Here is a 57,671-nt window from a genome sequence, read left to right as displayed (position 1 = left end):
GATACCTTCTTCGTATAATTGTTGCGCCGTCATGGTGGTGTTCATGTTCCAGCCTTTTAATACGCCTTCGGCCATTAAGAAATAACTCTCGGCTACATCTACCTGCTTCACCGGGGTAGTTTCTCCCACGTTCGGTAACGAAAATTTTAAATACCGTTCTTTGGTGGGTTTTTCCACGCCCGCCCGTATTCCTTTAATCTGACCAGCAGCATCCGGGTCGGTAGCGGCTACGGCGTACAGCGGCAAGCGCGGGTCATTAAAGCCTTTTAAAAACGTTTCGATGGAAGCAGATAAGCGGGTATCGGACCAGGCATTAGCCATCGTAAAGTACGGGTTGGCTTGGGCTGGCACCACGGAAAATGGCCGGTCTATCAGCAAACCACCTTGTTCGGTTTGTACGGCTTTCTCGGCTTCTGTCTGGGCTTTGCTGGGGTTTACTTTAGAGATACGCATTGCTAACCGCAACCGTAGGGTATTGGCCAGTTTAATCCAGTTGGTATATTCGCCGCCTAAAGTAGATTTATCCCATTTCTTAAATCGGGTATCGTCGGCTTTGGGGTTGGCTGCTTCAGCCGCCAGTAAATTGGTCACGGCTTTATCTAAATCCGCGAAAAAAGCATCGTAAGCTACTTCTTCGGAGTCGAAAGAAACTTCGGCACCGGTACCGTATTTGGTGTAGGGGTAAGGGCCAAAGGTATCTACCAAACGATGCGCCGCCGCCACTTTAATAATCAAGGCGATAGAGTACAAATCCGGGTATTTGGTTTCGTAACCTTTCTTCCACATTTGCACCCACTGGTCCATTACGTTGGAGGTAGAAGTATTCCAGGCGGTATTGTTCCAGCCATCCACCATAAAATAAGTCATGGTGTTTTCGTTGTTCAGGAAAGGCGTGGGCGATTCTAAATACCCGGCATAGGATTCAGCTTGCAGGTTTTGCTGGGTTTGCACGGCCGTAGTGGTAGCCACAATCCGGTTCATCATAATGGGTAGTAAAAAACCGCCTTCATTGGCATCCTGCTCGAGCAACTTATCAGTTATCAGGCTTTTATCGGAGTTAAGGGTTTCCATGTAATCGGTACACGAGGAAGCGGCCACCGATAGGAAAAAACTTAAACCCAGTAATTTATAATTTATATTATTTTTTAAAAATCTCATTTTCATAACGTTTAAGTTCTAAATTTTAGAAAGTAGCCCGCAAAGTAACGCCGTAAGAACGGGTAGATGGCATATTAAAAGCGTCCATGCCTTGCATGCCATTTGCTGTAGATATGCTGATTTCCGGATCAAAGGGAGCGTCTTTGTAGAAGAACAGTAAGTTGCGGCCAACTAAAGACAGGTTTAAGTCTTTGATCACACTTTTGAATTTCGGGAAGGTGTAACCAATGGCGAATTCCCGTAAGCGGATGTTGGTGGCATCGTACAAGTATTCTTCAGCGGCCGCAGCCACATCGCCTTTACCCGAAATAAAGTTGTAGTAGGTTTCGGCGGCAATCATTTGTTCGTTTACCATTACGCCGCCAGCATCGCGGGCCTCGCCGGATCTACGCGATAAGCCTTTAAAGTCGAGCCATTGCTGGGTTTGCGACACAATTTTACCACCAAACCGGCCATCAACCAAAAAGGATAAGTTTACATTTTTGTAGGAGAACTGGTTGTTAAAGCCCAGCAGGAAGTTCGGGTTGGCGTTGCCTAAATACTGATCGGTACCGGCCGAAAGTAAGGGTAAACCATTGGCGCCGTACTTGATATTACCGTTTTCGTCGCGCTGATACGCTTTTCCGAATAAATCGCCGTAAGAGCCGTATTCTTTACCACCCAGGTTAGCAATACCCGGCCGGGCCAGTAAAAGCTGAATCATGCGGGTGCTGCCGCCATTATTCAATACAAAATACTGGGCTTTTAACAAATCGCTTAGTTCCCGAATCTGGTTAATGTTGCGCGAGAAGTTTAAGGTAGGCGTCCATTTTACTTTACCAAACTCAGCGTTATAGCTCACAACGGCTTCTACCCCTTTGTTCCGGATAGTACCGCCGTTAATCCAGAAATTGGTAGCGCCCGCTCCGGCCGGAGCCGCAATCTGGAATACCTGGTTGTAAGTAGTAGCGTTATAATACGTTAAGTTTAAGCTTAATTTATCTTGCAAAAAGCGTAACTCAGTACCAAATTCATAAGACTTGGTGCGCTCGGGTTTTAATGCCGTGGTATCGTTCCCGTTGTAAAAAGGTAAGTTAGCCCGTCCGATTATATTATTTCCAGGATCGAGGGTATAGGGCGGAGTCCAGTTAGCTACGCCAAAAGGTAAAGCGTTACCAACTTCGGCGTAAGAAGCCCTTACTTTAGCAAAGGAAAATATATCGGAAGAGCCTAAGGTTTCGGTTAAAACATAAGATAAACCAACGGAGGGGTAAAAGAACGGTTGATTTACCGTGGAGCTCCATTCGTTGCGGCCAGTAAGATCCAGGAAAACAGTTTCTTTGTAACCCACGGTGGCAGTTCCAAAAGCGGCTTGGGTTAATCTTTTCTGAGTGCTTTCGGTGGAGATAAAGGGCTCCTGTAAGTTATAAGCCGAAAAGAAGTTGGGGAGCACTAAGGTATTGGTTGCCCCGTTATTGGCTAAGTTTAAATCGTAGAAGTTGTTCTGGGTATTACTAAAACCTAACGTGGCCGAAATAAAAACATTGGTACTTAGATTTTTAGTGCCGCTTAATAAAATGTCCGTGTATAACTGATCGGTTTTTGTGATGTTTTTCCGATAACCGCCATTAGCCCCTACCAGAGTTGGATCGGAGCTGGCATACTGGCGCAGTTCGTAAATATCTTCTACTTTATCGTAGGTAGTCCGGCCTTGTAAATTTAACCAATCGGTGATGTTCCATTTGGCGCTAAAAGAGTAAATGGTACGGTCGCGGCCCTGATCGGTTTGGTTCTTGTTGGTGATCCAGTAAGGATTCTGGTTGGAGCTAGCTTCGTTCCGGATGTACGGCCAGTTCTGTACAGTCATAGCTCTAGTAGGATTCCAAACTGCATATTTAGAACCGCTGTATTTTGAAAAATCATCGCCGGTCGGGAATAAGTAAAGGCTAAATATCGGGCTGAAGTAGAAACCTGCTTGCGGCCGGTTTTTAACCATTTGGTTGATGTAGTTTACCGAGCCGTCCAGAGAAACCTTGTTGTTAAAAATCTGGGTGGTTCCGCGTAAGTTTACATTGTGGCGGTTGTAGTCGTTGTTGGGTACAATGCCGTTGGCGTTGGTGTTGGCGTACGATACGTAAAACTGACCCATGTCATTACCGCTGGTAATGGCCAAACTGTTGACAAACGTTTTGCCGGTTTCAAAAAAGTCTTTCAGGTGCCGGTCGCTGCCGTTGGTAATTTTAGGTCCCCAACTATCGTTAATGGCGGTGTTGGCCACGCCACCAGTTCCCTGGCCGTACGTAGTTTGCACCTCGGGCAAAGCAATGGGTTCCTCAAAAGTAGCGGTGCTGGAGAAGTTAACGGAAGTAATGCCTTTGCGACCTTTTTTGGTGGTAACAATAATTACCCCGTTAGCTGCCTGGCTGCCGTACAAAGCCGCCGCCGAAGCACCTTTTAATACGCTAATGTTCTCAATATCTTCAGGGTTTAAGTTAGAAATAGCATCGCCGGCATCGCGGGTATCAAATAAGCTGGAGCCTTGCGCACCATTAGCGTTATTCATCGGAATACCATCGATTACGTACAAAGGTTGGTTGTTGCCGGTAATGGATTTATTACCCCGCAAAATAACTTTAGAAGACGCACCCGGGCCGCCGGTACCGCGGGTAATTACCACGCCCGCCGCTTTACCAGCTAAGGTGTTCATCAGGTTGGGGTCTTTTACCCGGTTTAGTTCTTCGCCGCCCACATTTTGCTGGGCATACGTTACGCTGCGGGCATTTTTTTCAATACCTAAAGCGGTTACCACCACTTCGTTCAGAGCCTGGGTATCCGGAGCTAAAGTAACATTAATCTGAGCCCGGCCGTTTACCGCTACGGTTTGATTGGCATAACCAATGTAAGAAAAAATCAAGGTCGCATTTTCGGGGGCGTTAATCGTAAAGTTACCGCTGGCGTCGGTTACGGTACCCAGGGTAGTACCACTTACCTGAATGCTAACGCCGGGTAATCCCTCGCCTTTTTCGTCCTGTACTTTGCCTTTAATGTCGATGTTTAGCACCGAGCGGATATTGGTGTTGTTGCGCGCAGATTTAATGATAATGGTTTTTTCCAGCAGGGTATAGGTTAAAGGCTGGTTTATAAAAGTTTGGTCCAGGGCTTGTTCCAGCGAAACTTCTTTTACTTCCAGGTTTACGGGTTTAGCTTGTTTTATCAGCTCGTTGTTGTATATAAACTCGTAACCACTTTGCTCCCTAATGGACTGGAATACCTGGGCTAAGGGTACGTTGTGCGCCTTAATACTTATCCGTTGAGAAATGGCTTTGGCGCTAACCTGCAGGCATACCAGTAACAGGAGCACCGGGGTAAGTTTAGAAATGCGCAGAAATAAGGATGGGAATTTTCGCACGCAGATGCGCGAAAACAGCCTACTTGGCTCGAGTAGTAAATTTTTTTTCATACATAACAGGTTTAAATTAGAAATAAAGCTTAGGGGTACTCTAAAAAATGCTGTTATAATCGAGCTGCCACCCTTTTTACCAGCAGGTTAAGGCAAAGGCAGTTATTATTACTTAGGCGCTACTCTGATTTACTCCCGATCACTTTCCTGTTATATCCACATTTCCGGGGAAAACCTTAATTTTTTAAATTTTTTGCTTCTGGCACAATTCCATTCTGGTACTACCTAGCGGTTTTTTTACTGGAACCTGCTGTATTATATTAGTTAAATAAAGCTATTGCGGTATGTTGCTTTAAAGACACATGAACTAAAGAATCGGGTGAAGCAACTAATAAATTCTTTTATAAAAATAAAAAATTTTTAATTTTAATGCTGCTAGAATTAGCGGGTAGTAGCAGCATCTCTGGATCGCTATTGGGCGCCGGAATATTTGCTCTAATAATAACAAAATTAAAACTATTTAAAAAAATAGGTTGCCTAAGAAAGCAGGGTAAGTAAACCAATAAGCCATCTGCCGGACTAAGAAGAATAGCAGTTACAAAGTAGAAATAAAGAAGCAGAAATAAATTTTAGATTGCCGTGGTGCATCCCGGGCGCTTTTGTTTTACTCGAATACAAAGGTTCCGAACTTATTAAATTCATGAAAATTGGCCGGTTTATTGGGGGTGGTTTTTTGCCAGGAACCCGTAGTATAGCCTTTGTCGTGGTCGATGCGGTAAAAATTAGCCCGCCATTTACTGCCAGGTGCCGGGGCGCCCAGCACCATGGGCTGAAGCAAACTAAAAGGAATAAATATTTCACCCATCCAGCTTTTTATAGCAGCTTGGCTTTTCTTTTCGCCGCCTTGCACGCTGGTAGCGTGCTGAATCTGGCGTTTGCCGGTGTAGCTGCTCGGGCGCCAACCGCTAAACTTGCCGTCTTTATTAATAATCATCAGTACCAACTCGTAGTTTAAGGGCGAAAGCTCGTATTCTAGGTAAGCCGGAATGGCGGGATCTGGCCACAAAAATACTTCTACAACATCTTCTTTATAAAGGGGCTTACCGTCTTCCTCGAAAGTAGCGGTGAGTTTTTGGTCTTCGCAATGAAACAAAAAGTAAATACCCGTTTCGGAATACAAAATCTTGGCTTTGGTATTTAGTTTTTCTCCCGCTGTTTCCTGCACCGGCATGGATACCCATTTAGTTTTAGCCCAGTTCGGCGATTTGCCTTCGCCGGTAACCGTAAAATCGGGCGTTTTTTTAATTATTAGCTGCGACGAGTCTGCTTTCTGGGCAGAAACGCTATTACCTATCAACAATAAAAAAGCAAATAGGGATAATAGAGATTTATGCAGCATTTTACAGAAAGCAGCTAGAATTTTTTAAATAATAGAATTAATAAGTTAAAAAGAAAAGGTAATTACTAGGAATGGAAAGTTTCTGTTATTCAGCAGGAAACTATTCGGCTATGTAGCTAAATAGTTTCCTGCTGAATGACAGATTTTTAAAATTTTGACTGTGTTAATTTTAAAAATTTACTCGCCCTGATTAGCTGGACAACGGTGGTCCAATCGGTACGAAGATGGTTTGTTGCGAATTAGGGTACATGTATCTTTTAGCGGTAAATTTAGCCGTTAAGTACTCACCCATGTGGATGTCGCCGGACATGGTATCGCCCGATACAGTGGCCGAAAAAGTAAAGCTAATGCCATCGCCGGGTGCCCGGTACATGCTCCGGAAAATCACTTTGTCGCCATCCAGGGTGCCCGACATGTCGCGTACATCGAAGTCGCCTTTGTGGGAGCCTTGCAGCCAGTTACCGTCTTGTTTTTCAACGAACAGCGTGTGCTGGCTTTGGCTGTTAAAAAAGTTAATGGTTGCATCCCAGCGGCCAGTCAGGTTCGAACCCGGCGACTTCATGGTGGTAACACGTGGGGGGCGCTTCCGCGAAAGTACGTCATATATCCGGTCGGCCACCACTTTGTCGTTACCCGGTTGCATCATCCAGGAACTAATGGATAAACCCGTTACATTCGGATCGGGAGCGCCGTTGCGGTTACCATTGTAGGTACTCAGGGCAATGCGGGGTTTGGTGCTCGATAGCTCGTTGGCCAGTTCAATCCCAATAATATTTAATTTATTCGGGTCCCAGGAAATAATGAGGGTAGGAGTGTGGTTGGCTAAACCGGTTGGTTCTTTGATAGTGGTTTGTACGCCGTCAATCTTTTTAACCCGGTTTGCAATGGTGTCCAGGTAACCCATCCAGGTTTTGTATTCTTTAGCATGGTCGCGTTTTACCCAGGTTTCTACGGCGGCCAGCATGCCCATTACTTCTTCGCGGCCTACTTTATTATCGCGGCCAGGTCCGTGGTGCGGAGCACTCGCTTGCCAGGCAGCCATTAAAATATCTTTCTTACCCAGCAGCAAACCGGCGCATTGCGGACCCCGGATACCTTTACCGCCGCTGTATGCTACTACCGAAGCCCCTTTTTGCAAATGCACGTTCGGAATGGTTAACATTTCGGCGGCCGCATCTACCAGAATTGGAACATTTTTGGGTTTGGCAATGGCGGCAATGCTTTCCAGCGACAATGGTCCGGAAGCCGGCAAACCATCGGCGTTGGCGTAAATCATGGCGGTACGGGGGCTGATGGCTCCGCGGAGTTCTTCTTCTGAGTCCACCATGATAATTTTTACCCCAATGTTCCTAATGGCATGATCGTACACGTTCCGGGAATCTTTCGGAATAATTACTTCGGTTTTATCGAATCCGGCTAAATCCGGAATCCGGATAAGTTTTTCCGGATTTCCGCCGGTAACGCAGGCAGCGGTTACGTGTTTCATACCGGCCGCACAACCCGACGAAACCATGCCCCATTCGGCCCCAGTAATTTCGGAAAGGCGTTTACCCACGCCCATCGCTAGTTCATCTAATTGCACAAAATACCGACACGCATATTCCATGGCTTCGCGTACTTCGGGTAGCTCCACTGAGGCGCCAATAATGGTAAAAGTACCGCGGCAATTTATAATGGGTTCTACCCCGATGGACTGGTAAATATTTGGTCCGGCTTTCAGGGGACCCATCATCTCGGGACTTTCGGTGCTCTTCATGTAATTGAGTAAATCAAATTCATGAGGAGTAGCCGAGTGGGCCATCGCCGACTGACCAGCCGCAACCACGCCGCTAATCGGAAGAACGGATAAGCCTTTTAAAATATCTCTGCGTTTCATACGAACAATTAGAATGAGGAAATTTTTTGTATCTGAATGGTATTGGGTAAATCAAAAAATTAAAAATCCGGTAAGGGTAGAAGCCTGCCAATAAATTAGTAGTACAGCAAAATACACAATTTTCAGAAGAAATGAATGGGTAGCCAGCTAAAGAATAAAAACAGGTCCTGGTAAATTTTTAAAAATTTAAATTTTAAAAACTCTAGCGGCACCCACGCATTTCGTATCCTGATTAATTTATGTTATTGGTTGCTGTTTAAAATATCGCAACCGGCACAACTTTAATAAAGACACTCTAATTTATTGGCGGGGTGAAAGAATTTTTAAAAATTTTAAATTATGCGTTTTAATATATTACTAAAGAATCATTTATCCTGGAAAAGGCACGAACATAAATCCGTGCCTAAGTACGTTGCTTAAATACTATACCGGGAAAGCAAAATTTTTTAAATTTTAAAAGAAAGGGTTATCGATGAGCGCCGCAATTAGAATAAATGCTTCGGGGTTCAGGCGCAGGCGCAGCAACTGCATGGCCCGCTGTTTCTGGGTTTTAACCGTGTTGATAGAAATGCCCAGCGTAGCAGCTATTTCGTGGTTTTTCATGCCTTCCAGGTAGCCCATCCGGGAAATGCGCTGGCAGCTTTCCGGTAAAGTTTGGATGGCCTGGTGAATTTCCGAGAGCACTTCTGACTGGATAATGTAATTAACCACGGTGTTTTCTTCGGCTTCGGCGGGAATAAAGCTGGTTTTAAACTTTTCCACCACTTTCTCGTGCCGGATTATATTTAAGCTCGAATTTTTAACGGTTGAGTAAAGAAAGTTTTTAATAGCAATGGGGTTGGTCGAAACTTCGTCGCGATGATCCCATAACTTAATAAAAGCTTCTTGTACCGTGTCTTCGGCTTTTACTTTGTCGGCTAAAATCTGATAAGCAAAATAAACCAGCCTGGGATAAAAATCACGAAAGAATTGTTCGAATACTTTTTCTTTGGATAGTTCAGCCGGGTTTGATTCAGATTTCAAACTAATTTTCATTATTATACAGATTGGGTTAGTTTAAATTTTTAAGCTTTTCAGTTAAAAACATAACTTTTGTTTAAATATAACGTAAATTATTGACCTGTTTTGCAATAAAACATACTTTTTTTTGAAATAGGGCTTAAAAACGCAGGATATTTATTTTGAATAATAGAATCTAGGCTGAATAATTTTCAATCAGAATGTGATATGTCCGGATTAACTTTTGATTACCCGTAAATTATTAAATTGTAATCAATTTATAAAGTGCCTTTTTAGAAATTTTCTAATGCCGCATCAGAATAGGCAATTCTTTTAAATTTATTTAATAATAAAGCTGGTTTGTTGTTAATCTACTTAGAATTATAGCCTTGTTTGGTTTAGCAGAAATAAGGATGGCATCAAAAAACAAGCAGCACAAAACGCAAAATCTTTAAAAATGCTTTTAAAAAAGAATCCCGGATTGGTGTTGAACGACCAATCCGGGATTCTTCTTTTAGACCGGATGCTTCAGCAGGTGAGTGCCGGTTATTAAGAGTTGGGCTATTGCCTGTAAGTAAAAGTTTAATGTAAATTTTAAAAAACTACTTTTCTGATCGTACAAACTCGGTAATCTTGGCTTTAGAATCTTTGGGTAAAGTTATTTTCCAGAGATTGCCTTTGTTGCGGCCGCTATATTCAATTACGTACACATCGTTGCCCACCAGTACGGCGTCGGTCGCTTCTTTAAACCCATCTACCAGGCGGGTGGTTTTTACGTAGTAGTTATCGGCGGCTTTGTTATAGGTAAGTTTCAGGTGCAATAAGTCGGCTCCTTCTTGGGTAAAAGGTTTCATTAACACCGACCGCGAGCCTAAAGTATACCGGATTACAAACCCATCGCCTTTTAAATCGCTGGCCAAAACTTTTTTCTTATCGAAGAATAAACCCAGGGGAGAGGCGTGCGGGGTAAAGGTACTGGTGGTAACCCCGGTTTGGTCGCCGTCTACTACTTTGCCGGCGTTGGTGCGGTACTCATTCGCATCCGGTCCTAAGTTTTGCACACCTGGGCTAAATTTTACCCCTTCGGGCCGCTTTGGAAAATCCGGGTCGTTGTGAAAATATTTTACCTGCCAGGCATGCGCAAATTTGTTGATGAACGGATCGGTTTCGGGGCTAGGTTGCCAGTCGGGATATTGTTGCGGATTTTCGATGCCGCCCATTACCCACGGGAAACCATAATGGTGCCCTTCCCGGATCCAGAACATATCTTCGGGCATGTCATAATCTGGGGAGTTAGAAACGCCGAACAGTTTGCCATCCGGGTCAAAAGCTAAATCGTAGGCATTGCGGATACCTTCGGCGTATAAATAACCTTTGGCTTTTAACTCAGCCGTATTATCGGGTAAAGTTATGTTTTGGGCCGTTACCGGAAACCGGAAAATATTAGCTGTTAAAGCCCCATTACGGGCATTCGGGTACAAACCGCCGTTATCCTGAACTTCGCCGTGGTCGGTGCGGGCACCGCTGTTTACGTAAATAAACTTGCCATCGGGGCTTATTTCCAAAGCGTTCCAGCCGTGGTCGAAGGTGGTTTTGTTGGTGCCGTACTCTACGGTATTAAATACCTCGGTCATTTTGGCTTTACCCGTAGAAGCAAGATCAAACCGAACCATGCGACCCTTGGTGCCTTTGTTGTTGTTAACGCTTACGTTGCCGCACAAAAACAAAGAATTTTTTAAAAAAACCGCACCCTGCAACCGGGTAATGCCGTGATCATCCGCTGAAAATATTTTCTGGCTCATAGGTGCACTGTTCTTGGTATTTTTAATCTGATAAACATCCCCGTCGAAGGTAGTGTACCACAAGTCGCCGGTGCCGGCATGATATAGCAAACGTACCGCTTTGGGTTCTACCTGCATAACGTGGTTAACCTGAATGTCGGGCCGAAGGGCACGTAAAGGTTTAATGGCCGAGGCATTGTTATCCTGCACATTGGGCGTGGTTTTTTCGGGATTTTTAATATCCTGCGCCAGGCTAAAGCCGGGAATGGCTATAAAAGCGCCCAGTAAGCAAACCCGGTTTAAAAAAGCAGAAATAATTGGCATTGCGGGAATTCTAAAATTTTTCTGAATCACAATTAGAAGTCAATTATTCAAAGACCAGATGAGCTAACAAGTGCGTAAAATTAAATTTTTAAAAAATTTACATTTGCGGACATCCCACTGGTTTAGGGAAATTTCTGTTCTACTTTTTAGTGTGTTCTGCTGGTTTGCGTAGCTGGTCGGGAAGCGGGGGCATTGCGGGGTAATACCACTGGCGTAGTAATGCCGTTTAAATTATATACCACTTTGCCGTCGCGCACGGTTAGTTCACATTCCAATCTTTTATCGGTTTCTATTTTATAGCCGGTATAATCAAACAAACCAAATTTACCTTTGCGCACTCCCAGAACGGCAACGTCGGCCGGGGCACCTACCGATAAATGGCCCAGTTCTTCGTGTTTAATAACTTGTGCCGGAGTCCAGGTGCTGGCTTTAATAACGCTTTGTAAATCCATACCCATGGCCATAAACTTAGACATGGTGGTGAGCATATCTTTCATGGCTTCGTTCATGCTACCAATGTGAATATCGGTACTGATGGTGTTAGGGTAAAACTTATTGGCTAAAGCCGGTACCGCCTGCGAAAAAGCGAAACTAATACCGCCGTAACCCACGTCGAACACAATGCCGCGTTTTTGGGCTTCCCACACAAAAGGCTTTACTTTTTTGGTGTTTAAATCCACGATGTATTCGCGGCTGGCCAGTTGGCCGAATGCGTGTGTGTAAATATCGCCAGGGCGCAAATGCTTCATAAATAATTCTTCGATGGACAGGGGCGGGTTACTGCCGCCAAAGTCGATCATTACCGGCAAGCCGCCTGCTAACTTACCGGCTTCAACGGCGCGGTCTACGGGCGTCCAGTCCGGACCTTCGAAGTGCGCTACTTTAAAACCTACCACGTAATCTTTGTACTGGCGGGCAGTGTTGGCCGACAGCTTGGCATCCATGTCGTTGGTATTTTGCTCATAATTGCCGCCGCGCATGCCTTCGCCCGAAATATTTAAAAAAGCCAGCACGCGGGTTTTCGAAGCATCAATGGTTTGTTTTTTATAAATCGGGAAAGTGCGCCAACCGGGGCTACCGGCATCCACCACGGTAGTTACCCCGTTCCGGAAAGTAAAACCATCCGGCGGAAAAGCATTGGGACCATTCATGTAGGTCTGGTCCATGTTGGTGCCGTAAAAATGGTGTGTATGGATATCAATTAAACCAGGCGTAACGTACAGTCCTTTGGCATCCACCACCTGAATGCCTTGTTTGGCGTCGATGTTTTTAGTAACCAGGGCTATTTTACCATCCGCGATGGCAACATCCATGGGGCCATCAATGTTATTCTTCGGATCGATCACGTGCCCGCCCTTGATAACGATGTTGTACGGTTGATTTTGGGCAAAAACAAGCGTGTAGGGTAACAGGCACAAAGCGGCAATTAAAGTTTTTAGCATTGCTTCTACGTTAAATTCTTAAACACTAATCAATTAATCCTTCTGCTTAAAAGGAAGGATGAAGAATTGGGTAATTGTATTTCTTTAAAAAATAAATTAGTAAAGGGAAATTGCTTTAAATAATCAATGAGTAAACCTGGAATTCAGAATAATTTTAAGGTTCATATACCACCAAGCAAAAGAGTAAATTTATCGTATCCTCCTTCAATTCTTTCCCAAGGGAAGCTTTTCTACTAAGCAGTTTTATAAACGTAAATGTGTTTAAAAAGCCTTTTCAATTCTCCCTGATGATGCTTTGTAGCTAAATAGGTTTATTCTGAATGACACAGTGGGTAAAATTTTAAAAAATTTTAAATTTTTAAAATTTGCCAATCTACTATGCAACAGATAGCTTAAGCCAGGTGCAGAGTTTGACGCTAAACTGTTCGAGCGGTCAGCGAGTTTTTAGCGTCTTGCGTTTTTTTGGTTCTTTTTGTGTCAAGACAAAAAGAACAGAACCTCAGCTATGAAACAACTTCACTTAGATATTAAGCGAATGAAGTAGCTATGCGAACGAGAACTTTTAAATTCTTGTAAGTAGAGCAAGGCACGGAAGTAACTTCCGCGCCATAGTGCCATAGTAAACATCATAGAAATAATTTCTTTTCTGAGCCACAAGCTTTTCTCAAGCACAAAGGGAATCGAGAAAAGCTTTTAGCACCAGAAAAGAAAAAATTTAAAAATTAAACGTAAGCAATGCAATCCATTTCAACGAGCGAGTTACCAGGTACGCCGCCGTAAGTAGCCACGGTAGTCCGAACCGGAGGCTTGCTGCCGAATTTGCCTTTGTACACTTCATTCATGGCTTTGTAATCGTTCAGGTCAGCCAGGTACACGTTTACTTTTAAAACTTTCTGCATCGACGAGCCAGCTTTTTTTAATTCGGTTTCCAGTTCTTTTAAAACGTGCTCGGTGTGCGCTTTTACATCGCCTTCAAAATGCGCGCCTTTACCCGCCACAAAAACTAAATTGCCGTGCTTGGTAGAACCCGAGAACAAGGGTACATCCTGGAAGTTGGTAATGTTAAAGGCTTCTTTTTCATTGCTTTCCAGTTCTTTGGCTTTGGCTACTAAACTAAATCCGCCGATACCCGCTACCGAAGCAAGTAATTTTTTTAAGATGGATCTTCTGGGTGTTGTGTTCATTTTATAAAGGGTTTTGTGTTGAATAAAGTCGAAAGATACTAATTGCCGGGATTATTTGTCCCACCAAACCCGGGTTAAAAAAGTATTACCGCCCAACCGGGTAATGGCTGCCTGCAGGTTTTCGGCGTTTAAACTTTCTTCGATGGAGGGGTACAACATGCGCCGGAAGATAGTGCCGTTAGTGGCGTTACCCGGTACATTGTTGGGTACCAGGGTCGGATAGCCCGTGCGGCGCCAGTTCGAAAATACTTCCTGCGAATCGGGGTAAAGCGAGGCCCAGAATTGCGTATAAATTTGCGCCAATTGCTCTTCGGTAGAGCCGGCGGCGTTAAACGGATGAGCCGCTAAATAGGTGTTAATACGAGCATCGGAAATTACACCGGCACCGCCCCATAAACCCCATTGCTTCATGGCGGAGCGCACGCCGTTGTTGTATAAATTCTCGGTAGTTTCGCCGGCATACCAGCCGCGCAACGTTGCCTCAGCGAGCAAAAAGTTTACTTCGGCACTGGTCATTAACAATACCGGCGTATCCAGGCGTAACAACGTAGCTGGGTTCGGTTCGGAATAAGTAACAAAATCGGCGGGTTTTGTTTGGAAATTTTGCGGCATACCTTTTTGAATGGCGGCGGTTGTATCGGCTTTGCCGTTTTGCCACACCACCGAAAGCACACCTAGGCGCGGGTCGTTGTTGTTTTTTAAAAAATCAATAAACGTATTGGCGTATTTGCCACCTTCGCGGTTGGTACTACCATTAGCCGAGGAATAATCGCTGGAAAGGTAGGAGTTAGCCAAAGGATTCTGGTTGATTGCCTGACCACCGGCCACGAACATGATTTGGGCTATATCCGCGTCGCTGGTAATTACACCACCAGCAATGGCTTTTTTTACCCAGGTTTCTGCTAAAGTGGCATCTACTTTGGTCAGGCGCATGCCTAAGCGCAGCATCAGGGAATAAGCAAATTTTTTCCATTTATCTACGTTGCCACCGTAAATCACGTCGGCGTTGCCAAAAGTTGGTTTAGCGGCGTCAAACTGGGCAGTAGCTTCTTCCAGTTCTTTCAGCATATCTTTGTAGATGGCTTCCTGGGTGTCGTACTGCGGTTTTAAAATGCCTTCGCGGTAACCTAAACCAGCTTGGCTGTACGGAATATCGCCGTACAAATCCGTCACCCGATGAAAGCAATACGCCCGCCAAATGCGCGCTGCGGCAAGTTTGTTTACGTTATTCGGATCGTCTTTAACGCTCAAAATTACGTCTGTAATTTCCTGAATTTCGTTGGTGTAGGCGCTGGTAAATACCCCGTAAGGAGCGGAGCCTTGAAGGAAAATGTATTTTGAACCAAAACCGGCTACTTCGTTAAAACTGGTGGTGTATTGCATGGCTCCGTCGGCGCCGCCTAAGCGGTTGCGGGCGCCATCGTATAAAGCCTTACTAAACATAAATTCCGGTACTACTTTTTCGTAAGCGTTGGGGTTTACGTTCATCTGCTCAAAGCCATCGTCGCAGGCTGTAGTGAGCAGGAGCGCGGAAACAAGACCTAAACCTGATAAAATTTTAAAATATTTATTATTTGTTTTCATGATTGGGTGCGGGATTAAAATTTAACCATTAAGTTAAGGCCCATGGTGCGGGTGCGGGGCAAGCCAAACGATTCGAAACCTTGCGCGTTGCCGTTAGTAAAGCTGGACTCCGGATCGAAGTTGTCGGTTTTGCGGTACAGGATGGCCAGGTTACGCGCTACAAAAGAAATAGAAGCGCCTTGTAGTTTAATTACTGGAATTTTGTTGGCCGGAATGTTATAGGTGAAAATAACCTGGCGCAGTTTTACAAAGCTGCCGTCGTGTAAAAATACATCGGAGTAGTTTTTGTAATTGTCGTACCACACCCGCAAATCTTTAACCGGTACCGTGCGCGAATAAGGAGCGCCTTCCGGTGTTACACCGCTTACTTCTAAGCCATTTTCTCGGCCCGGCAAAGTGTTTTTCAATAATCCCATCCGGATGCCGTAAACCTCCATCATAGAAAATACTTTATTCCCGAATTTGCCGTCGAGCAATACGTTTAAAGAGAAGTTTTTATAGGAAAACTCGTTGGTTAAGCCCATGGTAAGCGGAGCAACGCCATTGCCTAATTGTTGCAGCGGCGACCGCACCGGGAAACCTGATTTTGGATCGTAGATAACATTGCCGTTGGCGTCTTTTGCCATGGTATAACCGGTAATAACTCCATAAGGCTGGCCTACTGTGCTGTTTACGTTGGCGTAGTTATTTACCGTAGTCGCCATCTGGATGGTATTTAAACCTTCGGCCAAGCTTACTACCCGGTTTTTGTTATAGGCAAAGTTATAGCTGGTATTCCAGGTAAATTTATCTGTTTGAATAGGTGTACCAGTTATCATGGTCTCTATGCCCTTGTTGTACATTTCGCCCACGTTCAAAATAATATTCTCGAAACCGGAAGTTGGGGTGATGGCGGTAGATACAATATCGTTGGTGGTAGTGCGGTTATAAAGCGTTAAATCTAAACCTAAACGGCGGTTAAAGAATTGTAAATCCATGCCAACCTCGGTAGTAGTGGAAGTTAACGGTCCTAACTCCGGGTTAGAAATGGTAGTGCTGGTTACGTCTTGCAAAGGCACGGTGCTGCTGGGAACCATGCTGTACGATAAGTTAATCTGGTACGGGTTAGGTCCGCCGCCACCAACTTGCGCCCAAGAAGCCCGGAATTTAGCTAAGCTTATTGCTTTGGGTAATTGAATGGCTTGCGACAAAATAAAGCTACCACCTACGGATGGATAAAAGATGCTGTTATTTTTTGGGCTTAAAGTAGAAAACCAGTCGTTGCGGCCGGTAAAAGTTAAGTAAGCAAAACCTTTATAATCTAAATCCACGGAACCAAACAACGAGTTAGTGGCGGTTTCGGAATAACTTTGTGATTGCGTCGTGTTGGTTAGGTTCGAGAAAGTATAAAAAAACGGAATAATAAACTGGTTACCCGCTAAATTATAGGTGCGGATGTAATTGTTGCGCCGGTTACCACCCGCCAGCACATTCAGACCAAAGTTTTCGTTCAGGTTTGTGCTGTAATTCGCCGTCAGCATAGCGTTGGTTTCGCTGGATTCGTTCGTGAACTGGCTCATTTCGCCTTTGCTGCCGGTGGTATAAATAGTTCCGGTCGGGATAATCGATTCAAAGTTGTAATTATTGAAATCTTTGGCCACCTGGCCTTTCAAGTATAAGTTATCGAGTAAGTTAAACTGGATGCTGGCCTGACCGATGAAGCGGTTTTTGGTATCATTATTTTGAAATTTGTTCACCACAAAGTAAGCGTTGGTAGCTACCCCGGCATCGTTCCAGGGCGTTTCCATGCCATTAGCATCGTAGCCGGGGCTTAACCACCGCATATCTACGGAATTGGCAATCATGTAGGGTGTCCAGTTGGGGTTACCGGTGGCATCGCCGGCACTCGGGCGATTGTGGGCTTGTTCGTTGTTGTACTGCGCTAAACCTTCGATGCTGATTCTTTTGCCGATTTTGCTGTTCAGGCTTAAAGTAGCGTTTTTACGGTCGTAAGTAGAATTTTTAAGAATGGCCTTGCTGTCTAAATCCGATAAAGAAAAACGGAAGTTTAACGCTTCGGATCCGCCGTTAAAAGCTAGAGTGTTGGTAAAGGTGTGCCCTGTTTGGTAGAAATTTTTAATATTATTCTTTTGGGCTACGTAAGGGTGGGTTTTTCCGTCAGCGGCAATAAAATCAGAACCGTCAATTTTAGCACCCCAGGACCAGCGACCGGTTTGTACCGCCTGCGAAGCATCGGCCGGCTTGCGGCCTTCCAGACCTTGGCCGTACTCGTATTGCCAATCTGGTACTACTGCAACGTCTTCGAGGGTGTAGGTAGAGTTATATTGCACGCCAATGCCTTTTTGCGCTTTACCTGATTTGGTGGTAATTAAGATCACCCCGTTGGCGGCCCGGGAACCGTACAAAGCTGCCGCCGTACCGCCTTTTAACACCGAAATACTTTCGATATCGTCGGGGTTAATGCCGGCAATGCCGTCGCCGCGGTCAACGTTGGTGCCGCCGCCGTTGGTGGTGGCGCTACCCCCGGGCGTAGTATTATCCAGGGGCATACCATTGATAACATACAAAGGTGTATTGGAACCCGCCAACGAACCATTACCCCGGATAATTACCCGGCTGGAACCACCCGGACCCGTAGATAAGCCGGTAGCATTTACCCCGGCAATTTTACCGGTTAAAGAGTTGGCCACGTTGTTTTCGCGGGCCTGGGTAAATTCATCGCCTTTTACTTCCGACACCGAGTAGGCAAGGGCTTTCTTTTCGCGGGAAATACCCAAAGCCGTTACTACCACTTCGTTTAAAACTTTTTGGTCAGCCACCAGGGTAACCGTTAATTCGGCGCGGCCATTAACTGCTACGGTTTGGTTTTGATAACCGATGTACGAAAAAATTAAACTGGCATTTTCCGGCGCATTCAGGCTAAAGCTACCGTTTGCGTCCGTAACAGTACCTTGGGTGGTGCCGCTAATCTGGATACTTACTCCGGGTAAACTTTCGCCTTTTTCGTCCTGCACTTTACCCTTTATGTCAATGTTAAATAAAGTTGCTTTTTGCGGCGCGGTTTTAGGCTTAATAATAATGGTTTTATCAAGTAAAGTATAAGTCAGTGGTTGACCGGCCAAAATAGAGCTTAATGCTTGTTCCAGCGAAACAGCTTTTAAGTTAAGAGTTACCGGTCTGGCCGTTTTGATAAGTTCGTTGTTGTAAATAAATAAGTAGCCGCTTTGCTTATGAATAATTTCAAAAACGGTTTCGAGAGAGGCGTTTTTTTCGGTAATTGATATGCCTTGAGAGGTGGCTTTGGCGCTTACCTGCAAAAAGGTTACGGTAAGCAGCATTACGAGCAACTTCATAATAAAGAGCTTTTTAAAAGAATGCGCGAAAGGAATTTGGCCGCACTTGCCGCGTAGATTTACTTTCATAAATTTGCAATTGGATTAAAAGATTTAGTACTCGGAAAAATATTAAGTCTATCAGATTAGTCCTTTTGGCACCAGTAGCGTTGGCGCGCTGCTGGTGTTTTTCTGGACCAACCCTTTATTAGTTAATCTATTTAATCAGCCAGAATAATTATTTTCTGGCCATTGGTTTTAAATTTTATATCGCCCGATAATTCCAGCATTTTTAAAATTTTTGCTAGTTCGGTTTGCCGCGAAATAATACCGGTAAAGTGCTGGTCTTGTACCTGGCCAGTGTTTAGGAATTGTACCCCGTACCACCTTTCAAGTTGGCGCATAATGGTGCCTAGTTCGGTGTTCTGAAATTGGAATAAGCCATTTTTCCAGGCTACGGCGGCATCTACATCTACTTTCTCTACCGCCAGGGTTGTGCCGGATTTAGCCTGATATCCCGGTTTAATAATGGTGTGGCGATTTTGGTTATGCACCTTTACTGATCCTTCCAGCAAAGTGGTGTTAATGGATTGCTCTTCGGGGTAAGCCATTACGTTAAAATGCGTGCCTAGTACTTCCACGGTAGTGTGGTTGGCCGTTACCCGGAAGGGCTTGGTTTTATCTTTGGCTACTTCAAAATAACCTTCTCCGGTAAGAGTAACCTCGCGGCTTTTTTTGCCAAAAGCATCTGAAAAAGTTAACTCGGACGAAGCATTAAGCCATACCTCGCTGCCATCGGGTAAAGTAATTTTATATTGGCCGCCCACCGGTGTGGTAAGGGTGTTGTTGCCGGCTAAATGTTGTTGGCTGCCCGGCTTAAAAGAAAAATGTAACTCTTCGGCGTGCTGGGTAACTTCCAATCCGTTTTTATTATAGAGCGTACCGTTGGCTTTAAGCTTTAGCGGAATAACGGTGCCGTTGGCCAAAGTAAGCTGCGCCAGCTTGCTAGCGGATGGCGTGATCGGTTTCTCTATTTTTTTAAATTTTTCAATTTTGACAATTGTTTGCGTTGGTACTTTTGGGCTGCGCTGGTATTTATATACTAATGCCCCCGTTACACACAGCACCAGAAAAACGGCCGCGTATTTAAAATTTAACCAGGTATTACTTTTGGGTTGGGGTTGGTTCATTTGCCCCGCTACTTTTTGCCAGGCGGCATCGGTGTCAACAGACGAAAAAAAATCTAATTGGCCCTGCAGATAAACCTCATCTTGTAAACTGGCGGCAAACTGTTTATTTGCCTCGTCTTCGGCTAACCACTGTTCTACTTTCTCGCTCTCAGAGGCACTTAATTCACCGCGGTAGTAGCGCAAGATCAAATCAGCTTGATTAAAATACGACTGATCCTGGGGACGTTCCTTATTTTCCATAACTCGTTATCTGTGGGTAAAGACACGCCGGGCTGCTTACCGGGTGAAGCAGGGTTGATTATTTTTTAAATTTTAGGAAAATCAACCGCCTATATTTTTAAATTTTTTGCTAAAACAAGGGCAGGAGCCGTTTGAAAAGCCGCTACAGATGTAGATTATTCGTGAATTTTAAAAATTTTACCCGGAACGATTAAACCAGGTTGGTAAAAATGGCGGTGGCTGTTGAAGAAGACTGGTTGTTCGGGAATAATAAATTTAAATGTATAATTTCAGGCGAACGGCTTTAATCTTGTAAAATGAATAGATTCTTCGGTTTACTTTTATGTTTTGTGCTGGTTTGGTTGGCTACACCAGTTTTGCAGGCGCAACCCCTGGGGGCCAATGTAAAGCGGGTAGTGTTTTTGGGAAACAGCATTACGTACGCCGGTAATTACGTGAACCAGGTAACTGCTTACCTTATGGCGCAAAATCCCAACCGCCAAATAGAATTTATTAACGTGGGCTTACCCAGCGAAACCGTTTCGGGATTGTCGGAAGAAGGGCACGCCGGCGGCAGTTTTCCGCGCCCTCACTTGCACGAACGCTTAGCCCGCGTACTCGCCCAAACCAAACCCGACTTGGTATTTGCCTGCTACGGCATGAACGATGGCATTTATTTGCCTTTAAACGAAGCCCGGTTTAATAAATTTAAAAATGGCATGAACTGGCTGCACGAGCAAGTAACTAAAACCGGCGCCCGCCTTATTCACCTGACTCCGCCTGACTACGACGAGCTCAAAGGCAAGCAAAAAGGCTACGCCACCGTGCTGGATAAATACGCCAATTGGTTACTAATCCAGAAAAAAAGCGCTAATTGGGAAGTTATAGATATACATTACCCCATGCAAGAATACCTGCAAGCTCACCGCCAGGTAGATGCTACTTTCGGGATAGATGGTTTTGCTTTAGCCCCCGATGGCGTACATCCCGGCGAAACTGGCCACTGGATTATGGCCCGCGAAATTTTAAAATATCTGGGTTATAAAGAAGCAGCGCGCCAACCCGGTATTGTAGAAAGTTTAAAGCAGGTTCCGGATGCCGAACAATATTATAAATTGATTACCGAACGTCAGAACTTATTGCGCGATGCCTGGCTTATGGCTACCAAACACCAGCGGCCTGGCTTGCCCGGGGGCTTACCTTTGCCCGAAGCAGAACAAAAAGCTTCCGAATTGCAGGAGCAAATACATTTATTAGTCAATAAAAAATAAGTTATTGTTACCCGCTGGTGCCAGCTTGTAGTTCTTACTTTTATTTAGGAAATAATAAAAATAGGCTACAAACTGGCACTAGCGGGAAGAATCAGAATAGAATTTTTAAATTTTTAGCTTTTTTACAACAGCTTATCCAGGGTAATTGGTAGTTCACGGACGCGTTTACCGGTGGCGTGGTAAATAGCGTTGGCAATGGCCGCTGCCGTACCCACAATCCCGATTTCGCCCATGCCTTTCACGCCAATGGGGTTTACGATATCGTCGTGCTCTTCCACAAAAATTACGTCCAGGTCGTGAATGTCGGCATTTACCGGCACGTGGTACTCGGCTAAGTCGTGGTTCATAAAGCGGCCAAACTGATGATCCAGCATGGATTCTTCTTCCAGCGCCATACCAATACCCCAAACAATACCGCCTATGATTTGGCTGCGCGCCGTTTTGGGGTTAAGTACCCGGCCACCAGCAATGGCGCTTATTACCCGGGTAACGTGTACCGTGCCAAAATCTTCGTCTACTTTAACTTCGGCAAATACCGCCGAGTGGGTGAACATGGAATACTTTTTTTGTTTAGCCTCTGGTTTTGCCGTTGCTTCGCCGGCCACGCTGCTCAGACCACTTTGCCGCATAATTTCCAAAATAGAAAGCGCTTGCATTGGGTCGGTTTTTAGCTGCATTTGTCCGTTGGCAAAAATTATATCGGTAAACTTGGCCTTGGCAAAAGGCGAGTTAGGTATACTGCGGGCCTGCGAAAATAATTTTTCGCCAATTTGGGCGCATACCATTTGCACCGCCGTACCTACCGAAGCGGCCGTCCAGGAGCCGCCTTGCAACGGCGCTTCCGGTAAAGAAGAATCGCCGAGTAAAAAGGTTACATTTTCCAGGGGCAGGCCCAGCGTGTCGGCGGCAATCTGGGTCATGATGGTGTAGGTGCCAGTACCAATATCGGAAGTAGCGCTACTCACGGTAAGTTTACCCCCAATAGATAAAATGGCTTTGGCGCTGGCTTGTTGTTGTTTCACTTCCCAGGCACCGGTGGCTAATCCCCAACCCACTAAATTTTTCCCCTCGCGCATCGAGCGGGGTGTAGGATTCCGTTTAGACCAGCCAAATCGTTCGGCGCCTTGCTGGTAACAAGCCCGCAGTTCTTTACTCGAAAAAGGATTATCCTTACTTAAATCAATATCAGTATAGTTTTTTAAGCGCAGTTCCAGCGGGTCCATTTTTAATTCGTAGGCAAGTTCGTCCATGGCGCTCTCCAGGGCATACATGCCGGTAACTCCGCCGGGCGCCCGCATATCCAAAGGCGTATACACATCCAGCGCAACTAATTTATGTTCCAGGTGCACATCTGAACAATTATAAAGCATCGCTGACCAGTTGACTTGGTTCTCGGTGTAATCTTCAAATTGCGAAGTTTCAGAAAAATTCTCGTGAATAATAGCTTGTAAAGCGCCGTCGGGGGCGGCGCCGAGTTGCACTTGTTGTAAAGTAGCCGGGCGATGACCAAACGAAAACATTTGTTGCCGGGTAAGCATTACCCGCACCGAACGCTTAAGTTCCTGGGCTGCCAAAACCGTTAAAAATAATTGGTATTGCGGCCGCAAACCCGAACCAAAAGCCCCACCCACGTAAGGCGAAACTACGTGCGCCTCGGCCGGCGATAAATTAAAAATTTTAGAAATATACTTCTGGCTGTTTTGCGTACCCTGGGTCTTGTCGTAAATCAGTAGGGTGCCATCGGGTTGGTAAATTACCGTTGAAGCGTGCATTTCCATGGGGTTGTGGTGCTCGCTCGTGTGGAAATACGTGGCATCAGTTTTTACCGGTGCCTGAACAATAGCCTCTTTGGCGTTGCCCCGGGGGCTAGGCTCCGCGGCTTTGTATTTTTTAGGTATGTAGGCTTGGGCGCGGTTAGCTTCCAGATTGGTAGTGGGCGTTTCGGTTTCGTATTCTACTTGCACCAGCGAGGCAGCATACCGGGCTATTTCAAGAGTTTCGGCCACTACCAGGGCAATGGGCTGCATGCTAAACAAAATCTTTTCGTCGTAGAGCGGCCGGAATGGTGCGCCCGGCGGAGCATCCTCGTCCTGGTAATTCTTATCGAACCAAGCCAGATTAGGCCGGTTTTCGTGGGTAAATATCTGTAAAACGCCCTCCAGGGCCAAAGCGGTGCTGGTATCAAGGCGGGTAATTTTACCTTTGGCAATGGCGCTGGAAACTACCACGCCGTAAACTAAATCGGGCGCAGTGAACTCGGCAGCGTATTTGGCTGCACCGGTAACTTTTGCCGCACCATCCACCCGGTTAGCCGGCTTTCCTATATAATCTGTCATCATGCGTTTGCTTGGGTTTGTGTGGCTTGTTCCAGCGCCCGGACAATGGCCCGTTTAGCCAGTTCAATTTTAAAATTATTATGTCCGTAACCTTGCGCTCCTTGCAGATAAGCCTCGGCCAATTTTTTAAAATTTTCGCGGTTAACCGGTTGCTGCTGGAGCAAATTTTCCGCTTCCGGATTACGCCAGGGTTTGTGGGCTACGCCACCTAAAGCAATCCGGGCAGTTTTAATTACATCTCCATCCAGCTCCAAACCAACCGCTACCGATACTAAGGCAAAAGCGTAGGATTCGCGGTCACGGATTTTTAAATAAGTATAATTTTGATGGAAGCCTTGGGCGGGCAAATCGTAGCCGGTAATTATTTCGTAGGGTTCCAAGTTGGTATCGCGTTCAGGCGTATTGCCCGGCAAACGGTGCAAATCTGAAAAATTTAAAATTCGTTCCCCATTGTTACCCGAAATCAACACTTTGGCTTCCAGAGCTGCTAAAGCTACTGCCATATCCGAGGGGTGCGTAGCAATGCAATGTTCGCTGGTACCCAGTATAGCATGAATGCGGTTAATACCATGGATGGCCGAGCAACCACTGCCGGGCTCGCGTTTGTTGCAGGGCGTGGCCGTATCGTAAAAATAATAACAGCGGGTACGTTGCAGCGGGTTGCCGCCGTTGGTAGCCATGTTGCGCAATTGCGCCGAAGCGCCCGCCAGAATCGCTTGTGAAAGCAAAGGGTACCGTTTTTTTACTTCCGGATGATAGGCCGTATCGGCGTTGGTAACTAAAGCGCCTAAACGTAAACCGCCTTCGGAGTTTTCTTCAATGGTATTTAAAGCTAAGGACGTAATATCTACTAAATGCGGGGGTCGCATTACGTTCACCTTCATTAAATCCAGCAAATTGGTGCCGCCGGCAATAAATTTAGCTTTGGGGTGATTGGCAATTTCGTTTACGGCAGAAGCAACATTGGCCACTTTAGATAAAGTAAATGGATTCATCCGTTCTGGCTCCTTTCAGTCATTTGGCTTCTGGCTTGTTCAATGGCTTTTAAAATATTGGGGTAAGCCCCGCAACGGCAAATATTACCACTCATTAAATCCCGGATATCATCGTTAGATTGAAACTGGCCTTCGTTAATTAGACCTATTGCCGAACAAATCTGACCCGGAGTACAGTAACCACACTGGAAAGCGTCGTGGTCGATAAAGGACTGCTGCATGGGGTGTAGTTCCGTACCGTTGGCTAAACCTTCAATGGTGGTAATTTCGGCCCCGTCTTTCATCACAGCCAGCGTTAGGCAAGAGTTTACGCGCTTGTTGTTTACCAATATGGTACAAGCTCCGCATTGCCCGTGGTCGCATCCTTTTTTAGTGCCGGTTAAATCCAGTTCGTGCCGAAGCAAGTCGAGTAGGGTAGTCCAGGTGGCTACTTCTAATTTTTTTTCTACTCCGTTTATCTTTAGGGTAATTGCCTGCCTGGGCGGTAAAGTAGGGGGCGACTGGGCCAGGGTTTCCGGGGCGGTTCTGATTTCCATAGTACGGTATTTAGTTTTTTTTTACTGTTTTGGCAACAAGTAATGCTGCTCTACTTTGGTAAGTAAATCTGCGGGAAGAACTCTGGGCAGCTGTACCTGCTTTTATATTTAAAGAACTTGGCGGTGCCCGGATTTACCCCTTTGCAGCTTTCCCATTTTTTAGCTGTTCTTGCCAATACGCAAGCCTGGATAATAGAGTTGGCAATTACTCCGGATAGGACAATATGGAATAGTAGGGTTCTTCGTTATACTTTGTTGTAAATTCAAAAATTTAAAAAAAAGCTCTACCCCGAATATGTACCAGGGTAGAGCTTTTTTAAAGTTAATGCTACTTGTAAATCTGTTACAGAACAATACCATTGGAAGCGTCTTTTTTAACCGGGAAGTTCGGGTCGCCCCATTGCTCTTTTAAGTTAGTTTCTATGGTTAAGCTAATGGCGGTTAAAGGCACATCTTCCAGGCGGTTTTCAAACGGATCTTCGGAACGTTCGCCAATTAAATCGAGGCAGAGAAACACGAAAGAAATAATGACCGATAGCGGAATACTGACCCAACCTAATTCTTCCACAAAAACAAAGGGCAGCAACGACGCATGAATAAACACAAACACCCGGGAAAAAAAACTGTACTGCCTTGGGAATGGCGTATTTTTAATACGTTCGCTCCGGCCTTGCACATTGTTAAATTCTACTAAGGTTTCTTCTAATTTGGTAAAGCGGTAATCCGAAATCCAGCCGTTTAAAAATGCCCTTTTTAAATCTTCGCCTTGCAGTTCGAGTAAATAGTTAGGCGGATTGTTTTTTAGATTAAATTGCTGAAATTCGGCGGGTTGTAAAAAAGCTTTAGTGTCGGAATACTCATTTGGTTCTTCGTAAATTTCTTCTTGTTCTTGTTCGTTGTATTGGTATTTTTTTCGTAAAAATACCCGTAGCGCGTGCACAAAACCCATGTGCCGGTAAATCATGCGGTGTTGTAATTCCTCCACGGCAGCGGCTTGTTCCGGATTTTCCGACAGAATCATGGTAATTACCTGGCGTGCCCAGGCCCGGCTGTAGTTAACCAGCGAGCCCCAAATTTGCCGCGCTTCCCACCAGCGTTCGTAGGCATTACTGGTTTTAAAACCCAAAAAAATGGCCAGGGCTGTACTAAGCGCCGAAATAGCAGTAAACGGAATGTGTAACTCCAGCAGGTTAAAGTAATCGTGAATCAGGAAAACAGCAATGCCCAGAATAAGATAATAGAGCATGCTTCGCCAGGTGTAGAAGAAGATAACACTCCATTTTAAGTTGCGGTAAATCAGCATATTTTTAAAATTTATATAGCCTAATACCTGGTTTGTTCTAATTGGTTTAAAAATATTGCCCTACAAGCCAATTTATTTTTACTTAATTCGGGCTAGCAGGCAGGGGGAGTACTGCACAAAATGTTACTGGGTGCAAAATAAATTTAGCAGAAGCAACTGGCTGTTGCATTCGGGCGTACTGAGATTTCTGAGAAAATGAATGATAAAGGATTCTGAACCATAACCATGGAAGAAAACCAAACCGTTGCAAATACCCCGGAATACCACTTAACTTCGCCTACTCAAACGCCTATTAATTTTACTATCCAATTGTCGGAAAATCCGGCCACAACTCCGGAAGGATATGAATTTATTATTTCTGGTTCGGAGCCGGAAACGGGCAAAACTAAAACCGAGCAATATTATTTACCCGGTAAAGACCACCAGGCTTACCTGTATTTTTTTGAAAAATTAGCCCGTGATTTTGGCTTACGGCTGCCGCAGAATAAACCGGAAACATTTTCGAAGCCCAGTTTTCAAGCTTCTTTGCAAGAAGTGTTGAGCAAAAATTTAAACCCGGACATTTTGTATGGCTACGGCGATCCGGCGGTAATTCAGGTAAAAGATGAGCAAGACGAAGGGCAACCGAAATATTATTTGGTAGCCACTTCCAACGATGCGCCGCACGCTTTTCCTATCATCCGTTCGAATAATTTATGGGATTGGGAGTTTGTAAATTTTGTTTTTCCGGAAGGCCAAAAACCGGCCTGGGCGGCCAATGGCGCCTTAATTAGCGATTACTGGGCTCCGGAAATGCACCAGTTCGGCGAGGAGTTCCGGATTTACTTTGTAGCCCGCGATAAACATACCCACGAACTCTGCATTGGTAAAGCGCATTCGCCGCGGCCCGACGGCCCTTTCGTACCCGATCCCGAACCTATTCTGCGGGGCAACGTTATCGACCCGCATGTGTACGTGCAAGACGCCGAAACCGCTTATTTGTACTGGAAAGAAGACAATAACGCTGTTTGGCCAAGCGAGCTGATTGCTTTGCTGTATCAACATCCAAAATTAATTACCGCATTGTTCCCAAACCGCGAAGACCAGATTACGGCCACTTTTATGGTAACACTTTGGCCCTGGTTACAAACCCGCGAACCAATGGAGCGGTTTTTAATTACGCAGGTATTTATTGAATCTATTATTGTCCGTTATTTAACTTTTTACGAAGATTTAAAAAAACTGGGTCAGCAGCAAACGGCGGATGTTCAGGAACAATTGCAGAAAGTACTGCATTTTATGAAAACGCCCGTGTATGCCCAGCAATTAAGCCCTGACGGCTCCGGTTTAATAGGTGAAAAAGTAAAAATTATTCAAAACGATTTGGCTTGGGAGGCGCACCTGGTAGAAGGCATTTGGGTTACCCGGCAACAAGACAAATATTATCTATTTTACGCAGGAAACGATTTTTCTACAGATCAGTATGGGATTGGGGTAGCTATTGCGGATTCGCCTTTGGGGCCGTTCCGGAAAATGGAAACCCCGTTTCTGCAATCTACCACCGAGTGGTGGGCTCCCGGCCATCCATCGGTTACTACCGACCCCGATGGTAAACCAGTTTTAATTTTGCACGCTTACTTTCCGGAGCAGGCAGGTTACAAGCAGTTTCGGGCCATTTTGGCCGCGCATGTAACATTTACGCCAGACATGGTTATGCTGGATTAAGTGTATAGGAAAATATTTATGGCGATAGTTTAAAAAATCAGGCAAACCTGGTAAGCCGGTTTGCCTGATTTTTAAAAATTTTTAATTTTAAGCTTCCCCCATCATTAAACCCTCAATGGTATGGGCCTGGTAAATAGGTTCCAGTTTATCTACTAAGCGGTAAGTCAGGTGTTGCTTTAAATATTCAGGTAAAGTTTCGAAGTAAGCCCGGGTAATCTGCAAATCGTGGCGCTCGGCGTTGTTGGCGGTGGGGGCATCTACGCCCAAGACCAGCGCCGGACGGGGTTTATCGGAGTAATTGGCGGTGCCCCGGTGAATGGTTAACGCGGATCGTGTGGAAATGTCGCCCATTTTGGGCATTTTGCGTTGGGCTAGAGCCTGGTAACGGGGGTAACTATCTTTCGCGGGAAACATACCGTGCTCAAAGTTGTCGGGTAAGTCCCACTGCGTGCCGGGGGCAATTTCAAACGGACCCATATCCTCGGCCACATCCACCGTAGTTAAGTTAAATGCCAGCGAATTTAACCGGCGGCCCACAATAGTATCTTCGGGATCCGGAAAATCGCGGTGCCAGGGTTGATCTACGGCTCCTGGGTTAGGTATGTCAAAGCCAATTTCTACAATTTTGTAATCCGGGCCCAGCACCGCTTCACAAACGGCTGTTACCCAGGGGTGCGTAGCTAAGTCCACAAAGCCCCGGATATCTTCCGGATGAATCTCGACGTAGTGCCGCTTGGGACCGCGGCCCACCGCTCCGCCGGGGCGTTTTAAGGCATCCTGGTACAAGAGCCAAATATCTTCGTCGAGTTGCTGTACCCACTCCCGGCTAAAAGCGCCTTTTAGGGCAATAAAACCATCGCCGTACAAACCACCCATAATTTTGGCTATGTCGTAGGTAGCCGCGGCAGTTTTTTTAAAATTTTCTTCCACCATAACCTGCTATGTTTACTGTTTGGTATAAATACCCGTTAAATCAATTTACTGTTTCGCAGATTTGGTTGGCTAGGTAGTTTTAGAATGATTGACCCCGCTAATAAAACGCATCCGGAAAGCGGTAGTATAAACTTTTATAAAATTAAGCTGGTGCTTTGCAGTTAAAATAGCTGACTAATCGCTTAGGAAGTATTCTTTTTGTAAATTTAAATCGGTTTTTAGATTAATTAGAGCAAAAACAAGGAAAATTATTAAAAACAGAAGTAGAATTGTAAAACAAAAAATGGAAATATGAGTTTGTAAAAACAGTTTAAGATTATTTAATAAAGTTTAAACAGTTTTACCTATTCTACAGTAAATCCAACTACTAAATTTTTAAAATTGTCACCAAATCAGCCGATAGCCATAGTGGAGGAAGAACTAGTAGCACGACTGCGCTTACAAGACAACGCGGCCGTTACGCAACTATACGATATGTATTCGGCGGCTTTGTTTGGCGTAATCCTGCGCATTGTAAAAGACAATGAACTAGCCGAAGACGTGCTGCAGGAGTGTTTTGTAAAAATTTGGTCGTCCATTACTTCTTACGATTCTACAAAGGGCAAGCTTTTTACCTGGCTGATTAATATTGCCCGAAATTTAGCCATTGATAAAATCCGGTCTCGGCAATACCGCGTAAGTTCAAAAACCCAGGGATTAGAAAAAAGCCAGGTACAGTATACCGCCGATGTAAATAGTTTTCGGCCGGAATACATTGGTTTAAAAGAGTTAACCGCCAAACTGAATCCGGATCAAAAAAAAGTAATTGATATGATGTATTTTGATGGTTTTACGCAGAGTGAGGTAGCCGAAGAACTAAACATTCCGTTGGGTACGGTTAAAACCCGGGCCCGGGCTGCAATTAAAGCCTTAGGTAAATTTTTAAAATAAGTACACCCATAAATAAATTGAATATTCAGGAATACATAGCCTCCGGAGTATTAGAGTTATACGCCACCGGACTCCTTACGCCCCCCGAAAAGGTGGAAGTGGAGCGTATGGCGGAGCTTTACCCGGAAGTTAAGGCGGAGTTAGCTGCTATTTCGGATACCCTGGATACCTACGCCCAACTACACGCCCTAGAACCACCGGCCGACTTGAAAGCAAAAATTTTAAATAAAATTGAGAATAGCAGCCAGGCAGCCGCTAACGTAAATCAAACAAATTTTAAAAATATTGCTTTTTCTCCGGATGGACGTAGTGCCGCTACATACGCAGATTCGCGGGATAATACAAGTTGGTGGGCAATAGCGGCTACCATTTTGCTTTTAATCAGCGCTGGCTTAAACTTTTATTTTTATAGTAACTGGCAAACCACCAGAAAGCAATACCAGGTTGCTTTAGCTACTCAAAACCAATACGCTCAGCAAGTGCGGCAGGTAAACCATAAATACGAGTTAACGGCTGCCGAATTAGCCGTTATTACGCACAGCCAAACGCAAAAAGTAAATTTAAAAGGCGTCCGCAAATCGCCAGCCTCTTCGGCGGTAGTTTACTGGAACACCAACACCAAAGATGTATTCGTGAAAATTGCCGATTTACCCAAGCCACCCGCCAACCGGCAATACCAACTCTGGGCTTTAGAGAACGGCAAACCGGTAAACGCCGGTATGGTTCAGTTAGAGCCCGATTCTGAGGCGGTGCAGCACATGAAAGCCGTGCACCAGGCGCAGGCTTTTGCCATCACCCTGGAACCCAAAGGCGGTAGCCAAAACCCCACCATGGAAGAAATGTACGTGATGGGTCAGATTTAAATCCAGTATAGGTAATGGTAGCTTGTTAACCGGTTACTATATTTAAGGCATGTTCCGTACTTATTTAATGGCCTTGTTTTTAAAACCAAAAATCTTTTTGTCGTTTGCGGCAACGCTTGGGGCTATCATGCTGGGTGTTTTGGCTTGTTCCAATGGCACAGACCGTTATGGTAATCCGGATTATGCCCAATATTTTAAAAAAAACTGGGCCCAAGATAAGTTGTGGGACGATGGTTTAGCCGAAGTAGCTATTTACGATGCGCAGCGCAATATTTATAACAAACCCCGCCGCTTTGAATACACCTTAATTACTGTAAAAGAAGATTTTAATAAAGAATTTAACGTTAAAACCGACGATTACCAGCGGAAAGATTTGTTTCCAGTGATTAAAGTAAATGAGTTTGCCCGCATTCCTACGGATAATTACCCGTATCATTTTTTAACTTCCTTGTTTTTTAAAAGAGAAAACCCAGTGGTGCTGCACAAACTTACCGGCTCGTCGCAGGAATGGTGCGGCAATACGTTTAAGGCTATTACTAAGGCCGGAAGCAGTTTTATTTACCAGTATAATTCGTACTGGGATAACCAGGGCACCGGCGAAATGAAATTAAAAGAATTAGCCTTGTTTGAAGATCAATTGCCCTATACGTTGCGCAGTATGGCTTTTGCCGAGAATTTAACTTTTAATGCTCCCGTGTACGAGTTGCAGCAAACCTCCAAAGCTACCCGGCCGCAGCTTTTTCAAGCTAAATTCATTGTTAGCCGCAGTACCGATCCGGCGGTAACTCCGGGAGCCTGGCTGGTGCGCGTGCAGTTTATCCCGGACAAAGAAAGCAAGTATTGGTTTAGTGATAAATATCCTCACGCCTTGTTACGGCAGCAATCCTATGATGGCCGTACCCTGAACTTAAAATCCATCCGCCGCTACGCCTACTGGCAGCATTAGGGTTGCAGGTTGCAAATTAAGTTGTAAGTTTAGGTTGTAGGTAGAAGGTTGTAAAAAATGAGAGATTTATGTTCTAACTGTAGATTTTACAATTTAGAAATTACCACTAATTTTAAAAAAATAAAATTATGGGTCCACTTTAATCTGACAATCTACAATCTACAACCTAAAACTTAAAACTTACAACTTAGAACTTATAACCTCCAACCTCCAACCAGTAATCTGCAGCCTGTAACCAAAATAACCTGTAACTTGCAACCTGCAACTTGTAACTTTTAAAGCATGAATACTCACTTTGCGCCGGATACGCTGCGGTTTATTTCGGATTTAAAAAAGAATAACGACCGGAACTGGTTTCAGGAAAATAAAAGCCGTTATGATGCGGCCCGAGCCGATTTTTTGGAGTTTATTAGTGCCTGGATAAAAGGCATTAGCGCCTTCGACGAAAGTGTAGCCGACCAAAACGCAAAAGATATTGTATTCCGGATTTACCGCGATGTGCGTTTCTCGAACGATAAACGACCTTATAAAGATCATTTTGGTGCATATTTGGCGCCGGGCGGACGTAAATCAGTGTATCCCGGGTATTACTTTCATTTAAGTACGAATAACCAATCGTTTATGGGAGGTGGTTTGTGGATGCCGCCAGCTAACCATTTAAAAGCCGTGCGCCAGGAAATTGATTACAATTTACCGGAGTTTACGGGCATTGTGCAAAATCCTGGCTTTATAGAATACTTTGGAACGGAGCTGGCCGGCGAAAAATTAAAAACCAACCCCAAAGGATACGATGGCGACAATCCGGCGATTACTTACCTAAAACATAAAAGCTGGGTAGCCATGCACGCCATTCCGGATCAGCAACTCGGGCAAACCGACTTGCTGCAAAAAAGCTTGCAAATAGCCGAAACCCTAAAACCCCTGAACGACTTTTTAATCCGGCCCATGCTGGAAGTCAGTACGGAAGAATAAGTTATTGCTTAGAATGAAAATTATATATTTTTTTAAAAATTTGTGTTTCTGAAGTTCAAACAGCAAGAAACCAAAAACCAAACAATACTCTATCGCCACTAAAACCAAGTTCTCGTGGTAAGCGCTCGTTTGGTACGTCGCGTAGGATAAAACGGCCAATCCCGACCAAACTACAGGAAAGCGGTAGTTGGTTAGAACCGCTAAAGCTACTAAAGTAGTTAAATACCAAGGGTGCACCGTAGTAGCCAGAAAAAAGTACACGCTAAAGGCCAGCAGTAAAATTATAGGAATCTGACCCTTAGATAATTTGCGGCTTTTGTAAGCCAGAATAACGACTAAAATACAGGTTAACAGCGACAGGAAAGGCCCTATAATGGCAATGGAGTTATAGCCCACCAACTGAAAACCCAGCCACCGGAGCAGGTAATACATACTGGCATTAAACTCAAATTTCTGAAAATATAAGTTTAAGCTTTCGCCCAGGTTCCGGAATAATTGCTCTGATGCATAAGGTAAAAACAACAAAACTAAAGTTAAACTTACCACGGTGCCAAATACTAGAAACTTACGCCAGCCCAGCCGGGCCAGCAAAACGGGCATCACCAGCAAAGGCAATAATTTTACCCCAATCGCTAAACTAAACAATACTCCTGCACCTATCATTTTTTGCTGCGTGAGTAAGTACAAGCTGCTTAGCAGAAAAAACAACACCAGCGCTTCGAAATGTAAGTTGCCTGTTAGTTCTACTATTACCAAGGGGTTTAAAGCGTACCAAATAACATTATTGCCTGATTTTTTAAATTTTTGCAATAATTTAATGAGTAGCCACATGTTGCCCAGTTCAGCCAACAGAATAACAAACCGCATAAATACGACCATGCCGCCCTTGCTGGGAAAAAGCCAGGCTGCCGCGGTGAAGATAAACTGACAAACCGGCGGGTAAACCGAAAAGTATTCCGGGGAGTTCAGGCGGTGAAACAAGGCCGGCGTAATGCCGGTTATTTTGGTGGGCGCGCTTACGTAATAGGAGGGAAGCTGCTCAAACGGATTGATGCCGGCTAAACCCAAGCGGCCATCCCAGATAAACCGGAAATAATCGTCGGATAAAGCTGGCCAGGCAAACAAAAACAGCAAGCGGCAGATTACCGCGGTTAAAAGCAAAATTTTTACAGAATAGCTACCCCTACATAATTTGTAATAAGCCACAAAGGCTAGGGCAAACCAGCCCGCAACCTGCCAAAACTGCGTGCGTTGCGTTAAATAACCCAAGCCCAGGTAGGCCACTACGGCTAGAAATGCCCATAAATAAAAAGAAATTCCGGTTTTCCGCTCCATGTTCGTTAGCGGCTATGTTTTAAAGTTAAGAAAAATACGCCCCCTAAACCCAATGTAAGCATGATATGGAAGGGGAGCAACCCGTAACGATGCAGGTAAAAACCCGCAAAAACCCCGATTAAAAAGTACATAGCCAGTATACCTTCCAGTACCGTAAGCAAATTAATGGATGCCGTGCGGTACGGATTCTGTTGCCAGCTATCGTGGTTGCTGCGGATGTTAAATTTGGGCGTGCGAATAAATGGTGTTTTTTTACCGGTATACCCCTCCATTACGGCCAAGGCATTATGCAAGGATAAACCCATCGAAAAAGTTAAAAACCAGAAAAATCGCGGTAAAAATAATAGCCTGGAACCGGAACGTGCCCCTTGGTTGCTTTGGCGGTAAGCAGTGTAGTAAAAAGCAACTAATCCGGCCAGGCTGATTAAGAATAGCGCCCGGGATAAATAGTAAGCTTGCCACTGCGGATAAAACTCCTGAATAAACAGTACCGGCAAACTAAGCAAACCCGTTAGTAAAACTCCTACAAAAACACTGCTGTTGCCCAAATGAAACAAAGCATGCATTTTAGTTAACCAGGGCTTGTCCGACCGGAATACCTTTCCCAAATTTTTGCGGGCATTTTCGGCAGCGCCCTTCGTCCAACGAAATTGCTGCGATTTAATGGCGGGCATGGTTACGGGCAACTCCGCGGGCGCTTCTAAAAATTCTAAATAGCGGAACTGCCAGTGGCGTAATTGGGCCCGGTAACTTAAGTCTAAATCCTCGGTGAGCGTATCGGCTTGCCAGCCACCGGCATCCTCGATGCAGGCTTTGCGCCAGATGCCACCAGTACCGTTAAAATTTAAAAAATGCCCGCCGCAACTGCGGCCCGTTTGCTCCACGGTAAAATGCGCATTCAGTCCAAAAGCCTGAAGTTGGGTTAATAAGGAATAATTTTCGTTAAGGTGCCCCCACCGGGTTTGTACTACACCTACTGTTGGATTTTTAAATTCTACTACCGTTTTAATTAAAAAATCCGGAGATGGCAAAAAGTCGGCGTCAAAAATGGCAATAAATTCGCCGGTAGCTAAGGGAAGCGCGTATTGTAATGCTCCTGCTTTGTAACCCTGCCGCCCGGGCCGGAGTACCTGCGTTATGTTATACCCTTGCTGCTGGTAAAAAGCTACCTTCCTGGCCACCAGGGTTTTGGTTTCATCCTCTGAGTCGTCCAGTACTTGGATTTGCAGTTTATCATTGGGATAATCCAAAGCCACAATAGCATCTATTAATCTTTCTACTACAAATTTTTCGTTGTACACGGGTAACTGTACTGTAACCAGGGGTAAATTAAGGGGCTGCAGGGGAGTAGCCGTGCCTAAAGCAGAATTTTGTTTCCGGCATCGCCAGTACAAAAAGGTTAAATGTAGTTGAATCAGGCTGTAACAAAAGATAAAAGCCAAGCCCAAGCCATATAGCACAATTAAAAGCAACGCCAGAGTACCCATTCCTACAAATATCGGAAAATGGTGGTAATTATTTTGTAGCCGGCCAATACCGTACCTTTCAGCGTACCCGATATTTTAGAAAACCCAATTCTTTTGCGATAAGTTACCGGTACTTCGGTGTACCTGATTTTTTGCTTGGCAGACTTTAGTTGCATTTCTACGGTCCAGCCGTAGGTTCGGTCTTGCATGTTTAGCTGCACTAAAGTTTCGGTACGGATGGCGCGAAAGGGGCCTAAATCAGTGAAATTAGCGTTATAAAAAAGTTTAAGTAAAGTAGTAGCCAGCCAGTTGCCAAAAATTTGCTGGGGCAGCATGGCCCCTTTTTCCCGGTTACCTAAAGCCCGGGAGCCAATCACTAAATCAGCCCGGTTTTCCAGAATGGGTTGCACCAACAAAGGCATTTCGTTGGGGTAATCCGAAAAATCGCCATCCACAAACACGATAATCTGGGGTTTTTCGGGGGCAGGTTTATTTAAACAATAAGCAATACCGGTTAAACAAGCGTTGCCGTAACCAGCCTCCGCGGCAAACAAAACGGTGGCTCCGGCTGTTTGAGCTACTTGAGCGGTTTGGTCAGTAGAATTATTGTTTACCACAATTATTTCGGTTACTAATTCCTGCGGAATAGCGGCAATTACTTGTTTAATGGATTTTTCTTCGTTGTAAGCAGGAATAATAACGTGGATGCGCGGCATGCCACAAAGGTAAGATAATGTGCAGAAGAATAAATAAGCGGATCGCTGAAACCCAAAGTAGTATTTTAGGTTACATATCTGCTAAAGCCAAACTAACTGTTTCTTGAAGTTACTTTTATCTTAAATTTTTAAAAATGTTAAAACCCGGAACACCTGCCCCTGACTTTGCTTTGCAAAATGCCCAAAACCAAACTTTTCGTCTAAGCGATTTGCGCGATAAAAAAAGTATAGTATTGTATTTTTACCCCAAAGACGATACCCGGGGTTGTACCGCCGAGGCGTGTTCTTTCCGGGACCAGTACGAAGTTTTTCAGGAGCAAGGCGCCGAAGTAGTTGGCGTATCGTCTGACGGCACAGACTCGCACCAGAGCTTTGCGACCAAATACCAACTGCCCTTTGTTTTGCTCAGCGACCCCCAAGGTCAGGTGCGTAAATTGTACGATGTGCCCAAAACACTGGGCCTTATACCGGGTCGGGCTACTTACGTAATCGATAAAAAAGGCATGGTGCGGTATGCGTTTAACTCTCAGCTAAAGCCCTTGGAACACGTACAAAATGCCATTAAAATTTTGCAGGAACTAGCCCAGCAACAATAGCAAGCAACGGAAAAATCAAATAATTTAAAATTTTAGAATAAAGATTTAAGTTGTTCTTTTTGGGTTTTTACCGACAAGTAGCCCGGTTAGTAGACATAGCAGCTTGGCGAAGATGCCAAACCGGCGATAGTTCAGCTACATTCTATTATGCTAAACAATTGCATGATAAGCCGGTAATCAAAAAGAGAATTTTTAAATTTTTCTATTTTTAACTGCTATAAAAAATTATTCAGGCAGAAGTAAATAAGCCAACAAGTTTAAATAATTTAGTCGGTTTATTTACGACTTGTAATTTCTAACGCTAACCACTAAACTTATCTAAACCTTCTATGATTTGTTACCGGATACTGGTATTGTTTATCTCTTTTCTGTTCTTTTTTGCGCCGCGTTATGGCCAGGCTCAAACGCCGGAAGTGCCCGAGGTTTTAGACGCCGAAATTTCAGAATATACTTATCCTTACCCGGTGCACTACATCCAGTTACAAATTGAAAATACCGCCTGTAAGATGGCTTACATGGATGTTTTACCCAAACAAAACAATGCTACCCGGCCGGCCATTGTATTGTTGCACGGTAAAAATTTTATGGGAGCTTATTGGCGCCAAACGATAAAATACCTTTCGGGTCAGGGGTATCGGGTAATTGTTCCGGACCAGGTTGGTTTTGGTAAATCGTCTAAGCCTTCTTTGCACTACAGTTTTCATCAGTTAGCCACCAATACCCGGCAATTATTAGATACGCTGGGTGTAAACAAAGCCGTGGTAATAGGGCATTCGATGGGTGGTATGTTGGCAACCCGCTTTGCTTTAATGTACCCCGAAGTAGTAACCAAATTGATACTGGAAAACCCGATTGGCCTGGAAGATTACCGCACTTTGGTGCCTTATTCTACCCTGGAAGCAGCCTACCAGCGCGAACTAAAAACTACCGAAGAATCTATTAGTACTTATTTTAAAACGTATTTCCCGGAATGGTTACTCGAGTACGACGAGTGGGTGAAAGTACCGGCCGCCCAAACCCGCAGTAAAGATTACGCTGCGGTAGCGCTGGCCTCGGCCCAAACCTATGATATGATTTACCAGCAACCTATTGTTTACGAATTAGAACTGTTGCAAATGCCGACTTTGTTAATTATTGGGCAAGCCGATCGTACGGTAGTGGGCAAAGCACTTATAAAAGACAAAGCCGTATTGGCACGGGCTGGTAATTACCCTAATTTGGGCCGTAAGGCAGTTAATCAAATCAGGTCGAGTAAACTGGTGGGCTTACCCGGTGTAGGTCACATTCCGCATCTGCAAACTCCCGAAGCTTTTCATAAAGCCTTAATTAGTTTTATAAAATAGCTTATTTTAAAATTCTAACATTTTCTGAAGAAATAAAAGCGGTGGGCTGGAACCGGTCTTGGCGCGGGCCGTTTTCCAGGTTTAAAACACCGCGTGGGCAAACGGTGGCGCACATGCCGCAACCCACGCACGACGACCGGATAATGGGTTGGCCTTGTTGGGCATACCATCTTACATCGATTCCCATCTCGCAGTAATTAGAACAATTGCCACAGGAAATGCATTGGCCGCCGTTCGTGGTTATCCTGAACCGGGAAAAATGCTTTTGCAGAATACCTAGATACGCCGCCATGGGGCAACCAAACCGACACCAAACCCGCGAACCCATGATGGGATAAAAACCTACCCCAATAACTCCGGAAAAAATTGAGCCGATAAAGAACCCGTAGGTTTGCGAAAAACCGTTCGATAAACCTCCCAGAATTCCACCTCCGGTAACCGAGTTTACCCAAAGCAGCAAGGTAGTAAGTATAATAAAACCCAATACTGGATAAATAATGGCTACCTCCCATTGCCAGGCCTTCCGAGATTTATCCGATAAATGTCGGTATGGGTCACCGGCAGTCTCGGCTAAGCCGCCGCAGCCGCATACCCAACTGCAATACCACCGCTTGCCAAAAAAATAAGTAAGCACGGGCACGCCAATTAAAGAAATTACCGCCGTCCAGAAAACAAAAAATACCCCCAACGCTCCTGGTGTTTTAATTAAATAATCCACGGTGCCCGGAAACAAATAATCGTATTTAAGGGGCCAGAAGTAAGAAGGATAAAATTCGGGTTGATTAAATAAAATTAAAAAGTAAGGAATAAGATAAGCCAGCACCAACTGAAAAAACATAACCGACAATGTGCGGATAATGTGGTACGTACTGTGGCGGTATTTAAATAAGGCACGCACGCCCATAATTACTACCGCTAAGGTGTAAAAAGTGCCGTATAAAAACCACCGGTCAGCTTCGATCCCGCGTATAAAATAACTCAAAGGATCGATACTCCTGATTAAACCCGTCATTAAACCGGGCCACCAGTAAAGCACCACGTAAAAACCCGTTAAAAATACGCCGGTTACCCAGGCAATTAAACCCCTGCTGGTGGAGCTACGCAGCCAGATACCGTTAATCCGGACACCCGGTTGGGTTTTTAAATAAGTCCGGAAAAAATAGGTAAGTAAAGCAACTAAGGCCAGCGCAATACCAGTAACCATAAAATTTACCTCGCCTTTTGCCTGAAAACCGCTGATAAAAATTAAAAGCAAGCCTAAGCCTAAGCTGCTCAAAGCCAATTTTTGTAGCCAGTCGGTTTTATCCGGAAAATGTAAGTTAGCCGCAGAGTTTAATTCAGATGAAGTCATGGGTTGATTAAAAATAAACCGCCTTAAAATTAATGGTGGTGATGGTGATGGCCGTGATCGTCGGGTTTGGTATTAAAATTTATAATGGCCCCAATAATAAAAACGCCCAGCCAACAAGCATATAAAGCATTAAAACTGGCAATATGTTTATTGGCAATCTCCAAAATAGCGTGGGCTACTAAAGTCATTACCAAACCTACCACCGCAATAAACTGGTAGGAATTCATTTCTTTAAAATTATATAATTTGCTTGTTTTCATTTTTTAAATTTTATGCTTATTTACGTATCCAGTTTTATGGTCTGGTTGCCGGTAAAAGACTATTTATTTTTAGAGTATACGTAAGTGTTTTTTTATGGGCAATTTTAAGCTTTAGAAATGGTATTTGGTTATTTACATCTAATGTAACAATTAGGAGTAAACTTTAATGCATGGTTGGTTACCTTATTGCTACAACAATTAAATAGACAAAACGCTTTTTTTAAGCAAAACAAAAAGGCCGCTGTGGTTAGCAGCGGCCTAAATACAGGAAAAGCTTAAAGTTTATTTAATTTTCTTTTCGTTGGTAGCTACGGGTTTGGCCTTCTCGGGCTTTTCTGTCTGGGCGGCAGTAAGATTAGCGTCTTCGTTGGCGTGCTTGTAATTGGTGTAAGCTGCTAACTGCACTGGGTTTAAAATGGCCGTAAACTGTTTGTCAAAATTATCTTCTACTTCTTTCATCTTAGCTGCCATAACAGTGGCATCGGCGCTGTATAAAGTAGCAATTTCGTCCGATTTTAAAATTCTTTCCCGGTTCAACGACCGCAGTTTAATAAATTCTGCCTCGTTCAACTGCAGTTCGGTAGCCATTACCCGGGTAAGTAAATTAATACGTTTATCTGCGGACGAGGAGATATCTTGTGCCTGAGCAGCCAGACTAAAAAATGCCGCTACAAACAAACTTAGATACAGTTTTTTCATATGGTTAACCTGCTAAAATCAAAAGAATTAAAATATTTTAATGAATAGTTGTATTGTTATATTGTGCAATATAAATATTTAACGTTAAAATAGAAAATTTGTTGTAAATAATTTATTCTGATAAAAACAGGATTTGTTGTAGGTAGTTATAAAACAACTACTTAACTTAAATTAAGATGGAGAAAAGCATGTATTTTGATAGGTGTAATCATATCTTACTGCATCATTTCGGAGGAGTATAACCAAGACGCTAACGTTCATTCATTTTAATCTTAACTTTTGCTTATTAATTTAATTTCAGGTGTTTAAAGCAGTAGGGAGGTATCTTGGTTTCTTTAGAAAAAATTATTATTTAAAATATTGATTCTTAAAAGATTATAGGTATATTTATAGTGCTTGTAAAAATGTTTATAAATCGAAAACAAACGCTATGAAAACAGAACCTTTACTCTACAATCCTGAATTTAAAATTTGCGCCAAATGCGGCCACCATTATAGCCGCCACCAACAAGCCTGCGACTTATGCGCACTGCCTAAAAGTAAACCAGAATATATTGCGGGCATCATAACTACCTTTATAGGAATTCTAGCCATGTATTTTATTTTTCAGCTTTAGGCCAATTTTTCTAAGCATTTTTAGTTTAGGAATAAATACGCGCCAAAAGCAGCAAAAATTAAGTTTTTATCGTTAGAGGCTAAATGTGTTTTGTTTGTAGCTTTACACAGTAATACACTATTGATTCATGATTAAAAAATTGGCTTATAATTCATGTTAGGGGTTAAAGATTTCGAATTGCTGTCTTTATCAGAAAAGATGCAATTTATACGACAGGAAGGGCATTATTTACATTACCGGATTAAAGGTTGGTGTAAAATAAATATTTATTGGTTGGGTAGTTTTTACGCCGAAGTGTGGTTTCTGTATAACTTAAAAGATGTAGGCTTAATCCGGACTTTTACCAAATCTGCTTGCCTGGACCCTTACTTACATAGCTTAGAGGTACCCGTACTTTTTGAATAAACAGGATTTTTCTTTTCAATAAATGAGATTTAATCTGGATTTTAGCTTGAAATAGGAGCCTTTTTTAGAATTTTTTTAAAAAAAAGTGACAACTCGGAATTATATAATTAATTTAAGCAGCTTTTAAAAGGATAGCGTTTTTAAAGTATTTACCGCACAAACCTGTTAAACGGGTTTCTATCCTTTCTAATCAAACTTAAATTAAATAATGTAATTACCTGCGCATGAATCCGCTTTTAGAAGATTTTGATACGCCATTCCAAACCGCGCCTTTTACCTTAATCCAGCACCAACATTATTTGCCTGCCATGCAGGAGGCCATAAAAAGGGGCCAAACTGAAATTAACGCCATAACCAGCAATTCTGCGGCGCCTACTTTCGAAAATACCATTTTGGCTTTGGAGCAAAGCGGCCAGTTACTGGATCAAATTTCCAGCATCTTTTTTAACTTAAACGCCGCTGAAACCGACCTGGAAATGCAGCACCTGGCAAAAGAAATTTCGCCGCTGTTAACCAGTTATGCCAACGATATTATGTTGGATGAAACTTTGTTTAAGCGCATTGAGCAAGTTTACCAAAACCGCGCCGAGTTAATTTTAACCGTTGAAGATGCCACCCTGCTGGAAAAAACCTACAAAAGCTTTGTACGGAACGGCGCCAATTTAAACGAGGCTAGTAAAAGCCGGTTGCGCGAAATTGATAACCAGCTATCGCAGCTATCGCTCACGTTTGGCGAAAACGTGTTGCACGAAACCAACAACTACGCGCTCGAAATAACGGATGCAGCCGATTTAGCCGGTTTGCCGGAGTCTTTGGTGGAGGCAGCCGCCCAAGCCGCCAAAGAAGCCGGTAAAGAAAATACCTGGTTGTTTACCCTACATTTGCCCAGTTATATTCCATTCATGACCTATGCCGAGAACCGGGGCCTCCGCCAGGAGTTGTACCGGGCTTACGCGTCCCGGGGGTGCCAGCAAAACGACCACAATAACGAAGCAGTAGTAATAAATATCGTGAAACTGCGGCAGGAGCGGGCTCAATTGTTAGGTTTTAAAACTCACGCGGATTTTGTATTGCAGGAGCGAATGGCCGAAAGCCCCGGCAAGGTGCAAGATTTTTTGCAGGATTTGCTGGTATACGCCAAACCCGTAGCAGAAACTGAATGGCAAAATTTAACTAATTACGCCAGCCAGATTGGCGGGCCAGGTGCCTTGCAACGTTGGGATTTATCGTATTACTCCGAAAAATTAAAAAAAGAAAAATATGCCATCGACGACGAAATCTTGAAGCCTTACTTTCCCTTAGAGCAAGTTATTGCGGGCGTATTTGCCGTTTCTAACAAGCTATACGGGTTGGTGTATAAAGAGAGTACCGAAATCCAAACATATCATCCGGATGTAAAAGTGTATGAGGTAGAAGATGAGGATGGCAAACACATTGGTATTTTTTACTGCGATTTTTTTCCTAGGCCCGGTAAACGCAACGGTGCCTGGATGACTTCGTACCGGTCTCAGAAAAAAGAAAACGGGCAAGACCAACGGCCACACGTGGCTATTGTGTGCAACTTTACCAAGCCTACTGCCTCTAAACCGGCCTTGCTTACGTTTAACGAAGTGCGTACTTTATTTCATGAGTTTGGCCATGCCCTGCATGGTTTGCTGGCCAATGGCACTTACGCCAGTTTATCGGGTACGCACGTGTATTGGGATTTTGTGGAATTGCCGTCGCAGGTTTTTGAAAATTGGACCACCGAAAAAGAAAGCTTGGATTTATTTGCCCGCCACTATCAAACCAACGAACCCATTCCGGATGAATTAATTCAGCGGCTTAAGCAAAGCACCAATTTTATGGCGGGCTATGCTACGCTCCGGCAAATAGGTTTGGCCCGGTTAGATTTAGCTTGGCATACTATCCCGGCAGAGCAAATCGCCGACGTATTTACTTTTGAGCAAAAAGCATTAGCCGAAACTGAAATATTGCCTTTAGTGCCGGGTACCAACACCAGTTGTTCTTTTTCGCACATTTTTCAGGGAGGCTATTCTTCGGGTTATTATAGTTATAAATGGGCCGAAGTATTAGATGCCGATGCCTTTGAGTTTTTTCAGGAAAAAGGGGTTTTTAATAAGCAAACCGCAACATTGTTCCGGCAACACATTCTTTCAGCGGGCGGCAGTGAGCCTCCCATGATTTTGTATAAACGTTTCCGGGGCAAAGAGCCATCACCCAAAGCCTTGCTTAAGCGAAATGGTTTGCTAAAAGAGTAAAATTTTAAAAAATTGCTTCCGCTATGATAAAAGTGGGAAAATCATAAAAGTCCATAAAAAATGCCAGCTACAAACTGGCATTTTTTACGGACTTTTATGATTTATTTATAGGGAGCTACTACGAGCGCTTCCGGGCACCGTTAAACTTACCGCGTTTCCCGCGCATGTTGCCTTGTTCTGCTTCAAATTTGGTAAACTGCTCTGGGGTAAGAATAGATTTTAATTCGGTATTAAAGTTTTCGCGAATATTCTTGGCTTGGTTCCGGTTTACTTTTTCGTTGGCTTCCCGGTTTTCGCGCATCGCATCTATTTGCGTTAGCCGTTTTAAATTCAGGGCTTTTACTTTCGCTTCCTGATCTGCTGATAAACCTAAGGTTTCCGTCATCATGGCGGTTTGGCGGTTAGCCCGTTCTTCTGGGGTGGCCCGGGTTCTGTTTTCCTGGGTTGGCGCCGTATTGTTATTTTGAATCTGAGCAAAACCCGTAGATACTGCCATAATTCCGAATGCAAGGGCAAAAAAGGTACTTTTCATATTAATTTAACTTTAATTTATTCTTTAGAGTACGGCTAGCCTAAAAGGTTTAATTTACCGGTTAAAAAGAGATTATATCCATTACCAGTAATTTTATTCCAAGCGTGATTTAGAATGTAAATTTTAAAAATTTAAAAAGCATTACGGTTTAAAAACCAGGAAAGCTGCTTATAGAATTACTCAGAATAAACGGAGTTGTTTGCCGGCCTTGGTACAAAATAAACTATAATTGTAAGGTTTCATTTGGCGGCCCTGTAGGTATTTTGCTTTGGTTACCCGAAACAAATTACTAATGGTGGTCGCCCATTCGCCCTCACCGGTCATTCGCCGGCCGTAAGTACTATCGTTAATCTGGCCTCCATGGCAGGCGGCAATTTGGTTTAGCACTTTATCGGCCCGGTCCGGATAGTTTTGGTGCACCCAATTTCTAAAAATTTCCCCTATCGAGCCATTTAACCGCACAATGGTATAGGCTGCCGACGAGGCCCCGTGAGCCGCGGCCTGTTGCAGCAGTTTCGGAATTTCGTGATCGTTTAAGCCCGGAATAATGGGGGCCACCATCACGTTTACCGAAATGCCTGCTTCGCTTAATTTTTGAATAACTGCTAAGCGTTTTGCCGCGGAGGCGGTGCGCGGCTCTAATTTGCTTCTAAGCTCTTCGTTAAGGGTAGTGAGTGAAATATTTACGTGCAGCAGGTTAAGTTGGTCGAGTTGGCGCAGAATATCTAAATCGCGTAAGATTAAGGCGTTTTTAGTAATAATACTTACCGGATGCCGGTATTGCAGGAGCACCTGCAGCATGCGCCGGGTAAGTTGCATTTTTTGCTCAATGGGTTGGTAACAATCGGTATTGCCAGACAGCATCAAAGGCATAACCTTCCAGTTCGGGTTCTCTAGCTGAGCAGCTAAGGTTTCGGGCGCGTTTTCTTTAATAATTATTTTTCTTTCAAAATCTAAGCCGGCGCTATAACCCCAATACTCGTGCGTGTTGCGGGCATAACAGTAGATGCAGCCATGTTCACAGCCTTGGTAAGGGTTCATAGAATACGAAAGGCCTAAATCCGGACTGGTCACTTTGTTAATGATCTTTTTTGGATTTTCGGTGTAGTATTCTGTTTTAGAATTTTGCAATAAAGGTCCATCCAGGCCTTCTACATGGTCGGTTACATATTCATTTTGTCGGAACCGGTTGCTGGGGTTCAACTGAGCGCCCCGGCCCTTAAAATACGTTTGTTCTTCCATTTTGCTAATATAATTATATTAGCAAAATATACTGTAGTTTGGCTAAAAAAGTTAGTAAAAATAAGTTCTTAAAATTTTTTAAGCTTGAAGTAAGAAACTAGCCAGCAGGTTTAGTTTTTAAAAATTAAAAGGGAAGGAGGAAGCTAAATTTAGATTTGCAGATAAGGAACAGAAAAACAGAAGGAATTTTTTAATGCAGAACGGAGTTTATACGAAATAAATCTTTTATAGTTATATAATTAGGTAGCTATTTACTTAATTTATCATTATCTTATTTAAACTTATAGTTGTAAATACATTTAAATCATTCGCCCACCTTCATCAATCCGGATTCACTTATGTTGGATTTAATTAATTTTGTAGCATTCTCCATCGGTTTTAATTTATTGTTTTTTATGTACGCCTCTACCAAAATGGAAAACAAACTAAATGCAGTTGCCACAACGGCATTATCGTTTTTGTTTAACATTCCGTTAAGTATTTTGCTGGTGGGGGTTTATACGGTTATGTTGGTGTACGGCTTAATTATCGGTGCCAACGAAGATGCGATGTGGGCTTATTTAGAAGAACGGGAAATTACGGAATAGAAATTTTTTAATTTTTCAAAAAAAGAAAGGCCACTCGGTAGAGCGGCCTTTCTTTTTTTTGAAATAGATTAATCGGTATTTTTTAAAAAAATCTTAAACGTAGTGCCTTTATCTACTTTGCTTTCTACTTCTATTTTACCGCCTGCGTTTTCTACAATTTTATTCACGATATACAAACCAATGCCAGAGCCATCTACATGGTTATGAAAACGCTTAAACATGCTAAATAACTTAGTCTGGTAAGCTTCGTCTATGCCTAAGCCATTATCTTCTACAATTAAAACAGAATACTCCGGGGTTTTTTGGGTAGTAACTTTTATTTTAACCGGCCGGTGAAAATCGCGGTATTTTATAGAGTTGCTGAGTAAATTATATAAAATGCTGCGCAGGTTGCGGCGGGAAAATTTAATGGTTGGGCAAGTTTCGCAATGCGCCTCAATTTTAGCGTGAGAATCTTCGATTAAGTTATTAATGCTGAGTTTAATATCATCGAGCAGTTCTTCCACGTTAATTTCGGTTACGTCGTCGTACTGAATTTTATCTACCTTCGAAATTTCAGTAAGATCTTTTATCGTTACCTTAAACCTGTCCACTGATTTTTTAATATGGTTTAAAATTTCGAGTACATTTTCGTCGGCATCGGCTAATTCTACTTCCAGGTGATACAATAAACCTTCGATGTTAGAGATTGGCGATTTTAAATCGTGGGAAGCCGTGTAAACAAAGTTATCCAGGTCGTTATTTATCCGGATTAAATCGGCGTTGGTTTTGCGCAGTTCTTCCTGGGCTAATTTTAAATTTGTTAAATCCAGCAAAGAGCCCAACATGCGATAAGCCACCCCATTTTCGTTCAGAATAATAAAAGCCCGGTTAAACACATAAGCATAGGTATCGTCGGCTTTCCGGAAGCGGTACTCCGCCGACCATTGTTCCTGACTTTGGTTTATGGCTTCGTTTACGCTGGCAATAATTCGTTCTTTATCTTCGGGATGGATGCGCTGGAACCATGACTCTACCCCGGGTTCAATTTCTTCGGTGGTGTAGGCAAACATAATTTTAAAGCCTTCGTTCCACCACAGCTTATTATCAATCAAAGTCCAGTCCCAGATGGCATCGTTGGTAGCCAACGAAATCAGCCGGAAGCGTTCTTCGCTCGACGATAACTCGCGCGTACGATCAATAATACGTTCTTCTAGCTGATTATTTAATTTTTTTAAATTTTCTTCTGCCGCCTGTAACTCCTGGTAAGCAGTTAGTAAGTTTTGGCTGGCCAGTTTTTTTTCGGTAATATCGGCAAAGGTAACCGTTAAGCCATCCTCTACTTTAGCCGCTACCGTCTGAAACCAGGTTTCAATACCATCATAGTTATAGTAATGTTCCAGGTTTAATAATTCGCCGGTGGCCACTACCTGAACAAACCGGTTAAACAAGCGGCTTTTTTTCATGCCGGGTAATTCTTCCAGTAAACTATTTCCAATCAAACTTCCCGGATCTTTTTTAAACATGTGGCCGGTGGCTTCGTTCGCCATCGACCATTCAAAATCAACGATTTGATTGTTTTGGTTACGGACAGATTTAAGCGCAATAATGCCGTTAATGGAACTGTTTAAAATACCTTCTAAGGTATTATTCAGGTTTTTTAACAGGGTTACATCCACAAACGTAATAACTACCCCATCAATTTTATTATTTTGTTTCAGATAAGGTACCAGGCGCATCAGAAAGTAACTGCCGGTGCGTAGCTGAATTTCTTTTTCTATGCGGGCGCCGGTGTCAATTACTTCTTTAATATCGTCAATTAATCGATCGTACTTCAGGTTATTAGAAAAATGCGCTAAAGGCCGGCCAATGTCATTCGGAATTAAATTAATCTGATTTATAATGGCGGGCGTAAACTTCCGAATGGTTAGTTGTTGGTCCACGAACATCTGTCCAATATCGGCGTTCCGAAAATAGTTATCCATATCTTCGTTCAGCTCTATTAACTCTTTTATTTTTTGCTGATGCTCGGTATTAACCGTATGCAATTCTTCGTTGAGCGATTGCAGTTCTTCGTTGGTGCTTTGCAGCTCTTCGTTCGCCGACAGCAATTCTTCGTTGTTCGATTGCAGTTCTTCGTTCGAAACTTCCAACTCTTCGAAAGTGGTATATAGGTTTTCTTTGGTTTCGTTTAACTCTTGTTCTAACGCATTTATCTGATCTTGCTGGTTATAAGAAGTACTTACATTTGCTTCTTTATAATTTTTAGACCGGATAGATTCGCTGAATAAAATAAACAAAAAGCGTTCGCTGAATTCGCCGGATAAATAAGGTTTTATTACAATATCGATTAACCGGGTAGTGCCGTTAATGGTTAGTTCAAGATTACGTAGCGTAGACTTTTGCTTGGTTTTCGCCACTTTGCGCACCGAAGCTCCAATAGCCACGGCAATATCATCCGGTACCATTTTAGTTAAGCTAAAATTTAGCTGCCAATCGGGCAAATCCAGATACATTTTGTAATTACCTATAGCGTGCAGCAGGCGGTAATTTTCGTCGATGCAAACGCCGGCGAAGTTAAATTCCTCTACCAATGCTGCATTAAAAATATCACCGATCTGTTGCATTAAAGTAGGTTTCGGACTTTTTGCCCGCACGGTATCCGGTGGGCGGGAGTCTATCTGTAGCTTACGTACAGTAATGTTTTGGGGTACGGATCTCCGGGAAGCTTCCAGGTTGCGGTAAATTTTCCATTTACGGCTTATTTCTGAAAAGTATTGTTTAATAACTCCCAAGTTTTCGCTAGGACCTAAAAATAAAAATCCACCAACAGTTAATGCAAAATGAAATGCATTTAACACTTTGTGCTGCAAAGGGCCATCCATGTAAATAAGCATGTTCCGGCAGCTTACTAAATCTACTTTACTAAAAGGGGCATCTTTGGTAACATCGTGGTGCGCAAAAATAATCATCTTGCGGATGTGCTCGCAAACCACATAATCATCGGTGCGGCGCACAAAATACTTGGCCAGCATTGCCGGCGGGAGCACCTGCGTAATGGCATCCGGATAAGCTCCCCGGGAAGCCAGGTGCAGCGCTTGTTTATCTACATCGGTAGCAAATATTTTAACAGGCACATGGCTCCGGATTTTAGCTAAATACGTGTCCAGGAGCATCGCCAGCGAGTAAGGTTCTTCGCCGGTGCTACAGCCAGCTACCCATATTTTTATGGAATCATCGGCTTTTTTAGAACGGACAATTTCCGGGATTACTTTTTCTTCCAGGATGGCAAAGGCCCGCTCATCGCGAAAAAACCGGGTTACGTTAATTAAAAATTCGCCGCAGAGGTGTTGAATTTCCTCTTTGTTTTGTTTTAAATAAGTAAAGTATTTTTCGTAACTATCGTGGTTGGTTTCCAGCATGCGCTTGGCTACCCGCCGGAAAAGTGTTGGCCGTTTGTAGTTGGTAAAATCTAAATCACAGGCTTCTTTGGCAAATTCTAGGATTTCTTCCACTATGGCATTGTTGCCGGCCTGCATTTCGTCCAGATTCGTATTATTTAATAGTAAGTGGTTGTTAATGTATTTAATCAGGTAAGTCGACATTTGCTTGGGCGCCAATACCGCATCGGCAAAACCAGTGGCAATGGCGCTGTTAGGCATACCATCAAAATGGGCGGTGGTGGGGTCTTGTACCACTATTTGCCCCCCTACGGCTTTAATGGCTTCTAAACCACGGGTGCCATCGCTGCCAGTACCTGACAAAATTACCCCAATACTTTTTTCTTTTTTATCGTTAGCCAACGATTGCATAAAAGTATCTATGGCCATATTGGGCACCTGCGCCTGAATTTTTTCCGAAAGCCTTAATCTGCCTTTTTGGATTGTTAAAATGGCTTTGTTCGGAATCAGGTAAATACTGTTTGGTTGCAGGGTTAAACCATCTTTGGCTTCGCTAATACTCATGGTGGTATGCTTGGCCAGCAATTCCGGCATTAAACTTTTGTGCGTAGGCGAAAGATGCTGTATAATAACAAAGGCTGCATCGGTAGTGGCGGGTAAATGATCGAAAAACTCATTAATTGCCTCTAAGCCCCCCGCCGAAGCCCCAATAGCTACTACAAAAAAATCCGAATCAGATCGCCGTTTATCGGATGAAAAAGGCTGGTACGAGAACTCAGAAAAATTATCAGGCGCAGTTGATTTTGGATCCATTTTAATATGCCGTAGCCTCAAAACTTAAATCATGAATCAACTTAAGCAGAGTAACAGTCCGGAGCACTTTATTTTAAAATAGCGGCGTGCAACGGATACATTCTTTAAAATTAAAGCTGATTTTAATCGAATTTTTAAAAATAAGGCTTATTTACCATGCTGGTGGCGCAGTAACTAAGCCTTACATAAAGCAAATATATCGTTATAAAATAATTATTATAACCAATTAAACCGGATTTATGTTTGGAAACAGGCAAGCAAGTTTTATTGGTCAATTTGCTTTAATGGGTATCTTTCACCAGGCGTTCTAAAACTGCAATCCGTAGCTGCTCGGCAATGTAAATATCCTGTTCTGACCACGGTAACGACGTGTTTTTTACTTGCTCTTGCCAAACAGCAAAAGAGTTGCGCGGGTGGTAAGTTTTACCATCGGGTTCCATTGTAATGGCTTCGTTCGGGTCGCCGCCCCATTTAATGGTTTGTACCAGTTCTTTCCGGAACCCCAATATATAATCGCCTCTTTCCAGGGCAATAGGCAAAGCAATTAAACCGCTGGCCGAATCTTTAAAGGTATTAGCCGGTTCTAAATGTTGCGGAAGGTTTTCGGTGGTATGAATTTTATTAACCCGGGTGCGCTGCAGCCACTGCACAATGGTTTTTATTTCATCGGTTTTAGGGGTGTTGCCTACTTTTTTAATTTCCCCGTCCAGTACAATTGCAGCGCCGGAGCTGTTAAATAAATCGGTGAGCGTGTACTGGCCTTGTACCAAACCCTGCCGGAAATCGAGTTGGTTGTACATTTGGGCAAGCAGCTTGGTGAAAACTTCGTTTAACTCGTTAACCCGCCCTAAACTGTGTTCATTTTCTTTGGCTACTACCTGCGACGAAATGATTGATGATAATAACACAAAGGCCGAGCGCATCTCGAAAGATAAAAATTTAGGCGATTTATGATGGCAGGAAATTAAGCCCCAAAGTGCATTATCTTTAATAATAGGCGTTGACATTGACGCCTGTACACCCATATTTTTTAAATATTGCAAATGCACGTTAGCCACACTGCGCAAATTACAATCTGATAAATCGGTGAAATTAGACGAAATAGGATTTAAAACCGGTACGAGCCGGGCCGGAGTATACTCCCGGTTTGGAATTAACCGGAACGGATTTTTTAAATATAAATCTCGGGCATTCCGGGGCACATCCGAAGCCGGAAAACATAAATTCAGGTAAGATTGCAAATCTTCTTCCATGGCTTCGGCTATAACAGTGCCGTTCCAGTTTTTATCAAACTGGTAAATCATAACCCGGTCGAAACCCGATAATTTTTTAATTTCGGAAACGGCAATCTGGCATAACTTCTCAATGGTATCGGCTTTTTTAAAAGCCGCCAGAATAAACATAATCTCCTGGTAAATATGCACAAAGTCGAGGTCGCCGGCAGCTAAAGGCAAACTGGGCTCCAGCTCCAGCAAAATGTAATTTTCTTTGGAATGAATAACCGCGCTAAACTTTGTTTCCACATCGTTTATTTTAAAAGTAATTTCTTCCGGAATCCGGTCGTCGATGTTCCATTGCTGAGTTTTATGCCGGATAATTTCTATTTGTTCCGGCAATACATACTTACCTAATTCCTGATGAAGCAACTCGCTGGCCCCAATTTTTAAAAAATCACCTACGTTCTCGCTTAGCTGCCGGATTAGGAGGGTTTCTTTTTGAAGAACCAAAATAAAACCGTGCGGTTGTACCAGGTTAATAAAGTTTAAAGGCAAACTGCCGCAAAAGTCAGAGTCGTAGTTTTTGGAAGTGGGTATGTTCATGGGGCGCTTGTTTCTAGCTATTAAACCAATTTTCTAATTTTTTAAATGTTTGAATGGCGGTTTGTACTACGGCATTTTCCTGGGCCGGCGTAACCGCAAACCGGGTTAGCGCTTCCTGAAAGGCTTTCCATTTCGGGCCGGTTTGCGAACCATAGCCGTTAAAAAAAGAAGTGCCGTGTTCGGGGGTATAGCCCAAGGTTTCGTACACAATTTTAGAGATAATTTTGCCTCCCAGGGTAGAGCCTTCCATTACGTATAAAGCGCCGAAGCCCTCGCTGATTTGGGTAATTTGCGGCACATCGGGGCAAAGCGGTAGGGTAGTAAGCGTGATGCTCTCGTGGTGAATGGCGCGTAAATCTTGCAAAATGCTGCCGGATTTGCGGCGAGCCATAATATCGGGCAAATAATTATCTAAACCAGGTAAATGGTGAATAGCATTTTCTAAAGGATGAAAAAAGCCGTAAAATTTCCGCAAGATCCGCGTATAGTTTTCGGGAGTTAAGGTGCGGTTGGCAATGGGCTGCATTAACAAACTGGCTTCTACTTGCTGGTGCTGAGCGGCAGTTTGTGTCTTTAATGCTTCTAAAATCATAAAAAATAAAGTGCTTCAAAAAACTAAAAGAAAAGCCTCCGTTTTATACCAGAGGCTTACTATATAATACGAAAGAATAACTAATCTATTTGCTCCAGGTTTAACTTTATTTTCTCGATTTGTAGATAAGCTTTCATGTTGTGCAGCAGGCGGGCCATTTCGGCGTCTTGCTGGTTCATTTCGGCAAATTCCGCATCGGATTGCGCTAACACCGGTTGTAGCTGGTTTATATTTTGCTTTATTTGCCCCATTACTGCTTGCGACTGTTGTTTTACTTCAAGAGGTAAGGCTTCGTTAACAACATTTAATTCTAGCTCCATCAGGTAATCTTCCATAAACCGAACCATGTCCCAGGAGTTATTGGGGCGGTTCCAGGTAAATTGAATATTACAGCGCCGGCACCGGTATTTATTAGATTGCCAGCCTTTTTCGTGGCGAGCTGTTCCGGTTAATTTCAATTGCGAATTTTTATGGCATTGGGGGCACGCCGCTTGGTCCTGCACGAGTTTGCGCAGCTTTTCCCGTTTTTCCAGCACAGCCTGGCGGTGGGCAGCATGCGCCTGAATTTGCGTGGCTAGCTTGTTGCAAGAGGCAATTACCTGCTGGTGCTCCGGACTTAGTTTTCCTGTTTTAATCAACCGGTTGGCTTGCTTGCCGAAATGATTCGTTAACCGAATTACTTCACGTTCGTCGGGTTTTAAGTTAGGAGTAGGCATGCGGCAATAAAGCTTAAAACCAAATATAAGCTATTATAATTAAAGACGCGTTATAAATAGGTAAAAGGCACCTTTTCGGGTTAATTGCTTACCTCGAATGCAGGTTAATTTTGTAAACAATGGCCGGGTATCTGGTATCTAAATCACATATTTCTATATTCCTGAAAATTTATTTTTTTAAAAAATCAACGGGCCATGTGCCATCTAGGGCAATAATTTGATGCGCCGCAAGTGTAAGGTGCTGACCGGGCAAATAATTTAAAAAACTGGATTGGCCTACCGCCGAACCTATAATGGTGTGTGACTCTACGGTAAAATTTTCGGGTATACTAACTGATTGCGGTGCTGCCGTATGATTAGCAAGAATAAAACAGGCGGCGTTTTCTTTTATTAAAAGCAGCGAACTTACTTCCAGGGGTTTGGCATAACAAGTAGGTATAACTTGTTTGGGTTGGTAGTGCAAAATAAATTTAAATAAATGAGCTACCGCAAAAGGTGTATTATTTTGAATAATGCCGCTGGCTCCGTGCGTTTCAAAATAAGTAATAGCGGTGGCACCTGCTTCGGCTAAGTATTTGAGGCTGGCCAAGGTCCAGGTAGCAATAAAATCGGTAGGTTGGCGCGGGTCGGCGGGGGCAGGTTGCGGCCACTCACCAGAAGTTGCTTCATTAAAGCGGGCTTTTAAAGTAACCGGCGAAACCAGAACGGGTATTTTATTAACTAAATGCCGGGCGCTTTTAACGGCATCGGCTTGGGCAGCAACATTGTCAACTAAGGTTAAATCATCGGTAGCATGAACCTGCGGATTAAGGGCAAACGAAACAAAATCAGTAGCCGAGAAATTGTACGGATTCCGGTTTAACTCGGTAAAATTCGCATCGCTACCACCGCCAAGGGCTACACCCGGAAAAGCCGTCCGGAGAACGGGTAAGGTAGTTTGCAGCAAAACATCGGTCGTGTACCGGCTATCAGCATTAAACAATAAAATTCGCGCTAACTTAATGGCGTGTTGTTGTAGCAAACGCACCAGATTACCAACTTCGGTGGCTGGCGCTTCGCCAAAATACAAAGCTAATTCCAGTGGCAGTTGCAAGTCGTGGCTTTGCTCGATGGCTTGCTGCAATACTTCCGGTGCGTTCTGCTGATTAAGGAAAATATCGGCTCTGGCGTGTTGAAAACCTACGGAGCGCAAAAATGTAAGCTCCTCTGGGGCTAATTCCGTTTCCTGTAAATTCAGGCCAATGCCAATAGCCGGGAAAGGTACAAGTTGCTTTTGCACCGTAATTTGGTTTGTTGGTTGCGCTGTTTTAACGACGGGAGCTATGGGTTTAACTAACCGGAAAATAACTTGCTGTTTAATCTGGTCGCCTTGGTTTACTTGGGCCGGAAACGGAATGCTTTGCGGCGTGCAATACGTTTTAAAACTCGCATCCGACCAGTTCCGTTGATCTTCGGTTTCAAAAATATCGCCGCTAAATTCTAACCTTGCCAAACCTTGTCCGCCCACCGGCCATTCCATGGCTTTTACGTTTAAAAACGGTTGATGCGGACTAATATACGTAGGGAAAGTACCGTAACTAAAACTGCCATCGGGGTGTTCAATCCGGCAAGCTTGCCCCAAAACACCCGTAAGCGGATGTAGTACGCAGAAACCTGCCCGGTTTTTTAAAAAATTACTTTGCGCCACGCCATCAATATCAAAAGTTATCGTGCCATCGGGCTCACCCACTATACTTACTTGCCACTCCATGCGGATATTATCCTCATTTACGTGGTACGTATAACTAATCGAAAAGGAATTGAGAGTAGTTTGGATGCGCTCATGAGTAATAGAGCCCGTCATGGTTTGCCAATCCTGGTCGCGAATGGCAAAGTAAATCATTCGTACTATTTCGTGGTCGGCAGATTGCATGTACCGCAAAAAACCGCGATCGTAGAGTGCCTGTACCGGCCCGGCATGTAAAAGCATAGAGCGCCTCCTTATAAAACGTGTAAAAGTTTACCAGCAAAAAGTCCGGCCAAGATAAGAGCCTTTGTTTTTAATTAATCTTTTATGCCTGATTAATTTTTTGTTGCCTAGTTTCAAAAGCCTGAACCAGGCAATTTATCGGGTTAAGATAATTAACAGTTAGGTTGAGATAATTATAAATAGCGTTTTAATCATCCGCAAAATCAAAAAATTTTCAAAAATTTAAATTTTCAAAAATCAGAAACAACTAAGCCGATAGAAAGGATATTATTAAGCGTTATTTCTGGACTGTTTGCGCCGCAACGCGGTAACTTACGGTTAGATTTATTGCATAATTTCTTTTTAGATTGTATAGTCTGCGCTAATAAAATGCGCGTATAATTAAGAGTTTCCGACCCAACAGCCCGCGAAATGATCGGTTTTTTTATTGGTGGGCGGCGGTTTACACGTAGTAGCTTACGTCCGTGCCCTGGAGCATTTGTTTAATGATATTGCCAAAAAGCTGGGGATAAAAATATAATTTTTTAAATTTCACCGGGAAGTTACTATTAAGGTTTTGGTAGTAACTTTTTATTTTTAAACATTTACTAAAAGCAAAAATTTAAAAACTCATTTACCTGGCAGCAGATTGGGTACCCCTAAAATCAAACATGACCGAAATCTATTCGGTCATGCGATGCTAAAGTCGAAGTAAAATGTAAGGATACTACTTTAAGGCGGAATTAAAATTAACGGAAACGTGCGCATACCATAATCTTTAGAAAGTAAAAGTATAATTCAATAAGTTGTGAGCTGATGATTCAAAATAATGTTTACCGGATTAGCCTAATAATTATAAACTAGATTATTTACGCGATTATAGATTGTAAAAACTTAATATACAAATATTTTAACCTATTATTTTTAATAAAATTCTTTAATTATTTCTATTTAAGAGGTTGATTGTTGCTTTAGTGATAATTTAGCTGTAAATAAGTAAATAATATTATAAGCATTAAACTTTGAACTAACTCAAATCGAGAAAAACTTAGGAAAGGATTCTGTCTTGTATTGTTCCCAAAATAAAGTTGATATATTTAAATATTTCAAAAATTTGTATCGGAGTTGCGGGCTGTAATTAATTTTAGTATTAAAATCTTTTTGGTGGTGCATCGCTTAGAAATTTCATCTGCACTCGGGGCACTCTGAAAGTAAAATGGATTAATAATTTACAGCTTTAGGAGGGTATCTGAAAAAGTTATGGTAAGCTGATGCTGGCTGGTAAAAAACGGCATGTGCGCGATTTTTCAGCTAACGGGTAATTTAAAAAAACACCTTATTTCAAATTCTGGTTGGTAAAGCTGAGTTTAGCGGTGTTGTTCGTAGGTGTTTGCAGGAATTGCATTTTTTAAAAATTTTAGTTCTTGTTCCGTTAAAGCCCGACTTAAAGAAATCGATAATGCATCCTGGAGTTGCGCCTCCGTCCGGATTCCTAAAACAGCAGAAGCTACCGCTGCTTGATGACGCACATATTGGATGGCAATTTCTACGGGACTGCGCTCTGGCGTGCTTAGGCTTTTTATTACATCTGCCGCTTTTTTAACTTCATCTTCCGGATAGTTTAAATAAGTTTTAGCGGGCTTACCGACCAGTAAACCCTGAGCCAAACTGCCCCGGGTTAAAACGCCAATCTGATGTTGGGCCAATAAGTCCAAGACTTCTTCTTCGGGCCGCCGGTCCAATAAGCTATATTGCATCATTACACTTACTATGTTGGAGCGTTGCACATATATCCGGATAACGTTTGGCCGGATGGAAGAAATGCCGTAATGCCGGATTTTACCTTGTTGTTTTAAAATCTCGAAAGCTTCAATGGTTTCGTCGATGGGATCGTCGAGGGTGCCTCCGTGGAGTTGATATAAATCCAGGTAGTCGGTTTGTAAACGTTGTAAACTGCCTTCTACAGCTTGTAAAATATATTTTTTGGTGGGGTTCCAATCCCAGCCGCTGCCGTCGGGCCGCCATTGGTTACCTACTTTGGTAGCCAGAATTACCTGCTGCCGGTTTTCTTTAAAAGCTTTACCTACCAGTTTTTCGTTTTCCCCTTTATCGTATAAATCGGCGGTATCAAAATAATTAACACCTTGGTTTAAAGCTTCGTGTAACAACCGCGTACTTTCGTTTGGGTTAGTCACGGACAGTGACATGCAGCCAAAGCCAGTAGAACTGATTTTTAAATCGGAGGAGCCTAAGGTGGTATAATGCATAAACAAATTTTAAAATTATTCTTTTACGGATAAAGGCGTTTCGGTTTCGGAAATATGCGCGTTTACTTCT

General features: G+C 43.5%; 43 protein-coding genes (2 of these 43 running past the window's edge). 12 read left to right on the top strand and 31 right to left on the bottom strand.

The genetic code is table 11. The annotated features are described in order from the left end of the window. The 11 genes from HUW51_RS22655 to HUW51_RS22605 form a co-directional block, all read right to left on the bottom strand. Positions 1–1,164, bottom strand: partial view of a SusD/RagB family nutrient-binding outer membrane lipoprotein gene (locus HUW51_RS22655; protein WP_185271871.1) — the 5' portion only. 429 nt of this gene lie to the left of the window's left edge; the window shows 1,164 of its 1,593 coding nt (coding positions 1–1,164); its start codon is at positions 1,162–1,164; the stop codon falls past the left edge of the window. A 19-nt stretch (positions 1,165–1,183) separates the two neighbouring features. Then, positions 1,184–4,597 (bottom strand): SusC/RagA family TonB-linked outer membrane protein, encoded by a 3,414-nt coding sequence (locus HUW51_RS22650; protein ID WP_185271870.1) that lies wholly within the window; start codon positions 4,595–4,597, stop codon positions 1,184–1,186. Positions 4,598–5,201: 604 nt separating this feature from the next. Continuing rightward, a complete protein-coding gene (locus tag HUW51_RS22645) occupies positions 5,202–5,936 on the bottom strand; it encodes a carbohydrate-binding family 9-like protein (protein ID WP_185271869.1) in 735 nt (244 codons plus the stop codon). Between the two features lie 190 nt (positions 5,937–6,126). Continuing rightward, complete coding sequence (locus tag HUW51_RS22640; protein WP_185271868.1) at positions 6,127–7,812, bottom strand: PLP-dependent transferase; 1,686 nt, start codon at positions 7,810–7,812, stop codon at positions 6,127–6,129. Between the two features lie 453 nt (positions 7,813–8,265). Beyond that, positions 8,266–8,847, bottom strand: a complete 582-nt coding sequence (locus HUW51_RS22635) for an RNA polymerase sigma-70 factor (RefSeq protein WP_185271867.1) — start codon at positions 8,845–8,847, stop codon at positions 8,266–8,268. Between the two features lie 566 nt (positions 8,848–9,413). Next, positions 9,414–10,916, bottom strand: coding sequence for a PQQ-dependent sugar dehydrogenase (locus tag HUW51_RS22630; protein ID WP_185271866.1), 1,503 nt, complete (start codon positions 10,914–10,916; stop codon positions 9,414–9,416). 146 nt (positions 10,917–11,062) lie between these two features. Further along, a complete protein-coding gene (locus HUW51_RS22625; protein ID WP_185271865.1) occupies positions 11,063–12,358 on the bottom strand; it encodes an amidohydrolase/deacetylase family metallohydrolase in 1,296 nt (431 codons plus the stop codon). Between the two features lie 722 nt (positions 12,359–13,080). Next, on the bottom strand, positions 13,081–13,542 hold the full coding sequence (locus HUW51_RS22620) for a RidA family protein (RefSeq protein ID WP_185271864.1): 462 nt from the start codon (positions 13,540–13,542) through the stop codon (positions 13,081–13,083). Positions 13,543–13,593: 51 nt separating this feature from the next. Continuing rightward, the gene (locus HUW51_RS22615; protein ID WP_185271863.1) at positions 13,594–15,126 is read right to left on the bottom strand and encodes a SusD/RagB family nutrient-binding outer membrane lipoprotein; all 1,533 of its coding nucleotides are present in this window, start codon (positions 15,124–15,126) and stop codon (positions 13,594–13,596) included. 14 nt (positions 15,127–15,140) lie between these two features. After that, a complete protein-coding gene (locus HUW51_RS22610) occupies positions 15,141–18,548 on the bottom strand; it encodes a SusC/RagA family TonB-linked outer membrane protein (protein ID WP_228466835.1) in 3,408 nt (1,135 codons plus the stop codon). 131 nt (positions 18,549–18,679) lie between these two features. Further along, positions 18,680–19,888, bottom strand: a complete 1,209-nt coding sequence (locus HUW51_RS22605) for a FecR family protein (protein ID WP_185271862.1) — start codon at positions 19,886–19,888, stop codon at positions 18,680–18,682. 296 nt (positions 19,889–20,184) lie between these two features. On the opposite strand from HUW51_RS22605, the gene HUW51_RS22600 reads away from it, so the two are divergent. After that, positions 20,185–21,138, top strand: coding sequence for an SGNH/GDSL hydrolase family protein (locus HUW51_RS22600; protein WP_185271861.1), 954 nt, complete (start codon positions 20,185–20,187; stop codon positions 21,136–21,138). 122 nt (positions 21,139–21,260) lie between these two features. On the opposite strand, the gene HUW51_RS22595 is transcribed toward HUW51_RS22600, so the two are convergent. The 4 genes from HUW51_RS22595 to HUW51_RS22580 all read right to left on the bottom strand — a co-directional run bounded on the left by HUW51_RS22595 (position 21,261) and on the right by HUW51_RS22580 (position 26,308). Continuing rightward, the gene (locus HUW51_RS22595) at positions 21,261–23,477 is read right to left on the bottom strand and encodes a xanthine dehydrogenase family protein molybdopterin-binding subunit (RefSeq protein WP_394353942.1); all 2,217 of its coding nucleotides are present in this window, start codon (positions 23,475–23,477) and stop codon (positions 21,261–21,263) included. Continuing rightward, the gene (locus HUW51_RS22590; RefSeq protein WP_185271860.1) at positions 23,474–24,469 is read right to left on the bottom strand and encodes an FAD binding domain-containing protein; all 996 of its coding nucleotides are present in this window, start codon (positions 24,467–24,469) and stop codon (positions 23,474–23,476) included. The genes HUW51_RS22595 and HUW51_RS22590 overlap by 4 nt, the downstream gene beginning before the upstream one ends. Then, the gene (locus HUW51_RS22585) at positions 24,466–25,005 is read right to left on the bottom strand and encodes a (2Fe-2S)-binding protein (protein WP_185271859.1); all 540 of its coding nucleotides are present in this window, start codon (positions 25,003–25,005) and stop codon (positions 24,466–24,468) included. The genes HUW51_RS22590 and HUW51_RS22585 overlap by 4 nt, the downstream gene beginning before the upstream one ends. A gap of 343 nt (positions 25,006–25,348) precedes the next feature. Continuing rightward, positions 25,349–26,308 (bottom strand): bestrophin family protein, encoded by a 960-nt coding sequence (locus HUW51_RS22580; RefSeq protein ID WP_185271858.1) that lies wholly within the window; start codon positions 26,306–26,308, stop codon positions 25,349–25,351. Positions 26,309–26,533: 225 nt separating this feature from the next. Here HUW51_RS22580 and HUW51_RS22575 point away from each other — a divergent pair, with 225 nt between their 5' ends. Continuing rightward, positions 26,534–28,012, top strand: a complete 1,479-nt coding sequence (locus HUW51_RS22575) for a family 43 glycosylhydrolase (RefSeq protein ID WP_185271857.1) — start codon at positions 26,534–26,536, stop codon at positions 28,010–28,012. 87 nt (positions 28,013–28,099) lie between these two features. On the opposite strand, the gene HUW51_RS22570 is transcribed toward HUW51_RS22575, so the two are convergent. Continuing rightward, the gene (locus HUW51_RS22570; RefSeq protein ID WP_185271856.1) at positions 28,100–28,945 is read right to left on the bottom strand and encodes a phytanoyl-CoA dioxygenase family protein; all 846 of its coding nucleotides are present in this window, start codon (positions 28,943–28,945) and stop codon (positions 28,100–28,102) included. 381 nt (positions 28,946–29,326) lie between these two features. Here HUW51_RS22570 and HUW51_RS22565 point away from each other — a divergent pair, with 381 nt between their 5' ends. The 4 genes from HUW51_RS22565 (at position 29,327) to HUW51_RS22550 (ending at position 32,656) form a co-directional block, all read left to right on the top strand. After that, on the top strand, positions 29,327–29,875 hold the full coding sequence (locus tag HUW51_RS22565; RefSeq protein WP_185271855.1) for an RNA polymerase sigma factor: 549 nt from the start codon (positions 29,327–29,329) through the stop codon (positions 29,873–29,875). Between the two features lie 17 nt (positions 29,876–29,892). Beyond that, positions 29,893–30,738, top strand: coding sequence for an anti-sigma factor (locus tag HUW51_RS22560; protein WP_185271854.1), 846 nt, complete (start codon positions 29,893–29,895; stop codon positions 30,736–30,738). A 49-nt stretch (positions 30,739–30,787) separates the two neighbouring features. Continuing rightward, positions 30,788–31,684, top strand: coding sequence for a hypothetical protein (locus tag HUW51_RS22555; protein WP_185271853.1), 897 nt, complete (start codon positions 30,788–30,790; stop codon positions 31,682–31,684). 282 nt (positions 31,685–31,966) lie between these two features. Beyond that, entirely contained in the window at positions 31,967–32,656 is a 690-nt protein-coding gene (locus HUW51_RS22550) for a DUF2461 domain-containing protein (protein ID WP_185271852.1), read from the top strand. On the opposite strand, the gene HUW51_RS22545 is transcribed toward HUW51_RS22550, so the two are convergent. Genes HUW51_RS22545 through HUW51_RS22535 form a run of 3 tightly spaced genes read right to left on the bottom strand, consistent with a single transcriptional unit; the run spans position 32,618 to position 36,173 of the window. Next, a complete protein-coding gene (locus tag HUW51_RS22545; RefSeq protein WP_185271851.1) occupies positions 32,618–33,991 on the bottom strand; it encodes a glycosyltransferase 87 family protein in 1,374 nt (457 codons plus the stop codon). The genes HUW51_RS22550 and HUW51_RS22545 overlap by 39 nt on opposite strands. 5 nt (positions 33,992–33,996) lie before the next feature. Continuing rightward, entirely contained in the window at positions 33,997–35,478 is a 1,482-nt protein-coding gene (locus tag HUW51_RS22540; RefSeq protein WP_185271850.1) for a cellulose synthase family protein, read from the bottom strand. Positions 35,479–35,480: 2 nt separating this feature from the next. Then, positions 35,481–36,173: a glycosyltransferase family 2 protein gene (locus tag HUW51_RS22535; protein ID WP_185271849.1), complete on the bottom strand. Its 693-nt coding sequence runs from the start codon at positions 36,171–36,173 to the stop codon at positions 35,481–35,483. Positions 36,174–36,307: 134 nt separating this feature from the next. Between HUW51_RS22535 and HUW51_RS22530 the strand changes: the two genes are divergently transcribed. Both HUW51_RS22530 and HUW51_RS22525 read left to right on the top strand, forming a co-directional pair. Beyond that, complete coding sequence (locus tag HUW51_RS22530) at positions 36,308–36,769, top strand: peroxiredoxin (RefSeq protein ID WP_185271848.1); 462 nt, start codon at positions 36,308–36,310, stop codon at positions 36,767–36,769. Between the two features lie 329 nt (positions 36,770–37,098). Beyond that, positions 37,099–38,112, top strand: coding sequence for an alpha/beta fold hydrolase (locus HUW51_RS22525; RefSeq protein ID WP_185271847.1), 1,014 nt, complete (start codon positions 37,099–37,101; stop codon positions 38,110–38,112). Between the two features lies 1 nt (position 38,113). Here HUW51_RS22525 and HUW51_RS22520 read toward each other — a convergent pair whose 3' ends face one another. The 3 genes from HUW51_RS22520 to HUW51_RS22510 form a co-directional block, all read right to left on the bottom strand. Beyond that, positions 38,114–39,463, bottom strand: a complete 1,350-nt coding sequence (locus HUW51_RS22520) for a 4Fe-4S binding protein (protein ID WP_185271846.1) — start codon at positions 39,461–39,463, stop codon at positions 38,114–38,116. Positions 39,464–39,492: 29 nt separating this feature from the next. Continuing rightward, positions 39,493–39,723, bottom strand: coding sequence for a hypothetical protein (locus HUW51_RS22515; RefSeq protein WP_185271845.1), 231 nt, complete (start codon positions 39,721–39,723; stop codon positions 39,493–39,495). A 282-nt stretch (positions 39,724–40,005) separates the two neighbouring features. Further along, a complete protein-coding gene (locus HUW51_RS22510) occupies positions 40,006–40,422 on the bottom strand; it encodes a hypothetical protein (protein ID WP_185271844.1) in 417 nt (138 codons plus the stop codon). Positions 40,423–40,852: 430 nt separating this feature from the next. On the opposite strand from HUW51_RS22510, the gene HUW51_RS22505 reads away from it, so the two are divergent. From HUW51_RS22505 to HUW51_RS22495, 3 genes are all read left to right on the top strand, one after another. Beyond that, on the top strand, positions 40,853–41,038 hold the full coding sequence (locus tag HUW51_RS22505; RefSeq protein ID WP_185271843.1) for a hypothetical protein: 186 nt from the start codon (positions 40,853–40,855) through the stop codon (positions 41,036–41,038). A gap of 198 nt (positions 41,039–41,236) precedes the next feature. After that, positions 41,237–41,443, top strand: a complete 207-nt coding sequence (locus HUW51_RS22500; RefSeq protein WP_185271842.1) for a hypothetical protein — start codon at positions 41,237–41,239, stop codon at positions 41,441–41,443. 224 nt (positions 41,444–41,667) lie between these two features. Beyond that, positions 41,668–43,704: a M3 family metallopeptidase gene (locus HUW51_RS22495; RefSeq protein ID WP_185271841.1), complete on the top strand. Its 2,037-nt coding sequence runs from the start codon at positions 41,668–41,670 to the stop codon at positions 43,702–43,704. Between the two features lie 118 nt (positions 43,705–43,822). Here HUW51_RS22495 and HUW51_RS22490 read toward each other — a convergent pair whose 3' ends face one another. Then, positions 43,823–44,236 (bottom strand): hypothetical protein, encoded by a 414-nt coding sequence (locus tag HUW51_RS22490; protein WP_185271840.1) that lies wholly within the window; start codon positions 44,234–44,236, stop codon positions 43,823–43,825. A gap of 180 nt (positions 44,237–44,416) precedes the next feature. Further along, positions 44,417–45,478, bottom strand: coding sequence for a PA0069 family radical SAM protein (locus tag HUW51_RS22485; protein WP_185271839.1), 1,062 nt, complete (start codon positions 45,476–45,478; stop codon positions 44,417–44,419). A gap of 338 nt (positions 45,479–45,816) precedes the next feature. Between HUW51_RS22485 and HUW51_RS22480 the strand changes: the two genes are divergently transcribed. Continuing rightward, a complete protein-coding gene (locus HUW51_RS22480; protein WP_185271838.1) occupies positions 45,817–46,065 on the top strand; it encodes a hypothetical protein in 249 nt (82 codons plus the stop codon). Between the two features lie 68 nt (positions 46,066–46,133). Here HUW51_RS22480 and HUW51_RS22475 read toward each other — a convergent pair whose 3' ends face one another. The 7 genes from HUW51_RS22475 to HUW51_RS22445 form a co-directional block, all read right to left on the bottom strand. Further along, a complete protein-coding gene (locus HUW51_RS22475; protein ID WP_185271837.1) occupies positions 46,134–50,258 on the bottom strand; it encodes a CheR family methyltransferase in 4,125 nt (1,374 codons plus the stop codon). A 281-nt stretch (positions 50,259–50,539) separates the two neighbouring features. Then, positions 50,540–52,078 carry a GAF domain-containing protein gene (locus HUW51_RS22470; protein WP_185271836.1) on the bottom strand — a complete coding sequence of 513 codons (1,539 nt, stop codon included), beginning with the start codon at positions 52,076–52,078 and terminating at the stop codon, positions 50,540–50,542. Between the two features lie 13 nt (positions 52,079–52,091). Next, the gene (locus HUW51_RS22465; RefSeq protein ID WP_185271835.1) at positions 52,092–52,670 is read right to left on the bottom strand and encodes a biliverdin-producing heme oxygenase; all 579 of its coding nucleotides are present in this window, start codon (positions 52,668–52,670) and stop codon (positions 52,092–52,094) included. 80 nt (positions 52,671–52,750) lie between these two features. Further along, on the bottom strand, positions 52,751–53,386 hold the full coding sequence (locus HUW51_RS22460) for a hypothetical protein (RefSeq protein ID WP_185271834.1): 636 nt from the start codon (positions 53,384–53,386) through the stop codon (positions 52,751–52,753). 169 nt (positions 53,387–53,555) lie between these two features. Beyond that, entirely contained in the window at positions 53,556–55,355 is a 1,800-nt protein-coding gene (locus HUW51_RS22455) for a hypothetical protein (RefSeq protein WP_185271833.1), read from the bottom strand. Between the two features lie 1,346 nt (positions 55,356–56,701). Next, complete coding sequence (locus HUW51_RS22450) at positions 56,702–57,601, bottom strand: aldo/keto reductase (RefSeq protein WP_185271832.1); 900 nt, start codon at positions 57,599–57,601, stop codon at positions 56,702–56,704. Between the two features lie 15 nt (positions 57,602–57,616). After that, positions 57,617–57,671 carry the 3' portion of a Bcr/CflA family multidrug efflux MFS transporter gene (locus HUW51_RS22445; protein ID WP_185271831.1) on the bottom strand. Its footprint extends 1,202 nt past the window's final position, so 55 of the gene's 1,257 nt are visible here — the last part of the coding sequence; the start codon falls outside the window, past its right edge; the stop codon is at positions 57,617–57,619.

The organism is Adhaeribacter swui, from assembly GCF_014217805.1.
Lineage (GTDB): Bacteria > Bacteroidota > Bacteroidia > Cytophagales > Hymenobacteraceae > Adhaeribacter > Adhaeribacter swui.
Note: the sequence above shows the minus strand (reverse complement) of the source record. Positions and strands in the feature narration are given on the sequence as shown.

Bases quoted from the DNA above. Each gene is read 5' to 3' on its own strand.
- HUW51_RS22650 (WP_185271870.1), bottom strand. From the start codon at position 4,597: ATGAAAAAAAATTTACTACTCGAGCCAAGTAGGCTGTTTTCGCGCATC.
- HUW51_RS22645 (WP_185271869.1), bottom strand. From the start codon at position 5,936: ATGCTGCATAAATCTCTATTATCCCTATTTGCTTTTTTATTGTTGATA.
- HUW51_RS22640 (WP_185271868.1), bottom strand. From the start codon at position 7,812: ATGAAACGCAGAGATATTTTAAAAGGCTTATCCGTTCTTCCGATTAGC.
- HUW51_RS22635 (WP_185271867.1), bottom strand. From the start codon at position 8,847: ATGAAAATTAGTTTGAAATCTGAATCAAACCCGGCTGAACTATCCAAA.
- HUW51_RS22630 (WP_185271866.1), bottom strand. From the start codon at position 10,916: ATGCCAATTATTTCTGCTTTTTTAAACCGGGTTTGCTTACTGGGCGCT.
- HUW51_RS22625 (WP_185271865.1), bottom strand. From the start codon at position 12,358: ATGCTAAAAACTTTAATTGCCGCTTTGTGCCTGTTACCCTACACGCTT.
- HUW51_RS22620 (WP_185271864.1), bottom strand. From the start codon at position 13,542: ATGAACACAACACCCAGAAGATCCATCTTAAAAAAATTACTTGCTTCG.
- HUW51_RS22615 (WP_185271863.1), bottom strand. From the start codon at position 15,126: ATGAAAACAAATAATAAATATTTTAAAATTTTATCAGGTTTAGGTCTT.
- HUW51_RS22610 (WP_228466835.1), bottom strand. From the start codon at position 18,548: ATGAAAGTAAATCTACGCGGCAAGTGCGGCCAAATTCCTTTCGCGCAT.
- HUW51_RS22605 (WP_185271862.1), bottom strand. From the start codon at position 19,888: ATGGAAAATAAGGAACGTCCCCAGGATCAGTCGTATTTTAATCAAGCT.
- HUW51_RS22600 (WP_185271861.1), top strand. From the start codon at position 20,185: ATGAATAGATTCTTCGGTTTACTTTTATGTTTTGTGCTGGTTTGGTTG.
- HUW51_RS22595 (WP_394353942.1), bottom strand. From the start codon at position 23,477: ATGATGACAGATTATATAGGAAAGCCGGCTAACCGGGTGGATGGTGCG.
- HUW51_RS22590 (WP_185271860.1), bottom strand. From the start codon at position 24,469: ATGAATCCATTTACTTTATCTAAAGTGGCCAATGTTGCTTCTGCCGTA.
- HUW51_RS22585 (WP_185271859.1), bottom strand. From the start codon at position 25,005: ATGGAAATCAGAACCGCCCCGGAAACCCTGGCCCAGTCGCCCCCTACT.
- HUW51_RS22580 (WP_185271858.1), bottom strand. From the start codon at position 26,308: ATGCTGATTTACCGCAACTTAAAATGGAGTGTTATCTTCTTCTACACC.
- HUW51_RS22575 (WP_185271857.1), top strand. From the start codon at position 26,534: ATGGAAGAAAACCAAACCGTTGCAAATACCCCGGAATACCACTTAACT.
- HUW51_RS22570 (WP_185271856.1), bottom strand. From the start codon at position 28,945: ATGGTGGAAGAAAATTTTAAAAAAACTGCCGCGGCTACCTACGACATA.
- HUW51_RS22555 (WP_185271853.1), top strand. From the start codon at position 30,788: ATGTTCCGTACTTATTTAATGGCCTTGTTTTTAAAACCAAAAATCTTT.
- HUW51_RS22550 (WP_185271852.1), top strand. From the start codon at position 31,967: ATGAATACTCACTTTGCGCCGGATACGCTGCGGTTTATTTCGGATTTA.
- HUW51_RS22545 (WP_185271851.1), bottom strand. From the start codon at position 33,991: ATGGAGCGGAAAACCGGAATTTCTTTTTATTTATGGGCATTTCTAGCC.
- HUW51_RS22540 (WP_185271850.1), bottom strand. From the start codon at position 35,478: ATGGGTACTCTGGCGTTGCTTTTAATTGTGCTATATGGCTTGGGCTTG.
- HUW51_RS22535 (WP_185271849.1), bottom strand. From the start codon at position 36,173: ATGCCGCGCATCCACGTTATTATTCCTGCTTACAACGAAGAAAAATCC.
- HUW51_RS22530 (WP_185271848.1), top strand. From the start codon at position 36,308: ATGTTAAAACCCGGAACACCTGCCCCTGACTTTGCTTTGCAAAATGCC.
- HUW51_RS22525 (WP_185271847.1), top strand. From the start codon at position 37,099: ATGATTTGTTACCGGATACTGGTATTGTTTATCTCTTTTCTGTTCTTT.
- HUW51_RS22520 (WP_185271846.1), bottom strand. From the start codon at position 39,463: ATGACTTCATCTGAATTAAACTCTGCGGCTAACTTACATTTTCCGGAT.
- HUW51_RS22515 (WP_185271845.1), bottom strand. From the start codon at position 39,723: ATGAAAACAAGCAAATTATATAATTTTAAAGAAATGAATTCCTACCAG.
- HUW51_RS22510 (WP_185271844.1), bottom strand. From the start codon at position 40,422: ATGAAAAAACTGTATCTAAGTTTGTTTGTAGCGGCATTTTTTAGTCTG.
- HUW51_RS22505 (WP_185271843.1), top strand. From the start codon at position 40,853: ATGAAAACAGAACCTTTACTCTACAATCCTGAATTTAAAATTTGCGCC.
- HUW51_RS22500 (WP_185271842.1), top strand. From the start codon at position 41,237: ATGCAATTTATACGACAGGAAGGGCATTATTTACATTACCGGATTAAA.
- HUW51_RS22495 (WP_185271841.1), top strand. From the start codon at position 41,668: ATGAATCCGCTTTTAGAAGATTTTGATACGCCATTCCAAACCGCGCCT.
- HUW51_RS22490 (WP_185271840.1), bottom strand. From the start codon at position 44,236: ATGAAAAGTACCTTTTTTGCCCTTGCATTCGGAATTATGGCAGTATCT.
- HUW51_RS22485 (WP_185271839.1), bottom strand. From the start codon at position 45,478: ATGGAAGAACAAACGTATTTTAAGGGCCGGGGCGCTCAGTTGAACCCC.
- HUW51_RS22480 (WP_185271838.1), top strand. From the start codon at position 45,817: ATGTTGGATTTAATTAATTTTGTAGCATTCTCCATCGGTTTTAATTTA.
- HUW51_RS22475 (WP_185271837.1), bottom strand. From the start codon at position 50,258: ATGGATCCAAAATCAACTGCGCCTGATAATTTTTCTGAGTTCTCGTAC.
- HUW51_RS22470 (WP_185271836.1), bottom strand. From the start codon at position 52,078: ATGAACATACCCACTTCCAAAAACTACGACTCTGACTTTTGCGGCAGT.
- HUW51_RS22465 (WP_185271835.1), bottom strand. From the start codon at position 52,670: ATGATTTTAGAAGCATTAAAGACACAAACTGCCGCTCAGCACCAGCAA.
- HUW51_RS22460 (WP_185271834.1), bottom strand. From the start codon at position 53,386: ATGCCTACTCCTAACTTAAAACCCGACGAACGTGAAGTAATTCGGTTA.
- HUW51_RS22455 (WP_185271833.1), bottom strand. From the start codon at position 55,355: ATGCTTTTACATGCCGGGCCGGTACAGGCACTCTACGATCGCGGTTTT.
- HUW51_RS22450 (WP_185271832.1), bottom strand. From the start codon at position 57,601: ATGCATTATACCACCTTAGGCTCCTCCGATTTAAAAATCAGTTCTACT.